Source organism: Streptomyces sp. NPDC002643 (assembly GCF_053592555.1).
The window spans coordinates 1-57161 of record NZ_JBSFVY010000010.1 but is presented as its reverse complement, the minus strand read 5'-3'; the positions used below and the strand labels follow the sequence as shown (position 1 = coordinate 57161).

Below are 57161 nucleotides of genomic sequence, written 5' to 3'. Positions count from 1 at the left end.
CGCCCTCAAGATCCCGTACCTCCAGCTCCTGCTGAAGGCGTACGGCGTCGGTGACGAGGAGGCCGAGGCGTTCGTCCGGCTCGCCGAGGACGCCAACAAACCCGGCTGGTGGCAGCGCTACCACGACATCCTGCCGGGCTGGTTCTCCATGTACGTCAGCCTGGAGGGGGCCGCGAGCCTCGTCCGCGCCTACGACCCGCACTTCGTCCCCGGGCTGCTGCAGACCGAGGAGTACACGCGGGGCGTCATGGTCTCGGGTGCCATCGGCCAGACCAGACCCGACGACATCGACCGCCATGTCGCCCTGCGCATGAGACGCCAGGAACTGCTCACCCGGGAGGGAGCACCCCGGCTGTGGTTCGTGATGGACGAGACCGCGCTGCGCCGCCCCGTGGGGCCGCCGGAGGTCATGCGCGCCCAGCTCGACCGACTGCTGGAGGCCATGGAGCTGCCGCATGTGACGCTGCAGGTCACGACGTTCGACACAGGACCGCACCCGGGCACGTACGGGCCGTTCGTCCTGTTCCGTTTCGCCATGCCGGAGCTTCCGGACATGGTCTACAGCGAGTACCTGACCGGCGCCGTCTATCTGGACGACCGTTCCGAGGTGGCGACCCACCTGGAGGTCATGGACCGCATGGCGGCGCAGGCCGCCACAGCACAACGCACGAAGGAGATCCTCCGGGATCTCCGCAAGGAGCTCTGAAGACACCAAATGGATCTCATCAACCTCAAGTCGCAGTCGCGCGCACACGCGCAGTCGCACCCGCACGCCCAGGCTCACGCCCACACCCACGCCCATATACGCGTGTACAACGGCATGCCCGCCCGGGAACTCGGCAGCGAGGGCTGGCACAAGCCCTGGAGCGGCGGCAACGGAGGCGCCTGCCTGGAGGCCATGAAGCTCGCCGACGGCCGGATCGCCGTACGGCAGTCCACCGACCCCGACGGACCGGCGCTGATCTACACGCCCGACGAGATGAACGCCTTCATTCAGGGCGCCAAGGCGGGAGCGGCCGACTTCCTGCTGTCCTGAGCCCCCAAGCTCGTTGTGTGCCTCTGTTGTTCAGTCAATCCTCTTTACTTGGCGCTAAGTTGATCGATTACTTCTACTGCTGCGGAACCTTATGGAGTTCGTCATGAACGGGCGGTCCCCCGTCGAGATCGACACGAGCAGACCCCATCCCGCGCGGATGTACGACTGGTACCTCGGCGGCAAGGACAACTACCCCGTGGACGAGGCGATGGGCAAGCAGATGCTGGCCCTCGACCCCCGGGTGCCGGTGATGGCGCGTGTCAACCGCGCGTTTATGCACCGGTCCACGCGGTGGCTGGCCGAGCACGGCGTACGCCAGTTCCTGGACATCGGCACGGGCATCCCGACCGAGCCGAACCTCCACCAGATCGCCCAGGAGGTCGCTCCCGAGTCGAGTGTCGTCTACTGCGACAACGACCCCATCGTGCTGGCCCACGCGGCGGCCCTGCTGCGCGGTACACCCGAGGGGCGCACGGAGTATCTGCAAGCCGATGTGCGGGACCCGGGCGCCGTGATCGAGGGCGCCAGGCGCGTGCTGGACTTCGACCGGCCCGTGGCGCTCTCCCTCATCGCGCTGCTGCACTTCGTCTCCGACGAGGACGGCGCGCACGCGCTCGTCGACCGGCTGATGTCCGAGCTGCCCTCCGGCAGCTATCTGGTCGTCAGCCATGCCACCGCCGACTTCACTCCCGAGGAGTCGGCGGCGGCCACGGCGAAGCTCAAGGCCGCTGGCGTCACCCTCGCCCTGCGCTCCCGCGACGAGTTCGCCCGCTTCTTCGACGGACTGGAACTGGTCGACCCCGGCGTCGAGGTGCCCCAGCTCTGGCACCCCGAGCTGGGCGACCCGGTCCCCGGCCAGGACGACGGAGTCATCCCGGGCTACGGGGCGGTGGCCCGCAAGCCGTAAGGACCGCGGAACCGGCCGACACGACGATTCCCGGCGCCGAGCACATGCTCCGGCACCGGGAATCGTCGTGTCAGTACGACGCTCTCTACAGGTACGACCAGATGCGGCGCGGGGCGTCGACGAAGCGGCTCATCGCCACCACCGGGAGCGGCGGCTTGGCGGTCGCGCGGTCCTGCTCCAGGCTCAGCCCGTAGTAGATCTGCTCGATCGACGGCGGCCCCACCGACAGGTTCCGCCAGACCGCGGCCGACGAGTCCGCCTGCCCGGTCCGTACGAGATACGCCGCGGCCATCGTGCCCGTACGGCCGACGCCGGCACCGCAGTGCACGAACACCGGACCGGAGGACTCGCTGACGGTGTCGAGCAGCTTCCGCACCTGCTCCGGCGTCGGGGTCTGCCCGTCGCGCATCGGCACCCGTACGACGTCGAGGCCCGCCTCGGTCGGCTCGGCCAGCTGTGCGGCGCTCAGATCCTCGGCGCGCAGATCGACGACCGTGGTGAAGCCGAGGTCCGCGAGCTCGCGGTAGCCGGCCGGGGAGGGCGCGGCGCCGCGCCACAGCTCGCCGTCCTTGCCGACGGGCTGGAAGTTGTGGACGCCCCGCACCGAACGGGTCCCCTCGGGCGCCGGGTTCGACTCATGGGCCACGTACGACAGCGCCAGGATGCCGAGCGTGCCCGTGGCCCACAGGCCGACACAGCCGAGCAGGACACCGAGCGCGATCCGGGTGATCCGGCGGCGCAGCGAGCCTGGGCGGCGGGAGCCGGTGGGGAGCGGACCTGGACGCGTGGGGGTGGGTACGAGGGCGACAGTCATGGACGACCCGGGGGTTGGGGACGGGGTTGCGAGGCTCTGCGGCAGAGAGCTCAGGACGCTGTGGCGCGGAACCTCCGGACCCTGCGACGGAGGGTCTGCCCGGAATCGTAACCCGGCTTTGATGGCTATCTGTCCGGTTGTGTGCAAGCTCACGTAGTTCTTACCGATTTTATGATCTTGGTGTCGGGCGTCTCACGTCTCGTCCGCGTCGCCGATGCCCACCACCGTGAGGTGGGCGCGGTCCACCTCCGTGTCCTCCAGGCAGCCGCGCAGGCGCAGCCGGTCGTGGTCGGTGAGGGCGGGGCGGACGACCCCGGCGAACAGTCCGTCCCCGAGATCGCCGAGTGTGGTCCGGCGCAGGGGTACGGACGTGGAGTTCCGGCAGCGCTCCCAGGCCTGGCGCGCGGCCATGTTCTGTCGCTCCTCGGTCGCGGTCACGCCCCGCATGTCGACACGGACGAGCACGGAGGTCGCCTCGGACTCGTTCGTCCCCTCCCTCCTGGTCTGGGTGACCTCGGCGAGCCCGAAGACGAGTGAGGCCAGCAGTCCGGCGCCGACGACGCCGACGGTGAGCAACCGGGCCGTTCGGCGCGGGCCTCCACCGGTGGGCGGTCGTACGTCCTCCAGGTCGGTGTCCGGCGCCGACGCGGGCGCGGTGAGGACGGCCAGCCGCCCGGCCAGCCGACGTTCGGCGGTGGGCCTGGCCGTGACCGACGCGACCCGCTGCACCAGCCACGCGATCCCGGACAACGCCACACCCGCGATCATCAGCACCGGCACGAAGACATAGGTCCGGCTCGCCGGGTCCTCCAGCCAGCGGAACCGATCGCCCCGCTCCCGCTCCCGCTCGCCCGGCTGCCGCAGCCGGGCGAGTACGTCCTGCTGTCGGAGGTCGCTCTCGCGGAGCCGTTCCTCGATCCGCGCGAGACGGCCGAGCAGCACGATGCCGAGCAGCAGCACCCCGACGATCAGCAGCAGTACCCCGCAGAGGATGGCCCGCTGCCACTGCCAGCGGTAGAGGTAGATGACGAAGTAGAGGCCCGCGCCGACCGCCGCCGCGCCCCCGAAGAGGTAAGCGAGCCGCCTCATCACGAGCCCTCCGAACGCGGGGTTTGGGAGTCCCGTACGCCCTGGGAGTCCCGTACAGCGTGTGCGTCCCTTACACGCTGTGTGTCCTGCGCGGCCCCTACGGCATGGGGGTGCCGTACGCCCTGCCCGTCGCGCGTGTTCTCCGGCGCGTCGCTCACGTCGCCGGAGGTGCCGTCGACCGTCAGGCGGGTGCCCGGCGGGAAACGGTGTACCGCGTCGCCGACGCCGACCACCGTGGGCACCCCGAACTCCCGGGCCAGGACGGCGAGATGGGACAACGGGCTGCCGGTCTGCGCCACGAGCCCGGAGAGGTGGGGGAGGTGCGGGGCGAGCGCCGGGTCGAGGGTGCGGACGACGAGTACGGCGTCCGGGGGCCGTGATCCGGTGCCGTCCCAGGCGGTGCCGACGGCCCGACCGCCGGACACGCCCTGCCAGCCGGTCCCCTCCCGGGTGCCGTCGGCGGAGCGGCGCGCGGGGCGTTCGGCGACGACGACACCGCCGTCCGCGAGCCGGAACGCGTCCGGGAGCGGCGCGGAGGCGGTCCGGGGCAGCCGTTCGTCGAGGTCGTCGGGGAGCGGCCCGCCCTCCAACGCGGTCACGAACTCCTTCCACCGCAACAGCCCCACCCGCCGGTCCCCCTTTGGGCCACCCCGCGCGGCCAGCCTCCGCGCCCCCTCCCGCACCATCCGGACCTGCAGCTCCTGCACCCACCGGATACGCAGCCGAAGGGCCTCACGGGGTGGCAGCGAGCCGATCGGAGGGGCGGGGTCGCGGGTGCGGGTGTGTCCGGGGGCGGGGCTGTGGTGGGGGCCGGGCGCGGGGGTGTCGGGCGGGTCGGGCGTGGTGGGCTTCTTCGGGGGCGTGGTGTGGCCGTGGGGCACCCCGTTGGGCCTGGGCAGTCGGGGCGCGTCCCAGAGGCTGGGTGCCGTGAGTGCGAGGACGACGGGTTCGGTGGCGATCAGCCGGTGGTCCGGCAGTTGCTGGGCGCTCGTCCCGCCGAGGGTGGCGAGGGCGATGCTCGCGGCTGTGACCCGGGGCTCGGGGAGGAAGGCGCCCGCGAGGGCCTCCTGGGCGTGCAGCGGGACGAGGGCGGCGCGGGTCCAGCGGAGGGTCGAGACCAACTCGGAGTCCGGGAGTTCACCGGGCGGCGGGGTCTCCGTGAGCCGCCGGTCGACATCCGCGACCAGGTCCGTCGTCAGGCCGGGCAGGGTCGAGGCCAGCCGTCCCACCCGCCAGGCCGCACCCAGCCGCCGGGCACCGGGCGCCGGGTTGAGCAGAGCGAGCCAGGGGTGCTTCGGCGGGACGGCGCCCAGAAGCCGCAGGTCCGCCGCGGCGCGACCGCCGACGGTTCTGACGGTCGGCACCGTCCGCAACAGCCGCCGGGGCGCACTACCGCCGAGGCCGAGCGCTATCGCGAGCCCCCGCGCCATCGGCGCCACCCACAGATCCTCCTCCAGCGGCTCCAACTGGTCCGGCAACGTCTCCGCCACCGGTCCCGGCCCCAGCAGTCGCGCCCCGCGCCCCGGCCGGGCCGCCATCGCCGTGATCGGCCGACTCTGGAACAGCCACAACCGCCCCTCGTCGTCGAACCCGAACTCGATGTCCTGCGGCCCCCCGAACACCCGAGCGGCCCGCCGCCCGAGCCGAGCCAGCCGCCGCAACTCGGACCGGGTGAGCGTCCTGGCCCCTGCCTTCGCCGCCTCGGTCTCCGCCCCGGCTCCTGCCTCCGCCGCCTTGGCCCTCGCCCCGGCCCCCGCCTCCGCCGCCTCGGTCCGCAGCAGGCGCCCCCGGCCGCTCAGCCAGTAGCCGGTCCCGGGCTGTTCACCGCTGACCAGGGTGTCGGGGCCGCCCCGTACCGCGCTGACCAGCATCCGGTCGGTCCGCCCCGCCACGGGGTCCGCTCCGAACAGCACGCCCCCGACCCGCGCCCTGAGCATCGGCTGGACCAGTACCGCCATGGGCGCGGCGACCCCGTCGACCCGCCCCGCCGAGCCACGCACGGTACGCACGGCCGCCCGGAACTCCTCCCATCCCCGCACATCGAGAACGGAGTCGAACCGTCCGGCCTGCGACGACTCCCGAGTGTCCTCACGGGGCGAGGAGGACCGTACGACGAGGGGGCGCGTACCGTGCCGGGACAGCTCCTGCCAGGCGCGCACCACGGCGGCCTCCGCCGCCGCGCCGTCGGGCTCCTCGTCGCCCGTGTACGAACCGTCCGGGATCACGAAGCCGGGCAGTACCGGCAGCCCCGCCCGCGCCGCCCGCGCGAGATGGGCCGCCTTGGAACCGCCGTGCCGGGGGAGCGCGGCCATGGGGTGGGTCAGGGGCACCACGGGAGAACCGAGTCCGCCGCCACCCCGAACCGCATCCCCGTCATACGCGCCTTCTCCACGGACTCCACCGTCTCCGCGCTCTCCGTGATCTCCGTGACGTTCGTAGAGCGTCGTCATCGAGCACCCTCCAGGACCGACCGTCAACAGGGGGGACGCGCGGGAATGGCCCTACGCCTGACGACGGAACGAGGGATGGGGCGAGTCACCGGTCATGTATGTGGTCTCCCCAATGCGTGCGTCCAGCCGGCGGTGCGGTGACACGCCTCCTCGCCCAATGGTCCCACTCTGTTCGATTTCTTGCCGACTGGGCGTTATGTCCCCGTAACCTTGCTCCGGGCCTGGGCAGCAGCACCGCACACGCCACCTCGCGCAGCGCCTCCACCGCCGCTCCGTACGGCGACGCGATCGTCACGTCGTCATCGGGCGGTCGTACGGTCCTATCGGCGCCGGCAGGCGTTCCGCCCCGGTCAGCCGGTGGTCGACGGCCGAGGCCACGGCCCGGCCCTCGGCTATGGCCCAGACGATCAGGGACTGCCCCCGGGCGGCATCCCCGGCCGCGTACACACCGGGGACGTTCGTCTCGAAGTCCGGTCCCCGGGCGATCGTCCCGCGAGGGTCGAGCGCCAACCCCAACTGGTCGACAAGCCCGTCCTGCCGGTCGGGCCCCGAGAAGCCGAGCGCGAGAAGGACCAGGTCGGCGGGCAGCGTCCGCCCGGTGCCTGGCCGGGGCCGCCGCCGTTCGTCCACCTCGACCAGGTGCAACGCCCGCACACGCCCCGCCTCGTCACCGAGGAAATGGAGCGTCGAGGCCGCGAACAGCCGCGCATCCGCGTCGGCCACCGGCGCCGTCCCCAGCTCACGCGCCTCCTCGTGCGCCGCCGACAACCGGTACACCTTCGGATACGTCGGCCAGGGATCGACGTCCTCGTCCCGCTCCGCCCCCGGCAACGGATAGATGTCCAACTGCGTCACCGACGCGGCCCCCTCCCGCACCGCCGTCCCCAGACAGTCCGCCCCCGTGTCACCACCCCCGACGATCACCACATGCTTGCCGGCGGCCGACAACGGCGACACCGCCAGATCCCCCTCACACACCCGATCGGCCAGCGGCAGATACTCCATCGCCTGATGGATGCCGGCCAACTCCCGCCCCGGCACTTCCAGTTCCCGCCACGCCGTCGCCCCGGTCGCGATCACCACGGCGTCGTACCGCGCCCGCAACTCCTCCGCCCCGATGTCCCGCCCCACGGCCGTCGACGTACGGAACTTCGTGCCCTCCGCCCGCATCTGCTCCAGCCGCCGCTCCAGATGCCGCTTCTCCATCTTGAACGCGGGTATCCCGTACCGCAGCAACCCCCCGATCCGATCCGCCCGTTCATACACCGCTACCGTGTGCCCGGCCCGGGTCAACTGCTGCGCCGCCGCCAGCCCCGTCGGCCCGGAGCCGATGACCGCGACCGTCTTCCCGCTCAACCGATCGGGCGGACTCGGCGGTGTGAAACCGTCCTCCCACGCCCGGTCCGCGATGGCCACCTCCACGTTCTTGATGGTCACCGCCGGCTGGTTGATCGCCAGCACGCACCCCGCCTCACAGGGCGCCGGACACAACCGCCCCGTGAACTCGGGGAAGTTGTTCGTGGCGTGCAACCGATCGCTCGCCGCCCGCCAGTCCTCCCGCGACACCAGGTCGTTCCACTCGGGGATCAGATTCCCCAGCGGACAGGCGTCATGGCAGAACGGGATTCCGCAGTCCATGCAACGATCGGCTTGCCTGCTGATGATCGGGAGCAGCGCCCCCGGGACATACACCTCGTCCCAGTCCCGTACCCGTCGCGCCACGGGCCGACGGGGCCACTCCTCGCGTGGTGTGGTCAGGAAACCCTTGGGATCGGCCATGGCCGTCTCCCTCACGTATCGCGTGCGGGTACGGCGCGGCCGTACACCGGTGGATTCTGATCGGCGCCAGGCCGTACGCCTTCGGGCGGCGCTCTCTTCCCGCCACGATACGACGCGTCCGCCGCGCCTGCCTCAGGCGAGAGCCAGCAGATAGGACAGCGCCGCAGCGGTCGAGGCGAGGGTCCGCACGTGGTTCCACGCCGTCCACCGGCTCACATACGTCCGCCAGTACGTGGCGGCCTCCGCGGTCCCGGCGTCCAGTCTCGCGAGCGCGTCGTTGCGCGGCACGTTCGCCACCATCGTCACCCCGAACGAGCCGAACAGATACAGCGCGCTGCCCACCAGCAACGCCACCGTCCCCTCGTCCGGCCACAGCACGAACGTGACGACGGCCAGCACCGCGCACAGCACCGCCGTGCCGACGAACACCAGCATGAACGCCGGGGTCACGGCACTCACATTGATCGCCTGCATCGCCGCGACCCCCTGCGCGGGCGGCAACGACGCCAGCCCCTTCATCACGAACGTCGAGAACCCGCAGAAGACCCCCGCCACGATCGCGGTCCCGAGCAATCCCAGTACCACCAACACGAAGTACGGCCCATCGATCATGTCCGCTCCCACCTGATTTCCCCCGATTCCTCAAGACCCTGCCCACCTCCGACCACCACCACAAGTACGCCTCCACCGCGAGCCCCTCACGCCCCCGTCCGCCACTCCCGCAGCCTCGCCTCCACCACCCCCGCGATCCGGCGCCGTGCCTCGTAACGGACCACACCGCTCATCAGAAGCTGGTCGTACGGCGTGTCCACGTGCCGTATCGAAGCGATGACCGCCGAGGTCACCGCCGTCTCCGTCAGCGCGCGGCCCGCCGCGCTGCGACCCACTCGCCCGCTGCCGCGCACCGAGGCGTGCGCGGCTATCTCGTGCGCCCGCCGGACGGGGCACGCCGGGAACAGACGCCGTATCTCGTCGGCGAACGCGTCCGTGAACCGCACGTCCTGCGCCGCCCGCCGCCGCGCGTCCCGTGCCCGGCGGCGTCGGCGCGCCTCCGCGTCCGCGAGGCATCGCTCCTCGGCCCGGGCGAGGCCCGCCTCCTCGACCAGAACGCCCTGCCGCTCGTACCGGCTCCTGCGCCGGTTGAACCGCACGACCACCGCCGACAGAGCGCTCTCCTCCCTGGCCCTGCGGGTGAGCGCGGTGTCGCCGCGAGGCAGGAACACCAGATGCCCGAGGTCCACGCAGTCGAGGCAGCGCGGCGCACCCTCCTCCAGCACCAACATCGCCACCGGCCCGCTCCGGCACTCGGCGCAGTGCTTCTTCCTGAGCGGCTGTACGACGACGAGTCCGGTACGGGGCGGGGGAGCGGCGAGCGTTGCCATACGCGGTTCATGCCCCCCGGTGGCCGCGAGGTCACGCGGTTGTCACACCTGCCCTTCCACCGGCTCCGGCGCGGTTCGCCGCGCGCGGCATCATGGGCCGTGTGCGATTCGAAGCGATCACCTGGGAACGTCTCGGCGACCTCCTCGCCGACCGCCTCCTCGACCTGAAGCCGGACGACGACAGCCCCTGGCCCCGTATCGCCTTCGACGGCGCCCCGGCCGCCCGCCCCGGCGACCTCGCCGCCCGCGTCAGCGAGGCCCTGCGCATACGCGGCCGGTCCTCCCTCACCGTGGGCACCGAGGGCTTCCTCCGCCCGGCGTCGCTCCGGTTCGAGTACGGCCACCAGGACGTGGAGGCGTACTACAAAGGCTGGTGCGACACCGCCGCCCTGTGGCGCGAGGTCTTCGGCCCGCTCGAACCCGGCGGCACCGGCCGCGTCCTCCCCGACCTCTGGGACCCCGCCACCGACCGCGCGACCCGCAGCCCCTACGTCCGACTCCAGCCCGGCACCCTTGTGTTGATGCACGGCCCCCTCCTCCTGAAGAACTGGTTCCCTTTCGATCTGACCGTCCACGTCCTCCTCTCCCCGGGCGCCCTGCGCCGCCGCACCCCGGAGAACGAGCACTGGACCCTCCCCGCCTTCGAGCGCTACGCCACCGAGACCGACCCGGCCACCACCGCCGACGTCCTGGTCCGCGCCGACGACCCCCGCCACCCGGCATGGGGGGGCCTCGGGACCTTGTGACGGGGCTCGCATCTCGGGGTGCGTATCCCTTCCGGCGCCGCGAGAATGAAGGGCGCCGGGACTTGCGGTGCGTCCTGCGCCGCGCCGGCCGTCCGGCACCGGGAGGTACTACATGACCACCGCCGGAGACATCATGCACCGCGGCGCCCAGTGGATTCCCGCTCACGAGACCCTGGACCGGGCCGCGCAGCTGATGCGCCAACTGAACGTCGGAGCGCTCCCCATCAGCGACGAGAACGAACGGCTCTGCGGCATCCTCACCGACCGCGACATCGTCGTCGGCTGTGTCGCCCAGGGCCACGACCCGTCCCGGGTCACGGCGGGCGACCTCGCCAAGGGCACCCCCCGCTGGATCGACGCGAACGCCGACATCAGCGAGGTGCTCCAGGAGATGAAGGGGCACCAGATCCGCCGGCTTCCCGTGATCGAGAACAAGCGTCTCGTCGGCATGATCAGCGAGTCCGACCTCGCCCGGCACCTGCCCGAGGACCAGATCGCCGACTGGGCCGAGAGCGTCTACGCCAAGAGCTCCGGCCGCTGACCCCGCCGAACCTCCGCCTCCCGCCGTCCTGGAGTCATAGCCAGCCGTTGCGCTTGAAGCCTCGGTAGAGGACGGCGCAGGCGGTGGCTATGACCCCCAGGACCAGGGGGTAGCCCAACTTCCAGTGCAGCTCGGGCATGTGCTCGAAGTTCATGCCGTAGACCCCGCACACCATGGTCGGTACGGCGATGAGCGCCGCCCATGCCGTGATCCTCCGCATGTCCTCGTTCTGCGCGACGCTGACCTGGGCGAGATGCGCCTGCAGGATGGAGTTGAGCAGTTCGTCGAACGCGGCTATCTGTTCCGTGGCCCGCAGCAAGTGGTCGGAGACGTCCCGGAAGTAGGCCTGTATCTCCGGTTCGACCACGCGGATCGGGCGTGTGGTGAGCTCCAGGAGCGGGCGGGCGAGCGGGGCCACCGCCCGCTTCAGTTCGAGCAGTTCACGCTTGAGCTGGTAGATGCGGCCCGGGTCGACGCGTGCGCCGTTCGCCGCGAACACATCGGTCTCCACCTGGTCGATGTCCGCCTGCACCGAGTCCGTGACCGACAGATAGTCGTCCACCACGTGGTCGGCGATCGCGTGCAGCACCGCCGCCGGACCCTTGGCGAGTTGCTCGGGGTTGGCCTCCAACTCCTCGCGCAGCGGGCCGAGTGAGCCATGCCGTCCGTGCCGGACGGTGATCACGAAGTGGGGGCCGACGAACACCATGATCTCGCCGGTGTTCACCACCTCGCTGGTCGCCGTCAGCTCCGCGTGCTCGACGTAGCAGACCGTCTTGAACACCGCGAACAGCGTGTCGTCGTACCGCTCCAGCTTCGGCCGCTGATGGGCCTCGACCGCGTCCTCCACCGCCAGCGGGTGCAGATCGAAGAGCTCGGCGATGCCGGCGAACTCCCGCTCCGTCGGCTCGTGCAGCCCGAGCCAGACGAAGCCGTGGTCGGTCCTGCGGACCTGCTTCACCGCCTCGATGACATCGCGGCCGCCGGGGGAGCGAACGCCCTTGTGATACGTCACGCAGTTCACCACCGACGTCCCCAGCGGGGAGCGGGCCGGATGGCTCAGGTCGACGCGGGCGTGACGCCGAGCCAGCCGTGCCGCCTTGCGGAGCCCGCCGACCTTGTCGAGGCCGGTGACCTTCCGCAGATTCCCTGCCATGGACATCTGGATCTCCTTGCGTGACTCTCCTCGCACCGCATTCCGTGCCTGTCGCGCCAGTTTGCCAGGACCGGATGAGCGGCGGGTAAGCCTGTGGGAACGGAGTCTTCCGCTTCGTTTCCGGTGTCCGGGCCGTCACTGGGCCGCCACCGGAGCGGACCTGGCGCCCTGCGGGAGCGTCGCTGTAAGTGAGAAGTCGGGTAAATGGGATTATCGCGGCATGATGCGAACCGACGGACATCTCCTCGACCACCGGCAGGCCGAGACGGGGCAGCGCTCCGAGGCCTTCGCCGCACTCTTCGACCGCACGACGTTCCGGCACATGGAGGGCTTCGGTCTGGGCTCCGGCTGGCGCTGCTGGGAAGTCGGAGCCGGAGGCGCCTCCGTCGTCTCCTGGCTGGCCAAGAAGGTCGGACCGACCGGCAAGGTCATCGCGACCGACACCGACCTCTCATGGGCCGTCCCCTCGGTCGTCCGTCCACCGGTCGAGGCGCTCATCCACCGCGTGGACGTCGACCAGCCGCCGGGGGAGGGCTTCGACCTGGTGCACGCCCGGCTCTCCCTGGTCCATGTACGGGACCAGGAGCGTGCGCTGTGGTCGATGATCAAGGCCCTGCGCCCCGGCGGACGCCTCCTCATCGAGGACGCCGACATCGCCCTCCAGCCCCTGGCCTGCCTTGAGGAAGGCGGCCCCGAGCACCAACTCGCCAACCGCCTCCGCCAGGCCGTCCGCGCCCTGCTCGTCGAACACGGCGTCGACACGGCGCACGGCCGCCGCCTCCCGCGGCTGCTTCGCGCGGTCGGCCTGCGCGGCGTGGAGGCCGACGCCTACTTCCCCGTCGCCGCACCCGCCTGCGCCGCCCTGGAGACCTCGACGATCCAGCAGCTCCGCGCCCATCTCGTCGCCGCCGGCCTCGTCACCGACGAGGAGATCGACCGCCATCTGGCCAACGTCGCCTCCGGCACGATGGACATCGCCACGGCACCGCTGATCTCGGCCTGGGGGCGCAGGACATGACGGACGGCATAACGGCGGACAGAGGAGGAGGCAGGGGCCCGCAGCTGCCGTCACCGCTCAACGACCCGTGGCCGTCGTCGCCACTCAACAACCGCTGACAGCCGAGGTCATGGGCCCCTGCCCGACGTCACCCCTCGCCGGGCCGACCGGCTCACCCGGCCCGGTCATCCCGCCGATCACAGCAGATTCACCGGCCTCCGCCGACCATCGCCGGTCGCCGGCGCCCCTTGCGCTAGCGCTTCCTGCCGGGTCGGCCCACTCGCTCGTTACCGGTAGCACCGCCGTCTCCGGGCATTCGGCCCACCGATCTCCAACGCCTCCCGCCCAACCTCTATGAGCGGTCGCGCACCGATCTCCAACGCCTCCTGCCCAACCTCCATACGCGGTCGGCCCACCAGACTCTGCCGGTGACCGGCGCCGCCGTCCGTCCTCCCGCTCAGCCGACCGTCCCTTCCCCGGACATCACCGGTGGCCTCCCGCCCACCTTCTCCACCGCCAGAGCCCCCGCCCCGCACCCCTCGGCCGCCGCCTCGTCGGCATCCGCCCCCGCGAGCAACGCGGCGAGGAACGCTCCGGTGAAGGCGTCTCCCGCGCCGGTTGTGTCGCGGGGCGTGGCGGGGGCCGCCGGTACCCGAGTGCGTACGCCGCCCCCGTATGCGATCAGTGCGCCCTCGGCCCCCTGTTTGAGCACCACCAGGGGGACATGGTGGCTGAGCTTGGCCGCGGCGTCGGCCGGATCGGGCAGTCCGGTCAGCAGACATGCCTCGTCCCTGCTCGGCAGCAACACGTCGACCCCCTCGGCGAGTTCGAGGAAGCGGTCCACGCCCAGCCTCGTCAGGAAGCCCGCCGACGCCGGGTCCACGCTCACCGGCACCCCACGCGCGCGTGCCGACTCCATGGCGACCCCGACCAGCGCCCGGCTCGGCTCGGAGAAGAACAGATAGCCCGACAGATGCAGCCGTGCGACACCGTCGAGCAGGGACGGCGACCAGTCGTCCGGGTCCAGCCGCAGTACGGCACCGCTGTCCGTCAGGAACGTACGTTCGGCCGCGTCGCTCGTGTCCACGAGACAGATGACCGTCCCGGTCGCCGCCTCCGGATCGACCACCAGGCGGGGCCGTACCCCCGAGGCCCGCAGCCGGCCTTCGTGCCACGCCGCCGCGTCCGCGCCCACCCGCCCGAGCAAGCGCACATCGGGGCAACCCCAATACGCCGCCCAGCACGCCACATTGGCGCCCGCGCCGCCCGGCAGCGTGCGAATCGCGGAGGCCGTGTCGGTACCGGGCGCGAGCGGTCCCTGATGCAGGGCGACGACATCCGTGACGACGTCCCCGACGACGAGCAGCCCTCCGCCCGCCGCCTGGCGTGCCCCGCCCGCCTGCCCACCGGCCTCGCCCACGTCGATGCCGGCCCTGTCCGCCCCGGAGCCGGTCCCGCCCATCCCGGTGCCGGACTCACCCACCTCGGTACCGGCACCCACCTTGCCGTCGACCCCGCTCACGCCCCGTCGCGCCACCTCACGCCCCGGACCAGGCCGCCGCGATCCGGGAAGCGAGCCGTACGTTGCCCCGTACCGCCGCCAGATTGGCGCTCAGGGAGGCGCCCTCGGTGTGCCGTACCAGGTAGCTCAGCAGGAACGGGGTGACCGCCTGCCCCGACACCCCTTCCGCCTCGCACGCCTGCAACGCCTTGGCGAGCACGCGCGCGTGGAGCTCGGGATCGAGCTGCTCGTCCCCGGGCACGGGGTTGGCGACGATCAGCGCCGACTCCGGGCCGCCGACCGCGTCCTGGGCGCGCATGACCTCCGCGACCTCCCCCGGCGACCTGAGCGTCCACTCCACCGGGTGGCCCGAGTCGGACAGATAGAAGCCCGGGAAGCGCTCGGTGTCGTAACCCGCGACGGCGACGCCCAGCGTCTCCAGGCGCTGCAGGGTCGCCGGGACGTCCAGGATCGACTTCACGCCCGCGCACACCACCGTGATCCGGGTGCGCGCCAGCAGCCCCAGGTCGGCGGACTCGTCCTGCGTCACCGTCCACTCCCGGTGCACACCGCCGAGCCCGCCCGTCGCGAACACCCGTACGCCCGCCAGACTCGCCAGCAGGGCCGTCGCCGAGACGGTGGTCGCGCCGCTCACCCCGGAGGCCACCGCGAGCGGCAGGTCCCGGTGGCCCAGCTTGCGGATGCCGTCCTCGTTCGCGACCCGCTCCAACTGCTGCTTGTCGAGGCCGATGTGGGGCTGTCCGTCGAGCACGGCGATCGTCGCCGGTACGGCACCCTCCTGCCGTACGACGTCCTCCAGCTCCAGCGCCACCTGCAGATTGCGCGGGCGGGGCAGCCCGTGAGCGATGATCGTGGACTCCAGCGCCACCACGGGTCGACGCGCGTCAACCGCGTCCCCCACCTCTTCCGACACCACCAGCACGCGCTTGCCTCCTGTCTGTCGTTCTTCCCTCATCTCTGGCGGACGTCGCGCCCGGCCAAACCCTTGCGCGCTGTGTCCCAGGACACCAGCCTGGAGTGCATGACGGACAACACGGCACGCCTCGACCACGTCGTCCTCTGGGTCCGGGAGCCGATCGCCGCGGCCGACTTCTACGAGAAGACCCTCGGCATGGAGCCCCTGAGAATCACCGAGTACTCCGCGGGACAGGTGTCCTTCCCCTCCGTACGCCTCAACGACGAGACCATCCTCGACCTCATGCCGCTCACCATGGCCGAGCACATGAAGATGCTGCCGGGAGCCGCCGACAGCGCGGGCCATCCGGTCAACCATGTCTGCGTCGCCCTGCCCTCCGAGGCATTCGACGAACTGAGGGCCCGCCTGGAGGAGCGGGCGGTGCCCGTCTCGGACATCTCCCACGACTCCTTCGGCGCCCGTGGCCCGGCCCGGCGCAGCTTCTACTTCCGTGATCCCGACGGCAACGTGTTCGAGGCACGCCACTACGACTAGCGCGAGGCCGAATGTTTTCGGACACCCTGCGCGTCACGGAACGGCCGCGCGACGTCCATGCGCCGGGACGGCGATCGTTCCCACGCCCCACGCACAGAACGCCCACATACCACTCAGAACAACGGCTCCGGAAGCACTCCTTCCAGTGCCAGCAGTTTCCGCTTGGTCTCCAAGCCGCCGCCGAACCCCCCGATGCCGCCATCGCTCTCGACGACCCGATGGCACGGCACCACCACCGGCAGCGGATTGGACCCCATCGCGATGCCGACCGCCTGGGCCGCGCCCGGCTGCCCGACCCGGCGGGCCAGGTCCCCGTAGCCCACGACCGAGCCGTACGGGACGCCGGAGGCCAGCTCGCGCAGCACCCGGCGGTTGAACCCGGAGATCAGCGACCAGTCCAGCGGCAGCTCGAAGTCCCGCCGCTCGCCCGCGAAATACGCCGCGACCTGATGTATCGCCTCGGCCAGGGCAGGCGCGCTCGGGGCCTCGACGGGTGTGGTGCCCAGGCGGGACGCGAGCCGGTCCAGCGCCTTGTCACGCACCTCGTCGGTGGCGTGGAACACGACGTTCACCAGGCCCTCGTTCGTGGCGGCCAGCAGCAGTGGACCGATGTCCGTGCCGACGACGGTCCACACGACCTGCTGCTCGTACTGCCCGTGGCTGTTCATGCGACCACCGTACGACCCGCCACTGACAACGCCCGCGCGGTCGGCCGAGGGCCTCAGCCCCGAGTGGCCTCCTCGATCACGTCCGGCTTGTTGGTGATGATGCCGTCCACGCCGTAGCCGGCCACCCGGCGGGCGTTGTCCGCGTCGTTGACGGTCCAGGTGAGGATCTCCAGCGGCTCTCCGTGGGGACCGTCGATCGTGTGGATGGCGGAGACATAGCTCTCGGAGATCGTCGTGTACGAGGAGTTGATCTGGTCGGCGAACGTCGCGTACTCCGGCAGGTCGGCGATGTTCGGGGTGCCCAGGAAGCCGGTCTTCACCCCGGGCCGCAGTTCGTGCACCCGCCGTACGGTGTCCGCGCTGAAGCTCTGGACGACCAGCCGGTTCGCCAGATGGTCCGGGGTGAGCCAGCCCTCGTTGGAGAGCACCTTCAGGGTCTCCTGTTCGATGCCCGGGTAGAGCTGGGGATTCTTGATCTCCAGGACGAGCTTTTGGTGATTGCGTGAAACCCGCCTCATGTACTGCTCCAGCGTCGGCACGCGCGCGCCCGCGTAGGCGTCGCCGAACCAACTGCCCGCGTCCAGCCGGGCGATCTCCGCGGCGGTGAAGTCCGCGACGTTCCAGGGAGCGCGCTCCGGGTACAGCTCCTCGACATCGGTCGTCCGCGCGAGCGTCGCGTCATGGAGGACGACGAGGCGGCCGTCCTTGGTGCGCTGGACATCGTTCTCGACCCAGGCGAAGCCCATCTCGGCCGCCTTGTCGACGGCGGCCAGGGTGTTCTCGGGCGCGTAGGCCGAGGCTCCTCGATGTGCGACGACCAGTGGACTGGTGGCCGCCTCGGCGGCGGAGGCGGGGACCATCAGAGCGGCGGCCCCCATGAACGCGGTGGTCGTCGCGGCAACTGCGCGCATCTGCATGCGTACTCCTCGCGTCGAGCGATCACGGTCGGTTCAAGCGTGACAGCAGAGGGTCAACGGCAGGAGGGTGCAGGATGGCCATGAATTGAATGGAGTTGCCCAAGTCCGCTCACGGGCACCGCACAAGTGGGGCAAGGGCGTGTTTCTTTGCCGGAAAATCGTTCGACCATTCCGGTGGGGGTCATACTCTCTGCGACAACCCTGACCGTTGTGGCGGTCCCGGGGGTGGGGGCAGTACAGGGAATCCAGGGACGCGACAGGGCGGGAAAGGCAGCCGCGCATGCAGGGCACGGTCGACGGCTTCAGCTACGGACTCGTCACACCGGTGGTGGCCTATCTCATGGCCTGCCTCGGGGGCGCACTGGGCCTGCGCTGCACCACGAGATCCATGCTGGCCGAAGGCCGCTGGCGCCTCGGCTGGCTCGCTCTCGGCTCGGCGGCCATCGGCTCCGGCATATGGACGATGCACTTCGTCGCGATGATGGGCTTCAAGGTCGTACAGACCCCCGTCAACTACGACGGGCTGACCACGTTCGCGAGCCTCGCCCTCGCGATCGTCATGGTCGGCGTCGGGATCTTCATGGTCGGCTCCAGGGGAGCCACCGGGGCCGCCCTCTTCACCGGTGGCACCATCACCGGCCTCGGCATCGCCTCCATGCACTACCTGGGCATGGCGGGGATGCGCCTCAACGGCAAGCTGGAGTACAACACCCTGACCGTGGCCGCCTCGGTCGTCATCGCCGTGGTGGCCGCCATCGCCGCCCTGTGGGCCGCGGGGCAGGTCAGGGGTTTCCTGTGGAGCGTGGGCGCCAGCCTCGTCATGGGCGTCGCCGTCAGCGGTATGCACTACACGGGCATGGCCGCCCTCAGCGTCCATCTGCACAGCCCCCAGGCCGTCACCCCGGCCGGTGACTCCTCCTCGGCCGTGCTGCTCGCCCCGCTGATCATCGGCCCCCTGGTCTTTCTGCTCCTCGCCGGCGTGGTCGTCATGTTCGACCCCTTCATGATCATGGGCAGGTTCCGCGGCAACCCCGGCGAGCGCCGCCCCGGCGTCCCGGCCCAGGCCACCGCGCGCACCGGCCGCCGCCCGCTGTCCGGGGCCGCTCGCGAACAGGGCGAGCCGCGCTCCCGCACCCCGCAGAACCGCTGATCGCAGCCCGTTGTCAGTGGGGGGTCGTACGGTGGTTGCATGCGGCCCGTTTCCAAGATCGAACGCACGGTGGCGCCCTTCGAGGTCGTCAGCCCCTACCAGCCGAACGGCGACCAGCCCACGGCCATCGCCGACCTCGCCCGGCGCGTCGAAGCAGGTGAGAAGGACGTCGTCCTGCTCGGCGCGACCGGCACCGGCAAGTCCGCCACCACCGCGTGGATGATCGAGAAGCTCCAGCGCCCCACCCTGGTGATGGCGCCGAACAAGACGCTGGCCGCCCAGCTGGCCAACGAGTTCCGCGAGCTCCTGCCGAACAACGCCGTCGAATACTTCGTCTCGTACTACGACTACTACCAACCCGAGGCCTACGTCCCCCAGTCGGACACCTACATCGAGAAGGACTCCTCGATCAACGAGGAGGTCGAGCGCCTGCGCCACTCCGCGACGAACTCGCTGCTCACCCGCCGCGACGTCGTCGTGGTCGCCTCGGTCTCCTGCATCTACGGCCTCGGCACACCCCAGGAGTACGTGGACCGGATGGTCCCACTCAGGGTCGGCGAGGAGCACGACCGGGACGAGCTGCTGCGCCGCTTCGTGGACATCCAGTACACGCGCAACGACCTGGCGTTCACCCGCGGCACCTTCCGCGTCCGGGGCGACACCATCGAGATCTTCCCGGTCTACGAGGAACTCGCGGTCCGCATCGAGATGTTCGGCGACGAGATCGAGGCCCTCTCCACCCTCCACCCGCTCACCGGCGAGATCATCAGCGACGACCAACAGCTGTACGTCTTCCCGGCCTCGCACTACGTCGCCGGCCCCGAGCGCATGGAGCGCGCGGTCAACGACATCGAGAAGGAACTGGGCGAGCGCCTGTCGGAGCTGGAGAAGCAGGGCAAGCTCCTGGAGGCCCAGCGGCTGCGCATGCGCACCACGTACGACATCGAGATGCTCCGCCAGATCGGCTCCTGCTCCGGCGTGGAGAACTACTCGATGCACTTCGACGGCCGCGAGCCCGGCTCCCCGCCGAACACACTTCTGGACTACTTCCCGGAGGACTTCCTCCTCGTCATCGACGAGTCCCATGTCACCGTGCCCCAGATCGGCGCCATGTACGAGGGCGACGCCTCCCGCAAGCGCACCCTCGTCGACCACGGCTTCCGGCTGCCGTCCGCGCTGGACAACCGCCCGCTGAAGTGGGAGGAGTTCCAGGAGCGCATCGGGCAGACGGTCTATCTCTCCGCGACGCCCGGGCAGTACGAGATGTCCCGCTCCGACGGCCAGGTCGAGCAGATCATCCGCCCCACCGGCCTGGTCGACCCCGAGGTCGTCGTCAAGCCGACCGAGGGGCAGATCGACGACCTGGTGCACGAGATCCGCAAGCGCACCGAGAAGGACGAGCGCGTCCTCGTCACCACGCTCACCAAGAAGATGGCCGAGGACCTCACCGACTACTTCTTGGAACTCGGCATCCAGGTCCGCTACCTCCACAGCGACGTCGACACCCTGCGCCGCGTCGAGCTGCTGCGCGAGCTGCGCTCCGGCGAGTACGACGTCCTGGTCGGCATCAACCTCCTCCGTGAGGGCCTCGACCTCCCCGAGGTCTCCCTGGTGGCGATCCTCGATGCCGACAAGGAGGGTTTCCTGCGCTCCGGCACCTCACTGATCCAGACCATCGGCCGCGCTGCGCGCAATGTCTCCGGCCAGGTCCATATGTACGCCGACAAGATCACCCCGGCGATGGAGAAGGCCATCGACGAGACCAACCGCCGCCGGGAGAAGCAGATCGCCTACAACAAGGCCAACGGCATCGATCCCCAGCCGCTGCGCAAGAAGATCAACGACATCGTCGCGCAGATCGCCCGCGAGGACATCGACACCGAGCAGCTGCTCGGCACGGGCTACCGCAAGGGCAAGGACGGCAAGGGCGCCAAGGCTCCCGTGCCCTCCCTCGGCGCCAAGGCGGCCAAGCCCGCCAAGGGCAAGGCCAAGGAGACGGTCCCCACCGACCGGCCCGCGGCCGATCTCGCCGAGCAGATCGAGGAGATGACGGCACGGATGCGCGCCGCGGCAGCGGATCTGCAGTTCGAGATCGCCGCCAGGCTGCGCGACGAGGTGTCCGAGATGAAGAAGGAACTGCGGCAGATGAAGGAGGCGGGCCTGGCCTGAGGGCCCGTAAGGGCGCCGGGGGACAGGACCGCCACCGGCGCGGGCGCACTGTGTTGCAAGACCGACACAAAGTGCGACACGGGCTGCGGCATTGTCAGTGCCGCTGCGTAAGGTGCTGCACATCCGCGGACTCCGCGGGAACAGGGGACGTTCGAGAGGGGAATCAGCGCGTGACCGTCAACATGACCAAGGGTCAGGCCATCAGTCTGCAGAAGAACGACGGGGGCAGTCTGACCGCGGTGCGCATGGGTCTCGGCTGGCAGGCTGCCCCCCGGCGTGGCCTGTTCGGGTCCCGTACCCGTGAGATCGACCTCGACGCCTCGGCCGTCCTCTTCGCGGACAAGCAGCCGGTCGACGTCGTCTTCTTCCGCCACCTGGTGAGCGACGACGGCTCCGTCCGTCACACCGGTGACAACCTGGTCGGCGGCGTCGGCCAGGGCGGGGACGACGAGGCGATCCTCGTCGACCTGGCCCGTGTCCCGGTACACATCGACCAGATCGTCTTCACCGTCAACTCCTTCACGGGCCAGACCTTCCAGGAGGTGCAGAACGCGTTCTGCCGTCTGGTCGACGAGACCAACGGCCAGGAGCTGGCCCGCTACACCCTGGCGGGCGGCGGCCAGTACACGGCCCAGATCATGGCGAAGGTGCACCGCGCGGGCGCCGGTTGGCAGATGACGGCCCTCGGCTCTCCCGCCAACGGCCGCACCTTCCAGGACCTGATGCCGGCCATCGTGCCGGTCCTGTAGACAGCCGACGCACCAGACTTCGAACAACACAGGGGGAGCGAGTCGATGACGGCCGAGCTGGTCCGGGGGCAGAACCATCCGCTGCCCGAGGCCCGACTGGAGATCCGGGTCTCGGCCGGTACGCCGATAGTGGCCGGAGCCACCCTCGGCGACGAGCACGGCCGGGTGCACGGAGTGGAGTGGGTGGCCCACCCGGGGGCGCCCACCCTGCCGGGCCTGGAGGTGTCCAGGCAGGCCGCGGCCGACCACCGTCTCGCCGTGGACCTGGACGCCCTCGCACTGTCGGTGCACCGGGTGAGCGTGCTGCTCGCGCTGCCTCCGGGGACGGGCGGCCCCGTACGGTTCGGCGCCGTCGCCGCCCCCTTCGTCGCGGTCACCGGCCTCGACGGCACCGAAGTCGCCAGCTACACCCTGACCGGACTCGACACCGAGTCGGCCGTCATCGCCCTGGAGCTGTACCGCAGGCAGGGCGCCTGGAAGGTGCGCGCGATCGGCCAGGGGTACGCGGGCGGCCTCGCGGAGCTGCTGGCCGACCAGGGCCTGGCCGAGGCCCAGCGGCTCTCGGGCAGCATCCACGAGGCGGTGGCCCAGGGCCTCGCCCGCTCGGTCGCCGCACCCCCGCCCCGTCTGCCCGACACCGAGCGCCCCCGGCAGACCGCAGCCCCCGCGCCGGGCCCGGACCAGACGCACGGCGGTACGACACCGCAGGGCGCCACCGGGAGCACGGCGCCCTCACAGGGCCCCCAGCAGCCGACCTCGCCGTACGGCGCCACACCCCCGTACGGCTCGACGGGCAGCCCGGACGCCACCCAGCCCACGGCGCCCGCAGCCGGCGGCCCCGTCAACTACAGCCACCCCCGGCGGCAGAACACCGCGCCGCCCCCGCCTCCGCCGACCGCGCCCCCGGCCCAGCCCGGACAGCCCGCGCAGCCCGTCGCCGGTGACGCGACCGGCTGGTCCATGGAGGAGCGGCTCTACAACCAGGTGTGGGGCATGTTCGAGGACCTGGCCCGCGCCACGGCCGCGTACCGCAGCGCCGTCGACTTCGCCGAGTCCCGTATGGAGCAGGAGCTGGACAAGGTCCTCTCCGACCCTCGTAGCCGTATCGGAGGGCAGGGCGACGCCGCGCGTGAGGCCGCCCGGGCCAAGCAGGCCCACCTCGTCGACCAGGCCCGAGAGGCCCTCGACCGGGATCTCGCCCAGCTCCGTGCCGAGGTCGACGTCGTCGAGCCCGCGCTGCCGGTGGCGTACGCGAGCTGGGACAACCCGGTGTGGCACGGGTACCGGGTGCCGATGGAGATCCCCATGGCCCTGCGCCTGGGCGACCTGCATCTGCCGGAGAGTGCGGACCTGCGCATTCCGATGCTGGTCCGGCTGCCGCTGGAGCGTGGCCTGTGGATCGACAGCGGACGCTCCGGCTCCCGGGACCCACTCGCCGACTCCGATCAACTGCGCCGCCTCGCGCTGGACACGGCGGTGGCGCTGGCCGCGCGGCTCCTCGCGGTCCACCCGCCCGGTGAGTTCGCGGTCCATGTCATCGATCCGGCCGGGGCGGGAGTCTCCGCGCTGGCGCCGCTGGTGCGGTCCGGGGTTCTCGCCGGACCGCCGGCCGCCGGCGCCGCAGGCGTCGCGGACGTCCTCGGGCGGCTCACCCAGCGGGTCGACCTGGTGCAGATGGCGGTGCGCGGTGGTGCGGCCGACTCCTTGCCGCCGGGCTTCGACACCTCCGAGCAACTGCTGATCGTCCATGACTTCCCGCACGGTTTCGACGACCGGGCCGTCACCCAGCTCCGCTATCTCGCGGACGAGGGCCCGGCCGTGGGCGTCCATCTGATGATGGTGGCGGATCGCGAGGAGGCCTCCGCCTACGGGCCGTTGCTCGACCCGCTGTGGCGTTCGCTACTGCGACTGACGCCCACGCCCGACGACCACCTGGCCGACCCGTGGGTCGGGCACGCGTGGACCTACGAGCCCTCGCGCATCCCATCCGGCAGCCAGGTTCTGCAGAACGTCCTCGACCAGGTCGCGGACGCCCGCCGTTCCTGGAACAGGTGAGGGACCGAGCCTGCATCAAGAGCTGGCAAAGCCCCTTGACCTGCTGTTTTGATCCTTTCTTTGCCTGCCCCTTTACCTATTCTTGGTGAATGGGTATGCTCGTATGAGCGGAGGGGAGTACTCCCTGTTTGCTGCGGCGTACCCGTCAATACGGATCAATCCAGATCCCGGGGCGTCGGCCCGGCGGCACCAGGTGCGATGGAAAGCGCCTCGGAGGACCGGGTGGAAGAGACCTCCGGTAGCGATGACGCTGAAATTTGCCGTTACGTACTGCCGGAGGCGCAGTGGATGTTTCCGCGACCCTGTGGGTCCTGACTGTTGTGGGCCTTGCCGCCCTCATCGCGGTCGATTTCTTCATCGGCCGCAAGCCGCATGACGTGTCCATCAAGGAAGCCGGAATCTGGACGGTCGTCTGGATCGTCCTGGCCGCCCTCTTCGGACTCGGGCTGCTCGTCTTCGCCGGTGGCCAGCCGGCCGGAGAGTTCTTCGCGGGCTTCATCACCGAGAAGTCCCTGAGCGTCGACAACCTCTTCGTCTTCGTCCTGATCATGGCGAAGTTCTCGGTGCCGTCGCAGTACCAGCAGCGGGTCCTGCTCGTCGGTGTGCTGATCGCCCTGGTGCTCCGCGCGATATTCATCGCCGCGGGCGCGGCGATCATCTCCAGCTTCGCCTGGGTCTTCTACATCTTCGGCGCGTTCCTGATCTACACCGCCTGGAAGCTGATCCAGGAGGCCAGGGCCGACGAGCAGGAGGAGGAGTGGGAGGAGAACAAGCTCCTCAAGGCCGCCGAGAAGCGCTTCGGTGTCGCCGACAGCTACCACGGCACCAAGCTGTGGATCGAGCGGAACGGCAAGCGCGTGATGACGCCGATGCTGGTCGTCATGCTCGCGATCGGCACCACCGACGTGCTCTTCGCCCTGGACTCGATCCCGGCGATCTTCGGTCTGACCCAGGACCCGTACATCGTGTTCACGGCCAACGCGTTCGCGCTGATGGGCCTGCGGCAGTTGTACTTCCTCATCGGCGGTCTGCTGAAGAAGCTGGTCCACCTCTCCTACGGTCTGTCCGTCATCCTCGGCTTCATCGGTGTGAAGCTGGTACTGCACGCGCTGCACGAGTCCGGCGTCCACGTCCCCGAGATCTCCATCCCGGTCTCGCTCGGCGTGATCTGCTCGGTCCTGATCGTCACCACGATCACCAGCCTGATGGCCTCCAAGAAGCAGGCGCGGACCGAGGCCGAGCAGAAGGCCGCCGATGAGAAGGCCGGCGGCGACGAGCAGGCCGAGGGCGCCGAGAAGGACAGCGTCGGGGCCTGACAGCCGTAGGCGCCGCACCGTGAACGCATGATCGGGCCCCGCACGACGAACGACGCAGTACCACGGCGTCGACCGGAGTGCGGGGCCCTTTCACGTCTGAAAGGATCACCGCATGCCCGTTCGGCTCCGGTCGCTCGCCACGCGCTGGACAGCCGTCGTCCCGATCGCCGCGGTCGTCCTGCTGGTCCTCACCTGGGGGCGCGATCTGCCCGGGGCCCTCGTCGCCCTGGTGACGCTGGTGCTCGCGGGAGCCGTACTCGCGGCCGTACACCACGCCGAGGTCATCGCTCACCGGGTCGGCGAGCCGTTCGGTTCCCTCGTCCTCGCCATCGCCGTCACGATCATCGAGGTCGCGCTGATCGTCACGCTCATGGCCGACGGCGGCGACAAGAGCTCCACCCTCGCCCGCGACACCGTCTTCGCGGCCGTGATGATCACCTGCAACGGCATCGTCGGTGTCTGTCTGCTCGTCGCCTCGCTGCGGCACGGGCTCGCGGTCTTCAACCCGGAGGGCACGGGCGCCGCCCTCGCCACCGTCGCGACGCTGGCCACGCTCAGTCTGGTCCTGCCCACCTTCACCACCAGCAAGCCGGGCCCGGAGTTCTCCACCGGCCAGCTCACCTTCGCGGCGCTGGCCTCACTGGCCCTGTACGGGCTGTTCGTAGCGACCCAGACCGTGCGCCACCGGGACTACTTCCTGCCGATCACCCGCCACGGCGAGGTGATCACCGCCGATGATCACGCCGAGGCGCCCACCGGCCGTACCGCCGCGATCAGCCTCGTACTGCTCGGTCTCGCGCTCGTCGGAGTCGTCGGCCTCGCCAAGGGCGTCTCGCCGACCATCGAGTCCGGTGTCGAGGCGGCGGGGCTGCCGCATGCCGTGGTCGGTGTGATCATCGCGCTGCTCGTGCTGCTCCCCGAGACCATCGCCGCGCTGCGCGCCGCCCGCCGCGACCGCGTCCAGACCAGCCTCAACCTCGCCCTCGGCTCCGCGATGGCCAGCATCGGACTGACCATCCCGGCCGTGGCCCTGGCCTCGGTCTGGCTCTCTGGACCGCTCGTCCTCGGCCTGGGCGCCACGCACATGGTGCTGCTCGCCCTGACCGTCGTCGTGGCCTCCCTGACGGTCGTGCCCGGGCGTGCGACACCGCTCCAGGGTGGCGTCCACCTCGTGCTGTTCGCGGCGTATCTGGAGCTGGCGGTGAATCCGTAGGGGTACCCTCACCCCGTCGCGGCCTCCGCCGCCTCCCCCGAGGCGCTGGGCACCGGATGGGTCTCCGGCAGCAGGGCGAAGCAGGTGAGGCTCAGCAGCGCGATGCCCGTCAGATAGGCGCCCACGCCCCAGGGCACGCGTCCGCCCTGGGCCACGGCGGTGGCGACGATCGGGGTGAGGGCGCCGCCGAGCACACCGCCGAGGTTGTAGCCCACCGCGGCTCCCGTGCAGCGCACCCGGGGCTCGTACAGCTCCGGCAGATACGCGGCGATCACGGCGAACATCGTGACGAACGCCAGCATCGCCACCAGGAAACCGAAGAAGATCAGCAGGGGTTCGCCCGTCGCCAGCAGGGCGACCATGGGGAACATCCACAGCACGGTGACACCACAGCCGATCAGGCACATCGGGCGCCGCCCGTACCGGTCGCCGAGCACCGCGGCCACCGGGGTGAGGACGCCCTTCACCACGACGACGCCCATGATGCAGGTCAGCATGACGGTACGACTGATGCCGAGCCGCTCGGTGCCGTAGGCCAGGGACCAGGTCGTCACCGAGTAGAACACCGCGTATCCGATGGAGAGGGCGCCCGCCGTCAGCAGGACGAGCCGCCAGTGGCCGCGCACCACCTCGGCGAGCGGCACGCGCGCGTGGTCGTCGATGTCGAGGAACTGGGGGCTCTCCGTGATCGACGAGCGCAGCCACAGCCCGGCCACGGCCAGCACCCCCGCCGCCCAGAACGGCACCCGCCAGCCCCACGCGGTGAACTGGGCGTCCGTCAGGCCCGCCGACAGCGCCAGCATCACGCCGTTGGCCAGGAGGAACCCCACCGCCGGACCCACTTGGGGGAAGCTCGACCAGAGCCCGCGTCGATGGGCCGGCGCGTGCTCCGCCGTCAGCAGCACCGCCCCGCCCCACTCGCCGCCGAGCCCCAGCCCCTGCAGAAAGCGCAGGACGAGCAGGAGGAAGGGGGCGGCCACCCCGATCGAGTCGAACGTGGGGACGCAGCCCACGGCCACGGTCGCGCCGCCGGTCAGCAGCAGGGAGGCGACGAGGACCGGCCGCCGCCCGTGCCGGTCCCCGATGTGCCCGAACAGCACCGAGCCCAACGGTCTTGCCACGAAGCCGACCCCGAAGGTCGCGAAGGCCGCGAGGGTCCCCGCAAGCGGCGAGAACGTCGGGAAGAACAGCGGCCCCAGCACGAGGGCGGCGGCCGTCCCGTAGACGAAGAAGTCGTAGAACTCGATGGCTGTCCCGGCGAGCGAGGCGGCGGCGAGCCGCAGCATGGACGGCGGTTTCACGGCGCGTTTACTGTGCATAGCCGATCAACTACCCATAGTGACGGGCGGTTTACGGGGGCGTGCGGAGGCGCGTTCGACGTCAATGTGTCCCAGGAGGCGTCAACGGCCATCAGTGAGTCACTGTGATGCGCCGGGCGGGCCCATGACCGGCATGGTCATGCGGGGAGACCACGCTTCTCGCCCCGCGGGTCCACCGTGATAGACCGGGGCGAGCAGCGGTCCCGACGGGCCGCCCACCCCGACGGACCGGAGGAACCGTGACCCGCACCCTGGCCAACGCCCCGATCATGATCCTCAACGGCCCCAACCTGAATCTCCTGGGCCAGCGGCAGCCCGAGATCTACGGGTCCGACACCCTCGCCGACGTCGAGGCCATGTGCGCCAAGGCGGCGGCCGCGCACGGCGGCACGGTGGACTTCCGGCAGTCCAACCACGAGGGGGAACTGGTCGACTGGATTCACGAGGCGCGGCTCGACCACTGCGGGATCGTCATCAACCCCGGCGCCTACTCCCATACGTCGGTCGCGATTCTGGACGCGCTCAACACCTGCGACGGACTGCCCGTCCTGGAGGTCCACATCTCCAACATCCACAAGCGTGAGACCTTCCGTCACCACTCGTACGTCTCCCTGCGTGCCGACGGGGTCATCGCCGGGTGCGGGGTGCAGGGCTACGTCTTCGGTGTGGAGCGGGTCGCCGCCCTGGCGGGGGCGGGCAAGGCGGAGGCGTAGATACGGTTTTCGGGGCGACGGCGGGCGAGGCGTGTCCCAGCAGGCGGCGGTGTAAGTCCCGTCGTCCTGGTGCACGCCCCTTACAGGCGGCCCGCCTCCACGATCCGGCTCAGGAAGCGCCGGGTGCGCTCCTGTTGAGGGTCGCCGAAGATCTCCTCGGCGGTTCCACGCTCCAGCACCACCCCTCCGTCCAGAAAACAAACCTGGTCGGCGACGTCCCGCGCGAAGCCCATCTCGTGCGTGGCGAGCACCATGGTCATCCCGTCGCTCTTCAAGTCCCGCACGACGTTCAGGACCTCTCCCACCAGCTCGGGGTCGAGAGCGGCGGTGATCTCGTCGAGCAGCAGCAGCCGGGGTCGTACGGCCAACGCGCGGACGATGGCGACGCGTTGCTGCTGACCGCCGCTGAGCCGGTCCGGGTACTCGCCCGCCTTGGCGGCCAGCCCCAGCCGGTCGAGCAGCTCACGGGCCCGCCCCTCCGCCTCGGCGCGGCCCACCCCGTGCACCCGGCGCGGGGCCAGCGTGATGTTGTCCAGGACCGTCATGTGCGGGAAGAGGTTGTACGACTGGAAGACCACCCCGATACGGCGCCGTACCGCGTCCTGGTCGACGCGCGGATCGGTGATCTCCTCGCCGTCCAGCCAGATCGCCCCGTCGTCGATGTCCTCCAGGAGGTTGGCACAGCGCAGCAGCGTCGACTTGCCCGACCCGGAGGCTCCGATCAGCGCGGTCACGGTGTGCGGGGCGACCTCCAGGTCGACGTCCCGCAGGACGACCGAGCCGCCGAAGGTCTTACGGACGGACTCCATCCGCAACACCGGGGAGCCGGGGGCAGCGGCGGGCGTGGTGGAGCTGTCGCTCATGGCGTCCCTCCCTGGGCCCGCTGCCGGTCCATCCGGGCCGTGACCCAGTCGGTGAAGCGGGTCATCGGGATGGTCAGGGCGACGAAGACCAGTCCCGCGACGATGTGCGGCGTGTAGTTGAGGCTGCGGCCCACGATGATGTCGGCGGCGCGTACGGCGTCGATCGCGCCGCCGATCGAGACCAGACCGGTGTCCTTCTGCAGCGACACCAGGTCGTTGAGGAGCGGCGGCACCTGACGGCGTACCGCCTGGGGGAGGACGACGTGGCGCAGCGCCTGCCGGTTGGTCAGGCCCAGCGAGCGTGCCGCCGCCCGCTGCGAGGGGTGCACGGACTCGATGCCGGCCCGGAACACCTCGGCGACGTACGCCGAGTACGTGAGCGTCAGCGCGGTCCCGCCGAGCAGTACCGGATCGACGGTCACGCCCTGGAGGCGCAGCGCCGGGACGCCCAGGACGACGATCATCAGGTTGATGATCAGCGGCAGTCCGCGGAAGAAGTCGGTGTACGCGGCGGCCAGCGCCCGCAACGGGAAGAACACCGGGCCGCGCAGCGTGCGCGCGACCGCGATCAGCATGCCGAGGACGAGCACGGCGACGCCGCACACCAGCAGCAGCCGGACGTTCAGCCAGAGCCCTTCGAGGACCTTGGGCAGCGCCTCGCGCGCGTACTCGGCGCTGAAGAACGTCTCCTTGGTGCGCGGCCAGCCGGGCGCGTTGACGACGACCAGGTACAGGACGACGGCCGTGACCAGCGTTGACAGCGCGGCGATGCCGGTGGCGCGGCGGGCCCGGGCGCGCTTGTAGCGCTCCCGGTCGAGCCGTCGCCGGGAGGGCGCGTATCCGTCGTCCGCGCGGGGCATGCCCCCGCCGTCGTCGGCGCCCTCCGGGCCCGACCGCTGCTTCACGACGGTCACTTGAGCACCGGGGCGTCGACGGCGTCGGAGAGCCACTGCTGCTCGATCTTCGCCAGCGTGCCGTCCTCACGCAGGGCGTCGACAGCGGCGCTCACACAGGACGTCAGGGCGCTGCCCTTGTCGAGGACGAGACCGAACTGTTCCGGCGTACCGCCCTGGTTCTCGAACTGTCCGACGATCTCGGCGTCCGTGACCTCGGCGGCAGTGATGTAGAAGGCGGTCGGCAGATCGACGACAATGGCGTCGATCTGGCCGTTCTGGAGGGCGGACTTGGCCTGGTCGTTCTTCGCGTACGCGGCCGGCTCCTGGGAGGGCTTCACCACGTCCTCGATGTAGTTCAGGCTGGTGGTGCCGACCTGGGCGCCCAGATGCAGACCCTTGAGGTCCGCGATGCCAGTCGCCTTCGCGGCCTTGGAGTCCTTCAGGGCGATCACGGCCTGGCGCACGTCGTAGTAGCCCGAGGAGAAGTCGACGGCCTTCTTGCGCTCGTCGCTGATCGACACCTGGTTGATGTCGAAGTCGAACGTCTTCTCACCGGGCGCGAACGCCTTGTTGAAGGGCACGCTCTGCCAGACGACGTCCCCCTTGCCGTAGCCGAGCTGCTTCGCCACGGCGTACGCGACCGCCGACTCGAAGCCCTCGCCGTTCTTGGGGTCGTCGTCCTTGAACCACGGTTCGTACGCGGGGGAGTCGGTGGCTATGGTCAGCTTCCCGGCGGTCTCGGTGCCCAACTCGCCCTTGGCGCAGGACGCGCCGGACGTCGAGGCGGAGGCGGAGCCGGACGTGTCCTCCTCCGACTGCGGGGCACAGCCCACCGCGACGGTGGCGAACAGGGCGACGACGGCGGCGGACGCGGCACGGCGCGGCGAGCGTGGGGCGCGGAGGACAAGAGGCATGGCGTGAGATTGACAGCGCCACGTCCGGTTTGTCGAGGTCGCCCAGGCGATTGTCCGCATAGTGGGAACCGGTGTTGCCATGGTGTGAACGCCTGGTGAGAGCATCGGAGTGCGCTTGTCGGGCCCTGCCGGAGAGCGCCCACGGCGCGGTGCGGGCGGGTGCCGCCGGCCGAGGGCGGGGTTGGAGAGGCCGGCGGCCCATCCGTACGGGAGCCGTCATCCCGTGCGGAACTGTTCACCAGTGGACTACGCCAGGGCGTGCGCCGGGAGCGCGCGTACGGCGCCTGTGCGTGCGTTCGATTCACACGGGGCGCGTGTGGGCGAGGCCGCACGCCCCCGCCGGGGCATCACCAACTGCCGTACGGCACTTGGGGGTTCACCAACCCCGTGCGCGCCACTCCGGCAGGTGCGGGCGCTCCGCGCCGAGCGTCGTGTCGTTGCCGTGGCCCGGGTAGACCCAGGTCTCGGCGGTGCGGGCCGAGGAGTTGATCCGCGAGACCATCGCCCGCAACGGCATCGTGCCCGAGACCGTGCACGCCGACCGCGGCACGTCGATGACCTCGAAGAAGGTCTCGCAGCTGCTGATCGACCTCGGCGTGACCCGGTCGCACTCGCGGCCGAAGACCTCCAACGACAACCCCTACAGCGAGGCCCAGTTCAAGACCACGAAATACATGTCGGACTATCCCGAACGGTTCGACTCGCTGGCCCATGCCCGCGAGTGGTTCGACGCGTTCATCGCGTACTACAACCACGAGCACCGGCATTCGGGCATCGGCTGGCACACGCTGGCCAGCGTGCACTTCGGCACCGCCGAGGAGGTCCGCGACCAGCGTGCCGTCACCCTCGCCGAGGCATACACCCGCCACCCCGAACGCTTCGGCCGCCCCCGACCACCCCGGACACCCCAGCAGGCATGGATCAACGACCCGGCCAAGCGCAGGGAACCCGCACCACAAACCTCATAGCGTCACGACCGTCTCACTGGACTTGAAATCTTCCGCGCGGCCCCTCATCGTCCCTGGTCGCCGTAATACATCGGAACCCCGGGAGGCGGTGAAGCTGTAGCGGCAGTTCAAATTCCGGTGCTTGAGCGGGGAGAGCCGGGCCGCGTGGCGGCGCGAGACCAGGTCGCGGTGCCGGCGCAGCACAGTGTCCGGGCGCACCAGCAGCCGTGCCCGGCGCAGCACACCGCGCGGGAGACGGTGCAGCAACGCGGCCAGGAACACCCGGTCGCCCGGGGCGAACCGCACCCGATCCCGGCCGAGCTGGCGTTCCAGCACCGTGATCTGATGACGCAGCGCGAGGATCTCCGCGTCCTTGTCCTGGTTGCTCACCGACAGCAGCCGCAGCAGGGCGAACACGTTCGTCACACCCAGATAGGCCAGTCGCAGCAGCACGACAGATCATCCTGCCGGGGCACTCACCAGGTGCCCAGAGCACCCGCCCGAGCGCCCGCGCTCGACACCACCCGTCCACCAGCCCCCACCAGGACGGATGAGTTTTTCGGCAGGCACAGGGTCGCCGTGGTAGCGGCGGCAGGAGCGTCGGCGGCTGTGATCAGCCCTGGCGGCGAGCGGCGGGGTCGTGCTCAGCGACGTGCCGGGTGACTGCCTCGACTCCAGGGCGCGCGTAGCGTTCCAGGGACCGTACGGAGGGGGTGACGGGAGCGGGCCGGCGGCATCGGCGTGGACGTGCCGTTCTCGGCGTCGTGCGTCAACGCACCGTGCGTTGTCTTCGCAGAGGGCATGTGTGGTGGTGCCCGTGTCGCTATTGAGCAGGTGCTCCGTGCGTGGCAGCGCTGGGCGATGTCCCGCAGGGCAGTCAGTTTGCGGTTCTTGCTGTGGTCCGAGATCCACACCCCGCGCGCGTTACTGGCGTAGTGCACCGCCAGATGGGGGAGCCGCGATCCAGCGTACGCGAACGGGAGCTGGACGGAGTGAGGTTCTGAACCTCAGAAGAGCCTGCCGGGAGGGTCGTATTTCTGCCACGATTGCCCCGCGTTGCCTGGCCTTCGGCAGGGCGATGGGCGGGTACGGAGCGGGGGAGGCTCTGGTGGGGGCGGAAAATCTGGAGCGCGCTGTCGCGGAGGCGATCGAACGGAGCCGTCCGGTCGCGGTGGATCTGCGACGCGAGATCAACGGGCTCGTCGGCGGGCTCATGCAGGGGGTCGGGTACGAACTATCCGGCGGGTCGGCAGGGTCGGCGCCGCCCGCCTCCGGCGCGTCGTCCCCGCCCGGCCCTGATGCGCTCCGAGCGTACGCAGACGACGTAGTGCGGGCCGTCGTCCGCGAGTTGGAGGAGCTGACGAAGCGTCGGCTCGGTGACGAACTCGGGACGTTCAACCTCGTCCTGTTCGGCCGCACCGGTACGGGCAAGAGTAGCCTGACCGAGGCGCTGACCCAGGGTTTCGGCGGCTCGATCTCTCCTGACGGCGCGTCCGACTGGACCACCGGCGTTGCTCCGGGCCAGTGGCGCGGCTGCCGCGTCGTCGACACCCCGGGCACCAACGGCTGGGGGCGGACGAAGTCGCGCTCGGAGCTGGAGGAGACCGCCCGTGAGGCACTGGTCTCCGCGGATGTGGTGATCCTCTGCTTCGACAGCCAGAGCCAGCAGGAGGGGGAGTTCGCCAAGGTGGCCGACTGGATCGCCGACTACGGCAAGCCGGTGGTCGCCGTCCTCAACAACCGCAGCTCGATGTGGCGCTTCCCCACCCGGGTGCCGCAGCAGGAGATCCGTCGCAGGCTCTCCCGCTCCGTTGCTGAGCACGCCGAGAACATCCGAGACGAACTCGCCCGGATCGGCTTGCACGACGTCCCGGTCGTGGCCCTCAACACCAAGCGGGCGGTGTTTGCCCGCGCCGCCCTGCCCTACCAGGGGCCCGACGCCAACAGCCTGTCGAAGCACCGGGCAGAGGCGGGTTCCATCGACGTCCTCCTCGACTGGTCGAACCTGCCGGCCCTCGAATCCCTGCTTGCCACGGCCCTCGGCCGGGACGCGGTCGGTCTGCGGCTCGGCGCGCTGGTGTCCCAGATCGGCGGGGCCTGCCGGAACGCGGATGCCAGGCTCCGGGTGCACGTCGAGGAGCCCGCCCTCCGGCTCGCCGAGCAGACGGAGATCGGCATCGAACGGATGCTGACGGTCCTGGGCTCACCGGAGTCGGCCTTCACGGACCCCGACCCCGCGGCGGACGAATCAGGCATGGCAGGCACGGAGGCGGGAACCGGTGCCGCGGGCGGCCGACCGGAACGGAACCCGCGCCGGGACGACGGGGGTCTGCGCGCCACCCTCGCCGAGCTGGAGCGGATGCGCGGGGGACGCTTCGAGGCACCTCCGACGGGGGAGTTCGAGCGGTACGCCGACCACGCGATCCGTGCGGCGCTGGCCCCGGTGCGGGACGCGGCCCAGCGGCGCGCCGACGACGTCGTCGACCGGGCCATGGCGCGTAACGAGGCGGTGCCGGACAAGGTGTTCGCCGAGCGGGTCTTCGACACCGCGGAGATCGAAGACGCCCTACAGGGGGCGCTGGAGGCGAGCGCCGCACACCTCCGGCGCCGGGTCGGCCTTGTCGTCGAGGATGCCGCGGCGGACCTGGCCGCGGTCGCGGCCGAGCGGGCCCGGGTGGAGGGCCGGGCCGGGCGGCTCCTTCGAGGCATGAGCATCGCCGCCGGTGTGGGCGGAGCGGCGGCGGGCGCCGGCAGCGCCGCCATGGCGGCCCTGGTCGCCGCCAACATCTGGAACCCGGTCGGCTGGACCGTCGGCGGCATCTTACTCGCGGGTGCGGCCGCCGGCCTGATCGGGCGGGCGTTCAGCGGCTGGAGCCGCCGTCGTGCCCGCTGGCGCCAGGAGGAGGCGCTGGCACGCGGCCGCGCCGACGCCCGCAAGGCCGTGGCCGCGACCTTCGAGGGGGCTCGTACGGCGGCGGCCGAGCGGGCGGGCGAGCTGGTCCGCCAGGCCTTCGCCGAACGGGTCGGCGCCGCCGTGCAACAGGGTGTCGAACTGCGCCGCGTCGCGGAGTCCGCGGCGCACCGCCGGGAGTTGCTGCGGAGTACGGCCGCGGGTCTGCCGGACCCCGCGGATCCGGCGGTAGTGCTGCGCGAGACTGCCCTCGCGTGCGAGGCCGCCACGGGCCTCGCCGGGAATGAGGCGGCCGCACACCTGTGGCTCGGCGAGTCCTGGTGTGCCGAGAAGCCGGGCACCGGAGAGGCGCCATCGCGGCCGTCCGGACCGGCGCGGTCCATTGCCCAGCCCGGATTCCCGGAGTGGGCGCGAGGGGCGGCCGAGGGGCCGTTCACCGTGCCAGCCCCTGGATCGGGCCGCGGCTGGCTGCGGGAGACCCGCCGCCGGCTGCGCGAGCGCACCGCCGTCGGTTCCGACGACCACACCCAAGTGGCCGAAGCCGCCGAGGCTGCTGCCGCCGTCGATGTCGGCGTCGACGAGGTGCTGGCACAGCTCGGCAGGCTCGCGGCCGACGCCCGGCCCCGGGTCCTGGTGTGCGGGGACTACAACAGCGGCAAGTCCTCCTTCATCCGGCGCCAGCTGGTGGACGCCGAGACGTATCCAGATGGACTCCCCGCCGTCGCCGCCGTGCCGCGGACCGCCGAGCCGACCCCGTACGAGATCGATGGAGTTGTGTTCGTCGACAATCCCGGCTTTCAGAGCGGACGGAAGGCGCACCGCGCGGCGGCGCACAGCGCGGTGCCGGACGCCGCCGCTGTCCTCTACCTGTTCCCGCCCAACCTGGTCGTGGGCAAACGCGACGACCTCGACCTTGTCCTCGACGGGGACCCGGAACGGCACCTGCAGGGGAAGCTCGACCGGACCGTCCTGATCATCAACCGCTCTGACCAGATCGGCCCCGATCCGTTCGACGCACCCGTGGAGTTCGCCCTGCGCTGCGCCCGCAAGCGCGTGGAACTCGCGCAGGCCCTGGACCGGACGGCGCCGCCCGGTTCCGGGCGGCCCCCGGTGGACCCGGACCGCGTCGTGTGCGTGTCCGCCGACCCCTACGGCTACCACGGCAGCTGCAGGGAAGACTTCGACCCGCACCGCCACTGGGACGGCATGGACGTCCTGGCCGAGGCACTGGAGGAACTGCGGCCGAGTCTGGACGCGAACGGCGTCGACGTGTCCGTACTGCACGGCGGACTCGCGCGGTTCGGCGCCGTGCTGCGAAACGCCGAGGCCGAGGAGCGCGCGGCACGCGAACGGGCCGACCAGCTCGACCGGCTGCGCGCGGACGTCGTGGACCGGTTCCGCGAGGGCCTTGCCATCCGGCAGGTACGGGCCGCGCGCCTTACCGACTTGGTGGTCGAGTTCCTCGACCGCGGACTGGGGAAGGCACTGCGCAACGGCAACCCCGAGGAGCGCAAGGCGCTCGCCGAGCGCCTCAACCGGTGGACGGAGGACCCGGACCTGCAGGCGGTCGTCGAGCAGTGGTGGGCCGAGTCGGCCGACGAGATCGCGGTCTGGCGGCGGCGCACCGCCCACTCCTTCCGCCGCCGCCTGGGAGCCAAGGCGTTCGCCCGGACGTTCCCGGAGACCGGCGCCGTAGAGGACCTCCGTTTTCTGAACGGCCACCCGCGCGGCGAGCGCCGCAGGAAGGCCGCCCAGGGGTTCGGCCGAGTGGGGGCGCTGATCGGGAAGGCCGCCGACGGCCCGGTGATCGCCCGGGTGCCGACGTGGCTCGGCCGGAGCCTGGAGCCGGCCGCGCTCGCGCGCGGGGCGGTGCTGATGTCGAGGGCGGGAATGGTCCTGTCCGTGGCCGGCAGCGTCGTTGACGTCTACAGCCTGGTCCGCAATGTGAAGGAAGACCAGGAACTGGCCCAGGGCCGGCTGGCGGTGTCGGTGGCCCTTCGGGAGTCCGGCGCCCAGTGGGCCGAGGTGATCACGGACGGAACCGAGGACGAACCCGGCCTGCTGTCCGGGCTCGACGACGACTGCGAGGAACTGAGCGCCCGCGTCAAGGAGATCGACGAGCGCGCGGCCGTGTACACCCAGACCACGGACGCGCTGCGGGACAGGATCGGCACCATCCGGGAAGTGATCGCCGACGCGTTCACTCGTCTGGGCCACGAGCCCGTCGGCCACTCAGCACGGCAGCACACAGAGGGGGAGCAATGACCGAGACCGAGATCGAGAGCGGGACCGCGGCCTCGTCCGTCAACGGGGCGGAAACCGGCAGCACCGGGGAGTGGATCGACCGGATCCGCGCCGCGGTGCGCACCGTCGCCGGGAAGGGCGTCACGGACGAGGTCACGGCCCTGTGGGACGAGTTCAGGCACAGCACGGCCGTGCGGGTGACCGTCTACGGCCCCTACGACGCTGGCAAGTCGAGTCTGGTCAAGCGCCTGCTGGTGGAGGACGGGACGGCCGTGCCGTCCTGGCTGACGATCGGTGCCCGTCCCGAGACCTTCGTCGTCGGCCGGGAGACCAGCGCCGGGATCGAATACGCCGACACCCCGGGCATCTCCGCCGGTCACCCCGAGCACGAGGCCGCCGCCGACAACGCGCTCGGTGTCACCGACGCCCTGCTCGTCGTGCTCCCGCCCCAGCTGGCCACCACCGGCGTGGAGCACATCCGCGCCGTGGCCACCGGCGCCTTCTTCGGGCCGAAGGCGTCGCGGCTGTTCCCGGCGGGCGCACTGCTGCTGGCGGTGGGGCGGATGGACGAGGCGGGCATCGACCCGCAGGACAATCCGGACGCGTACCGGCGGCTGTGCGCCCGTAAACGCGATGAGCTGGCCGTGCTCCTGGCCCGCGGCACGGGCGACGGCCTGCCGCCGGACGACGTGCCGGTCCACCTGGTCGCCGCCGACCCCTATGGTCTCGGCGTGTTCGACGGGCCGACTGGGGACTGGGACGGCATCGCCGGGCTCCGCGCGGACCTGGCCGCGCTCGTTGACCGGCGCCCGGAGCTGCGCGCCGCCGCCGAGGTGCGGCTCTGGAGCCGGGTCGCAACGCAGGCGCTGGACGAGGCTGGGAGCGAGCGGACGCAGACCCGGCTCGCGGCAGACGAGGCACACCGGGAACTGGCGCAGCTCGCCGCCGTCACCACGGAGCTGGATGGCGTCGTCGCCGCCGCCCGCGCTGAACTGCGGGCCTCGGTCCACGAATTGCTCAGCTCCGCGGTCGAGAACCTGCACGGGGCGGACGAAGCCGCGATCCGGGCCGAGGCGGAGGGCGGCCTCGGCAAGGTCATGGCCGGGTGGTCCACCCGCTGGGGCGCCGAGCTAGACCGGCTGGTGCGCCAGACGGACACCGAACTGTCCGCCCGGGCCCAGCGCGCCGCCGCGACGGCTTTCCAGCACTTCGTCGGCACGCTCACCGACCCACCGGTCCTGCGCACACCGCAGGCCGCGGCGAAGACCGGGGAGCGCAGCCTCGACCTCGTCCTGCGCGAACTGCGCGGTCAGGTCCGCTGGGTGGTCCGCGGCCTCTACCAGAGCCGCCAGGAGAAGAACCTGGGCATGTCGCTCGACCGGGCCGTGGCGGAACTGGGACACGTGGACAATCTCGCTGGCCAGCGGCGCAAGCTCCGTTACTACTACCGCAGCGGCGTCGGGTTCGCCGACGCCAGGCACGCCGACCGGGCGCGGGCCTCGCTCCAGCGGATGAAGATCTTCGACGCGGTGCTTCCGCACGTTCTCGAACTCGGCACCCTCGTCTTCCGCGAGATCCAGGGCGCCCGCCTGGAGGCCAGGGAGGCGGAGCGGCGCAGCGAACTCCGCGGCAGGCTCGACAAGACCGCCGACACGATCGTGGACCGCGTGCTCGGCACCGGCGAGGACCGAGCGGACTTCGGCTGGAGCCTGGCGATCGCGGAGGTCCGGACCGGTCTCGACGAACTGGCCCGGCCGCTGCGGTCGATGACGGACGTCCTTGACGCGCGCGGGAAGGAACTGGAGGCCGTCGCGGCCGATCTGACCACCCTGCTGGAGCGGGCCCCGGCACGCGCGAACACGGCGTGGGACGGGCGGGTAGTGGAGGAGGAAGGGAGAGGCCGATGACACCGGGGGAAGCGGGACGGGACGGCCCGGAGGGATACGAGACCGCCTGGCGCGCGGTGCGCTCGCTGCGCCGCGTACCAGAGTGGCGGCTCACCCCGGCGCAGTGGGAGGCGGTCGGCACCGCGGTACGGGACATCGCCGGGCTCTGGCACGGGGAGGACCGGTGGGGCCTGCGGGCGGCGGTGGGCCGGCTGGAACTGGCCGGGCCCCGGATGGTGGTGACCAAGCACCAGGACGAACCCCTGAGGCCTCCGCCGGTGGGGCTCCCGGACGAGCTGAACGAACTGGTGACCTGCATCGTGGCGGAGGCCGGCGAGCCCACCGGGGCCGGTGTCGCGTCGCCGGGTGGCGGTGCGGAGACGGACGGACGGTGAACCGTCGACCGCCGTGGTGCTGCGCCAGGCTCTGCTCGACCACGAGTTCTTCCACGTCGGGGCGCGCGGCCTGGAGGAACGGGCGGCCACCGGGGGGCGTGGGACGAGTGCGGACGGTCGGGCACGGACCGGCCGGTGCCCGGCGTGCCGTCGACCGATATGGGGCCGCTGCCCGGCGGCCCCGCCGACGGCTACCGGGTGCTGGCCGCCCGGCAACAGGAGGGCGACGGCATCCGGCAGGCGCTGCTGTACCAGACCCACGACGTGCTGGGAGCAGCCGTCCTGCTAGCGCCGGACGGTGACGGAACCCCCGGCAGCGAGCCCTCCTGGCGGCTGCTGGAGACCGCCCGTCCGGCAGCCGCGCCCGGAGGCATGGGCGCGGCCCCCGGGTGCTGCTCGGCATCACCGCGCACCCGCTGTCCACGGGGGACGACCTCGCCCGAGTGGGCGCGCTGCTGCCGGACCTGGTGGCCGGAGCGCGTCCGGGCCGGTGGCAGTACGACGGCTGGCCCACCGGCCAGGGGTTCGCCGTCTGGGAGCTACCGCAGGACACCGATCCCGCCGCTGCGGCACCGCCGAGACGCCGTCTGGTGGTGTTCGCCCCCGTCGCCCTGGAACGGGAACTGGACGCCTGGGCCTGGCACAGCCGCGACCGGCTCGCCCCGCTGACCCGGTACCTGCTGCACGCGGCGAAACTCCGCTACCAGGCGGCGGTGTTCGACGCGAGCCTGCACCGCGAACTGCGCCGCCAGGTGGAGGAGGCCACCGACCGGGCGCGGACTGCTTCCCGGCTGCTGCGAGGCAATCCCCGGACCGCGCTGAGGGAGGCACTCGACACCCGCGCCGTGCTGGTCGACCTGCGTACCGACACCGACGGGCTGATCACCGCGGCCGCTCGGCCGCGGGTGATGAGCCGTACGGTACGGGTCGCCCGCGCCAATCTGGCCGCAGCCGTGGCGGGCGGGGCGGCCGTGCTCCTGCCGGGCGCCGGCGATGCCCGGGACACGGGCGGCGCAAGCGGTGCCGAGGACATCGGGGACCTGGACAACCCGTTCGGCAACGACGAACGGCTGGGGCTGGGCCTGGAGCGGCAGCTCGACGACGACGCCGAGTACCTGGCCGCGACGCTCGACTCCTCGGAGGAGGTGGCGCGGGAGGTCGCCGCGCTGCAACAGCTCGGCCCAGCGGGGCGACGTTCCCATGGTGATGGGCTGCGTGCTGGTGACGATCGTGGTCGTGCTCGTCGTCAACCTGCTGGGTGACCTGGTGACGGCGGCGGTCAACCCGAAAGCGAGGACGCGAGGACCACGACTTCCCCCCTGGAGCCGTCCCCGCCGGTGCGGTCGGCGGCCAAGGGACGCTCGCTGCTGCGGCGCCTGCTGACCAATCCGCAGGCCGCTGTCTGCATCGCCTTCCTGCTCTTCGTGGTGTTCCTGGGTCTGTCCAGCCCCTGGCTGGCCCCGCACGGGCAGAACGTGACCGACCTGGGCGCGGTGAACGCCTCCCCGTTCTCCCCCGGCCATCTCCTGGGAGCGGACTCGACAGGCCGGGACATCCTGTCGCGGCTGATGTACGGCACTCGGCAGACGATGATCGCCTGTCTGGTGGTGCTCGTCGTGTCCCTGGCGCTCGGCGTCGTCAGCGGTCTGATCGCCGGCTTCTACCGGGGCAGGACCGACGCGGTGTCGAGCTGGTTCTCCGACGTGGTCATGTCGATGCCGGGCATCGTGCTGCTCATCGCGCTGTACGCCCGTACCGGCTCCAACATCGTCGCAGCCATGGCCGCCTACGGACTCATCGTGGCACCCTCGTACTTCCGCCTGGTCAGGTCGGTCGTCCTCGGTGTGCGCGGCGAGCTCTACGTGGACGCGGCCAAGGTGGTCGGGCTCTCTGATCTGCGGATCGTCGGACGCCATGTGCTGTGGGCCGTCCGCGCGCCGATCATCATCCAGAGCTCGTTCGTCCTCGCCGCGGCGATCGGCATCGAAGCCGGCATGGGCTTCATCGGCCTCAGCGACCCGGACAAGGCTTTCTGGGGCGGGGTGCTCCAGGAGGCGTTCGGCAACATCTACAACAACAAGCCCGGCGTACTGTGGCCCGCGTTCCTCATCACGCTGACCGTGCTCGCGCTCGTCCTGCTCGGCAACGCCCTGCGCGACATCCTCCAGTCGTCGGCCCGCAGCAGGACGCTGTCCCCGTGCCGTCGCCGTGAACTCGTCCAGCGAGCACGCAAGGACCGCGGGCAGGCGGCCGCACAGGAGACGGCCGCACCGGCCGAGGCGGTGCTGTCGGTACGCGGTCTGCGCGTCGGCTACCCGGACGGCGGGGACGGCGTGCGCGAGGTCGTGCACGGTGTCGACCTCGACGTACGGCGCGGCGAGATCCACGGTCTGGTCGGTGAGTCCGGGTCGGGCAAGTCCCAGATCGCGTTCTCGGTCCTGGGCATCCTGCCCCGCGAGGCGGTTGTCCTCGGCGGCAGCGTCCTCCTGGACGGGCAGGACCTGCTGGCCGACGAACGCCCGACTGCGCGAGGCCCGGGGCCGGCGCATCGCCTACGTACCGCAGGAACCGATGTCGAACCTCGACCCCTGCTTCACGGTCGGCGCCCAGCTCACCCACGCCCTGCGCGCGGTCAAGAAGATCTCGAAGCAGGAAGAGGAACAGCAACTGCTGAAGCTGCTGGCGCGCGTCGGCATCAAGAACCCGGAGCGCGTCTTCAAGCAGTACCCGCACGAGATCTCCGGCGGCATGGCCCAGCGTGTGCTCATCTGCGGTGCGGTGGCCTCCGCCCCCGACGTGATCGTGGCGGACGAACCGCCCACCGCCCTGGACGTGACCGTGCAGGCCGAGGTCCTGGAACTGCTGCGGGAGCTGCGCGACGAACGGGGACTGGCCGTCGTCCTGGTGACCCACAACCTGGGAGTCGTCGCCGACATCTGCGACACCGTCAGCGTGATGCAGAACGGCGACATCGTGGAGCGCCAAGACGTGGACGGGCTGTTCGAGGCCCCGGCGGAGGCGTACACAGCGAGACGGACCTGACCGCACCGGTACCGCACCGGAAGATCTCGGGGCACTTCGACGGCACCGGCAAGAGGTTCAACCTCTATCTGCCGCCGAAGCAGCAGTGGCAGGGCCGCTTCTTCCACAAGGTGTACCCGCTGACCGACGAGAACGCCGCCGACCAGGACATCGCCTTCGCCGCGGACAGCGGCGCCTACGTCGTCCAGACGAACGGCGGCGCCGGATACCGCGTCGACGCCGCCGCGGCCAAGTTCTCGCGCACATACGCGGCGAAGTACTACGGCTCGACGAGGAGGATCCACGGCTACGTCTGGGGCGGCAGCGGCGGCTCGTACCAGACGATCGGCGCCATCGAGAACACCGAGGGCGTGTGGGACGGCGCGGTGCCCTTCATCCCCGGCACCCCGTACTCCATCCCGAGCAGCTTCACCGTCCGTGCCCTGGCACGGCTCGTCCTGCGGGAGAGGGCCCCCCCGGATCGCCGACGCGGTGCGGCCGGGTGGCAGCGGCAGGCCCTTCGCGGGGCTCAACAGCGTGGAGCGGGCCATGCTGCGCGAGACCACGGAGATGGGCGTCCCGCTGCGCGCTGGGAGGACTACGACTACGTGCTGGGGCTGTCGGCGCCGGACGGTCTCCTCGGGTTCGTGGCCCGCGCCGCCCGGCACCGACGACATACGGCTCCGGTACGCCGCCCCGGCCGACGTCGTCGACGCCTGTGAGGCGGTGTACGCGCGCGGGGTGGCGGGGCGGCCCGGAATGCTGGCGCGTCAGCCGCACTGGGAGCGGCTGCCCCCGCGAGGATGGTGAGGTCGAAGATCGTGACGTCCGCGCGGGGCCGCGTCACCGGGAGGTCAACTGGCCTGCGCGGCAAGGAGCTTTGCCGTCCATGCCCGCACGGCGTCGGCCACCTGGGGGGTGACGAACTTCAGGAGCGAGTCGTCCGGTTTCCCCGAGCGGCCGATCACCAGCCCGGTGCTGCCGTCCAGGGAGGGGTCGGTCGCCGCGGTGAGCGGGGCTTTCGCCGCGTCCGGGACGGGCGCGGAGACCCCCTGCCGGATCTGCTCCCAGTGCGGGCGCAGCGCGGGCGGGAGGATGTCGATGGTCATCTGGGCCGCGTTGTCGGTGGCCGCGGCGCCCGGATCGGCGGCGAACACCGCCACACCGCTCGGCTTCAGACGCTCGGCGAGGTCCATGGTGTGGACGAGATGCGCGAGTTTGGCCCGTCCGGTGGCCGCCATGCCGTAGTGCGGGCCGGGCGGCTCCATGTCGTCGAACACGGGCTGCGCCGAGGCGATGGCGGCCGAGGTGACGTTCACGATCCGGCTCGGGGCCGCGGCGGTGAGCGCGTCGAGCAGTTCCTCGGTGAGGACGTACGGCGAGAGGTGGTTGAGCGCGACGCTCGCCTCGATGCCCTCGGGGCTCTCCCACCGCTGGACCCACATGCCGCCCACGTTGTTCACGAGTAGGTCCAACGCGCCCTCGGCGGCGAGACGACGGCCCAGGTCGCGGGTCTCGGCGAGGCAGGACAGATCCGCGACGACGAAACGTCCCGCACCACGTCCGGCGGCCTCGTCGATGCGGGCCACCGCCGCGTCACCGCGCGCCCGGTCGCGCGCGACGACGGTGACGTCCCACCCTTCGCCGGCCAGCCCGACGGCCGTCTCCAGACCGATACCGGCGCTACCGCCGGTCACCACGGCCTTCTTCGCCTGCGTTGTCATCCGTTGCTCCAGTCCTGACATGTCCCCGGGCGGGGGAGGAGTCCTCCGCCCGCCTTCCAGCACACCGCCCCCGAGCCGATCATGGAAGTTCCCGTTGGGCATGGGGTCATGCCCGGCCGGCATAGCGGCACGTGGGAGAGTGGTTCCATGGGTGACGTGGAGATCCGGCAGGTCCAGTACTTCGTCGCGGTCGCGGAGGAGCTCAGCTTCACCCGGGCCGCACAGCGGCTGTCCATGACCCAGCCGGCGCTCTCGCGGGCTGTCCGGGCCCTGGAGAAGGACGTAGGCGCGGTCCTCCTCGTACGCACCCCGCAGGGCGTCGCGCTCACCGCCGCGGGCCGGGCCATGCTCGACGAGGGACGGTCGCTCATGGCACGGGTGGCCGACATGACCGCGCGCGTACGCCGGGCGGCCGAACGGCACGACGTGGTGACGGTGACCGGAGCGGGGTGCGACGCCTCGCTGGTGGACCGGCTGGTCAGGTCGTACAACGCCACCACTCCGCCACGTCCGGCCCGCGCGACCGTCGGCACCCCCGAGGACGAGCTCGAACGACTCCGCTCCGGCCGGGCCGACGTCGCACTGTGGCGCGCCGCCCTCCACGATCCCGCACTGGACGGTGTGGTGCTGCGCCACGAGCCCTGCCGTGTGCTGGTGAGCACTCGGCACCGGTTCGCGGGCAAGGAGGTGGTGAGTGTCGCCGACCTCGCCGACGAACCGCTGGTCAGCTGGACGGGCACGGGCACGCCGTCGGCCGACCCGGCGCTGTGGCCGGACGGACTGCCCGGCACGCCCGGGCCCGAGGTGAGCGACGGCCTGCAGATGCTGGCCGTCGTACGGCTGGGACATGCCTGCGCGCTCGCCGTTCCGCAGGAGAACGGCGCCACCGCCGAGGGAACCGTCAGCATCCCTCTGGCCGACGGGCCGCTCCTGCCACTGCGCCTGGTCTGGCCGCGGGAACGGACCACACCGGAGATCCGCTCCTTCGTCCGGCACACTATGGCGTCCTTCCGGGCCGCGCGAACGGGCGGTACGACACCGGAGCCTACGGCGTCGAGTGCCATGGGGCCGCCGTCCTGACGGCCCTCGGAGGGGGGCGGTTGCCTGGCCGGTGCCGGCGGGTGGGAGACCACGAGCGCGCACTCGCAGCCGAAGTCCCTCATGCGGCTGCCTCCTTGGCCGGAGCTCCGCGGTGACGGCGCCCGGCCGACCCCCGCGCACTCCTCGATCACCGCGACAGCGGCCCCGACGTGCGGCACCCGCATCGGAAACCGCCAGGCCGGCGGAGAGCGCGCACTTCTCGCCGTTCACGGTCAGGAGCCGACCCGCGGGATGGGGTCGGCCCTTGGCCGCCGGTCGGGTCCCGCAGTGCTTGGACGCTCAGGCCGTGTTCGACTTCGCGGCGCCCTTGCGCCGCTCCGCGAGCATGTCGAGGAGTTCCGCGGCGCTCCAGGCCGTGTGCCGCTCGACCTCCACGTCGATGAGCCTGGGGTCGCCGTCGAGGATCGCGTCGATCATTCGTTCGTGGACGTGCGGGGCGCGGTTTTCGGTGCCACGGTCGTCATCAAGCTCGACGAGGTGTTCACAGAGGAAGAGGTCCACGAGCTGAAAGCGGCCGCTGCCCGGATCGGGGCGCAGCGGGCAGTCCGTGAGCGCTCGCATGGCTGTCCGCTGTCCAAGCGGATCGTCAGCCGATGCGGCGCACACTACGTCGGCCAGATCCAGACCATCACAGGCAGGCGCAAGTACATCTGCTCGGGCAAGCAGCCCCGTCACGCGGGTGGCCCGGTATGCGGCTGTAGCCAGATCGACGCGAACCAGATCGAGCAGGAGGCGTGGCGGCGCATCAGCCGACTCCTCAAGGACCCGGAGGAGTTGATGGACCTGGCGCGGGAATGGGCCGATGTCACGCTCGGCGCCCGAAGCGGGCACGCTGACCGTATCGAGGAACTCGACGCACAGATCGCCGTCCAGGAAAGGGCGATCGCGACCGTGATGGGCGCCACGGCGATTCAGGCCGCGCAGCAAGGGCTGGACCAGGAGGCCGCGACCCAGGTGGTGACCCAGGCCACCGGCCCCATGAACGCCGAACTCGGTCAGCTGCGCAAACTCCGAGAGCAGGCCGTCGCTTGGCAGCGTCAGAACGAGGCCGCCGAGCGCCGGGCGAGTGACCTGAAGGCTCTGGCCGAACGAGCCCGTGCCCAGATGCCGTCCATGAACGATGCGGAACGGGCCGACGTCATCGAACTCATCGATCTCAAAGTCACGCTGCTGGGCCCTGTCCCGGTACGCAAGGGCCGCGTGTGCCGTGCTGTCGGCGTGTGGTTCAAGGAGCGCGACCTGCACATTCCTGTCGAGGTCCCCGATGCGGCATGGGCGGTCATCGAGCCGCTGGTCGCGAAGACCGGCAGGGGATCGGGGAAGTCCACCGACCTTCCGGTCCGGGACGCCGTCGAGGCGATCCTGTGGAAAGCGCGGACGGCGGAGACATGGAACGAAGCCGCTCGGCGTATGAGTCATGGAGTGGGCAAGTCCCTCATGAGCCGCTGGACCCGCTGGAATACGGAGGGCACCTGGGAGCGCATCGTGCAGACCCTGACGGAGTCCCCGGCGATTCCAGCCGTTCCCGTGCCCGAGCCGTCGAAAGAGCCGCTGTTGCCCGACATGCTGGTCGAAGGTGTGGTCGACCCTCGCTTGTTTCACACGGACGATGGCGACGACAATGACAGGGACAGTGAAACGCACGTCGGAACGGACGCGTCGAGCACCACCATCAGCTGGCACGCGGCGATGACCGTGAGCGCGAGGTCTGGGTGCGCTGGGCGTGAGACCGCGCCTGGTGGTGGCGTGGGCACGGGTGACTGCGTCTGTATTTGATCGTGCGTCACTGAATGTCCCCCAGAGACGAGTTAGTGAACGTGAGCGTTCACTACTATTCGGGACGATGGCGAGTCGTCCTTTGTGAACACAAGCGTTCTCTAGGAGGGTTGGCCTTGAAGAGGTGCCGTGAGTCGACGAGGTCGGTGGGGCCGGCGGCACTGCGATGTGACCGAACTGGTGTGATGGCGGGTGACTTGGAGGTCGCGCAGATAGGTGGCTGGCGGGCTCGGCTGGCGGATTGGGACAGGCACAGGTTCCGCGATCATGGTGTTGCGACGCTCTGTGACCACCGGAGATCCTGTGCCTGCGCTGCCTTCTTGGCTGACCGAACCGCTGTGGGACCAATTCGTCGCCTTGTTGCCACAGAGGCCGGAATTCGATCCGGCTCACCCTCTGGGCTGCCACCGGCGCCGGATCAGCGATCGGATCGTCTTCGACAAGCTGCTACAGGCCCTCCGCTTCGGCTGCTCGTACGAGGCGATCGCGGCAGATCGCGTTGGACGCCTACGACCGCATGGTCGGTCTCGTCTTCGGTCAGATCGCCGTGGACGGCGCCATCACCAAGGCCCCTGGCGGAGGCGAAGCAGCCGGGCGCTCACCGGTCGACCGAGGTGAGCAGGGCATGAAACGCTCAAGCATGGCCGACGGCTACGGCATCCCGCTCGGCCGCGTCCTGGCCGGCGCCAACTGCCATGACTCGCCGCTCCTGGCCTCAACTCTGGCTCTTCTGGCTGGCCTTGGGCCGCTTCCCGACGAGATCACCGTGCACCTCGACGCCGGCTACGACTCGGCCAAGTCCCGCGCCCTGCTTGGCGAGCGGGGCCTGCACGGCCGGATCGCCCACAAGGGGACCAAGGCGCCGGTCCAGGCCACCCAGCGGTGGCATGTCGAGCGCACCCACGTCTGGCAGAACGCCTTCCACCGGCTCGCGCGCTGCTACGAACGGCGGATCAGCGTCATCGACGCCTTCTTCGACCTTGTCAACACAATCATCACGGCCCGTAGCCTGATCCGCCGAGCCTGGAGCACCCATCGCTGGGAGGGACGCCCCCGCCGTCGACCATGAACGACCACGTGGCCTTCCCCCCGAAGTCTGGATCGCGCTGCCGAGTGGCCTCAGTGCAATCCGCTCCGCTTGATCTCCTTCACACTGCGCCCGGGGCGGCTTGCTTCTCCTGATTGCCTGCCAGGAAGTCGGTGATCCGGTGGTTCGTCTGCGCGGGCACGGCGGTGGGCATAGCGAAGTGGGTGAGCTCGGCGAGGATCTCGATCCGGGCGTCCGGTACGGCCTTGCGGGCCCGGGCTGCGACGTTCGCGGCGTCGTGGGTGCCACTGCGGCCGGCGAGAAGGACCAGGAGCGGGACGCTCAGCGCCGTGGGGTCCGGGCGGCGACCGACGACCAGTTTCCGGTCCGTGAAGCCCGAGACCGCCAAAGCATAGAGCCGCTTCCAGCCCAGGTCGGTGTCGGTCCCCGCGGTCTCGCGGTCCAGGTAGGCGCGCGCACGGGCTTCCGTCGGGCGCAACAGTATCGGCAGCGAGCGCAGCAGAAAACTCGGGCGGAAGTTGGCGAAGCACTGGGTCGGGTCGAGCAGTACCAGCCGATCGACCCGCCGTGCGGCGTGTAGGGCGTAGGTCAGAGCGATCCAGCCGCCGTAGGAGTGGCCCAGCAGGTGCGTGCGGGACACGGTGAGGCCGTCGAGCAGTGCGTCCAACCAGACCATCAGGTCGGTGGTTGTGCGCAGCGGGCGGCCGCCGGGGATGCTGCGTCCGGCATCGCCGAGGATGTCGACGGCCAGCACCCGGTGGTGCGTGCCGAGTGCCCGGGCATTGGCGAACCAGACCGCGCCGGTGGAGCCGCCGCCGTGCAGAAGGAGGACTGGGGTGGCGTCAGCAGGGCCGTAGGCGTGGACACGGGTGGTGCCGTACGGGGTGGGAACGTCGATCTCGGTGGTACCGGTGGGCCAGCGGGCGAGGAGTGCGTCGTAGGCGGCGAAGAAATCTTGGGATGAGGACACGGTGAACCCCCGGGAATCGTCTCGTTGACCTAGTATCTCGCTTGGCGAGATACTAGCCCGGTGAGTGATGACATCAACCCCGCGATGCGGCTGGTCCACCTACTGCGCGCAGTAACCGTGGAATTCGACCTGCGCGGCGCCGAGTTCGCCGCGCGAAACGGCCTGCACCCGACCGATATGCGGGCCCTCATCCACCTGCTTGACGCTGACCGGGCGGGCACCGACGTCACCCCAGGACGACTAGGTACGGCGCTGCGGCTCAACTCGGCTGGCACCACTGCCCTGCTCGACCGGCTGGAGCGCCTGGGGCTCGTCCGTCGTAGGCGCGATGAAAACGACCGACGACGTGTCGTGCTGACGGTGGAACAGAAAGCCGTGGAGCTGGGTCGGTCCTTCTTCGGCCCGCTCATCGCCAACCTGGTCGAGGCGGCCAAGGACTTCACTCCGGGCGAACTGGACATCGTTCACCGCTACCTGACCGCTGCCCTTCAAGCAGCCGCTCCCGGCCACGACGCGTCAACGCCCGCCGCCACCGCTGGGATGCCGCCAACACCACAGCCGTTCCCACAGCGGTTCGGTCCGCCATGATGGCGGCGCGGGCACAGGGTCTCCGGTGGTCACAGAGCGTCGCAACTCCATGATCATGGAACTGTGCCTGTCCCCGTCTGCCGCCGCCTATCTGCGCGGCCTCTCGGTTCGCCAGTCGGGGTGCCGGGGAGCAACGCGCGAATCGGGACTGAGAATCCCCGGTGGTCGATAGCCGGTGTCGCTGGCCGCAGGTTCGGGTCCCTGGCGGGAGCCGCAGAACAGCCATCTCCGTAGGCTGATCGGTGCGTAGACCCGGAGCGTGGACCCGGCTCGTCCAGGAGAGGCCGTTTCGCCTCAGGGGCACCACTTCGACGACCGGAGGGCCGCACCCACGTGGGTGCGGCCCTCCGGCATGACGGGAAACATATGCCTCACTGGTGGTGGGGCGAGGTCAGGTAGTGCTGCCTGAGGAGTTCTTTTCCGTAGTCGTTGCCGTTCGGGGTGCGGATGATGGAGTGGACGTGCATCTGGGTGGGGCTGCCGCCCTGCGTGGCGTTGTAGGCGCCGGCGAGCGGGCCGGGGGACTGGCAGTCGACCTCGACCCAGACGACCGGGCTGTGCACTCGTACGTAGAAGGCGTCCTCGTCGCCGGTGCCGCCCGCCCACGTGACGTACGTGTCGTTCAGGTGCTGGGCCACCTCGGCCATCCGCACCTTCGCGGCGTCGGCCTTGGCGCGGCCGACGAAGGCCTCGACGATGCCGAGGAGCTTCTTCTTCTGCGCGCCGGTGAGCTTGTTGCCGCGCAGGCCCGTGTACTCCTGGACCGTGTTGTCGGAGAAGGCGCCCGCCTTCATCGACTCGTTCGACTTGGTCGTCGACTCGATCGCGACCGCCTGCTGCGCCGAGGTGAGGGAGTTGATGAAGGCCAGGCTCGCGACGACCTCCTCGTGGCAGACCGTGACCGTCTCGCCGTCGATCTCCATCGAGGTCGGCTCCGAACCCCAGAAGCAGGGGCTCATCACGACCTGGCTGCCGAGGACGAAGTAGTTGATGACCAGGTGGTGGCCATCGAACTGGAAGCCCCAGGGCTCGGTGGCCGACGGGGTGCCCATCACGGTCCAGTAGAAGGCCTCTTCGTTGAAGGCGTTCGTGTTGCCGATCGCCTCGCCCGCCGCCTGGTTGATCTTCCGGATCTTCTCCGTGGTCTCCAGGCCGTCCGCGCTCAGCGCCGCCTTCAACAGGGCAGTACCGAGGGCCTTCTGGTCGTCACTCAGGTCGGCGAGGGAGACGCCCTGGCGCTCGTAGGAGTCGATGTTGCTCCACAGCCGCCACTCGGTGGAGTGGACGGTGAACTGCGTCGAGGTCTTCTGGTCGTCGGTGAGACCGGCCAGGAAGGCCTCGGCGGCGGAGATCACCGGGGCGGTGGCGACCTTGGTGGAGTGGATCGTGAACAGGTCGTCGATCCGCTTGCCGTCGGTGGTCAGACCGAAGAAGTCCTCGGTGATCGACTGGTTGCCGGGGCCGCCGGTGCCGCCGCCCGGGCCGCCGCTGGGGGCGCCGCTCGGGACGGCGGAGGCCGAGGCGTCGGCCGTGCCGGTGGTGTCGTCGGCGAGCGCCGCCCAGGCACCGGCGCCACCCATCGTGGCGACCGCGGTGGCGCCGGACGCGAAGAAGACCTTGCGCATGAAGTTGCGGCGGCTCGCGTGGGCGCGGCGGCCGGTCTCCTGCTCGGGCTCCCGCGCCGCGGTCTCCCCGGTGCCGAGCCCGGTCATCGGCGACGGCTCCTTTCGTCGGTGGCCCGCCCCTGCGGACGGCCGTCCGTCGGCAACCTTCCGGCACCCAACTGAGCCCAAGCTGAAATGGAACCCGCGCGGCTGCCGAATCGGGCACTCATAGGCCCGTCCGCGGCAGCTCTGACCTGCGTATATATGAATACGCTGGGGATTCGCGGCGGAAGCGGGAGACTGCCTGGACCGGGAGACCGGCGGCCCACTGCGGGAGGTTGTTCACGGCGGGTCGATGTCCGTCGGAGAGACGCACCTGGGGCCGGACCTGTCGGTCAGGCCGACGTCGGCGCCGTGGACGTCGGGGCCGTGTCGCCCGGCGCGGCCCGACCGGCGGTGACGTACGGCAGCGTGACCGTGAACTCGGTGCGTCCGGGCTCGCTCTCGACATCGATGCGGCCGTCGTGCGCCTGGGTGATGGCCACGGCGATGGCGAGGCCCAGGCCCGAGCCGCCGCCCTCGCCGGGGATGCGGGAGCGGGAGGTGTCGGTGCGGGTGAAGCGTTCGAAGACGGATGGGAGGAGGTCGGGCGGGATGCCGGGACCGTCGTCCCGTACGCGGATCACGCATCCCGCGCGCGTGGCCTCCACGGCGACGGTGATGCACGTGCCCGGAGGTGTGTGCACGCGGGCGTTGGTCAGGAGGTTGGTCACCACCTGGGTCGACCGGGCCGGGTCACCGGTCACCGTGGCCGGAGTGTCGAGGAGCAGCGCGAGCTCCCAGTCGTGGTCCGCGCCCGCCGCCTGCGCGTCCCACACCGCCTCCGCGACCAGCGTCGCGAGGTTGACGTCCACCGCCTGAAGCGGCCGTCCCTCGTCCAGGTGGGCGAGCAGCAGCAGATCCTCGACGAGCCCCGTCATACGGGCCGACTGCGCGGCGACACGACGCCACACCAGGTGCGGCTCGATCGGTGCGGCGTCCCGCTCCATCATCTCGGCGTGCCCGGCGATGGAGGCGAGCGGGGTGCGCAGTTCGTGGCCGACGTCGGCGAGGAAGCGGCGCATGCGGTCCTCGCTGCGCCGGCGCTGGGCGAGCGCGGACTCCATCCGGTCGATCAGGTGGTTCAGCGCGGTGCCGACCTGACCGATCTCGGTGGCGGGGTCCGTGTCGGCGGCGGGAACGCGGGCGAGCTCGGTGACCTCCCCGTGGTCCAGCCGAGCGCCCGCGACCTCCACCGCGGTGGCAGCCACCCTGCCCAGGGGGCGCAGCCGGCGGCGTAGGACCAGCGCGCAGACGGAGCCCGAGACGGCGAGACCCACGGCGGCGATCAGCGCCTCGGTCACGACGAGGTTGTGGATCGAGTCCTGTACGGCGGCCATGGGAAGCCCGGCCAGGACGGAGGCGACGTTGCCGCTGACGGCGGTCACGCGGTAGGTGCCGAGGCCGGGGATCGTGCGGGTGTGCAGCGTGCCGTCCGCGGTGATCCCGGCCAGGGCGGCGCGCTGGGCGGCGGTGAGCGCCTCGCGTCGGCCGTGGCCGGTCACCACCTCGGCGGCGGTGACCTGATCGTCGTCCGCCCCGTTGCCGTCCTCTCCGTCGGCGAGGCGGGCCGCGACGGTGCCGACGGACTGCCCCTGTTCGTTGAGGAAGCTCAGGTCCGTGGCGCTTCCGGGGCGGTAGCGGACCCCGCCCTGGCTCCGTGCGGCGACGTCCCGTACGCGTTGGTCCAGCTCGTCCAGCAGATGGGCACGTTGCACGACAACCGTGGTGACGGCCGTCGCCGCGCATACGACGGTCAGGGCGGCGGTGGTGAACAGCACCAGCCGGACCCGCAGCGAGCGGGCCGGTCTCCTGTTCCGGCGGAGTCTCATGCCGCGGTGTCCGCGGCCCTGATGACGTAACCGGCGCCGCGTACCGTGTGGATCATCCGCTCCCGTCCTTTGTCGATCTTCGAGCGCAGGCTGTAGATGTAGACCTCGACCAGGTTTCCCTCGCTCTCGAACGAGCTGTTCCAGACCTCGTCGATGATCTGTTCCTTGCCGAGTACCTGGCGTGGATGCCTCGTCAGGAAGCTGAGGACGTCGAACTCCTTCGTGGTGAGCGTGATCGGCGTCCCGTCCCGGTGCACCTGACGGGTTTTCTCGGCCAGGACCAGATCGCCGAGCACCCGCACGGGCTCGTCCGCCGCCTCCTGTTCGGCGCCGGACCGGCGCAGCAGTCCGCGCAGCCGCGGCATGACCTCCTCCAGCGAGAAGGGCTTGGTCACGTAGTCGTCCGCGCCCGCCGACAGGCCGTCGAGGCGGTGTTCCAACGCGTCGCGGGCGGTGAGCATGAGCACCGGCAGCTCTGGGTTCTCGTACCGCAGACGCCGCAGTACGTGCACACCATCCAGGTCGGGCAGCATGCCGTCCAGGACGACGGCGTGCGGGGCGCAGCTGCGGGCGAGCGTCAGGGCGGTGCGTCCGTCGTGCGCGAGGAACGGCTGTCAGCCCGCCTCGGTGACGGCCCGCGACAGCAACTCGGTGAGCTCGGGTTCGTCGTCGACGATCAGTACAAGTACCGCGCCCTGGCGGCTTCTAAGGGGTGTTGACAGTGGATCATCACGAACTCTCGTTCCGCGGAGGCATCGGTCACAGCGCTCGGCGATCGGATTCCGTTCGTCCGAGCGAACCTGTCAATCCCCGAAGGGAATGCTGAAATGCAGCAGAACAACGCTCATCGCAGGTCGGCGGCGGCGGACAGTTCGGCCTCGTAGGTCCGGGTGGTCGGGGTCAGGGACAGCATCGAGCTTCCGTCGGTGGCGGCGTAGCTGCAGACGTCCGGGGCGGTGCCCTGTCGGGGCCGACCTGGGCCGTGAACGGGCGTCGGCGACGAGCCGCTCCACGATGCCCTTGGTCAGGACGGTGCACAGGCGGGAGGGCGGCAGCGTCTTCATCGCACCGGGGGAGCGGGTGCCGGCGAGAGGAGCGGTGCTGCCGTGGGCGTGGCGTGGGTGGTGGGGCCGCAGGCGGTCAGCAGACCGCATGCGATCACCGCGAGCGAACCGGCGGCGGCACGAGAGAGACGACGCACCATCATGGGGATCAAGTCCTGTTGTGTCGGGTTGTGTGGGGTGGTTCGGGGAGGCACCCCGCCGGCGGACGGGGTGCCTCCGCGGACCGGTCACGACCGGACATGGTCAGGATCGGACACGGTCAGGACCGGTGCGGGGCCCTGGTAGACGCCCTGTGTCCAGCGGCGCTCCACGACCTGGATCGGTGCGGCCTTCTGCCCCGGCTTCATGGTGATCTGCCAGGTGAACGTGGTGGTGGTGGAGCCGTTGCGCTCATAGCCCGGGGTGAGGGCGGCGAGCTCGCTCACCGCCTTGCTGAGGGCGCTGGGGACCTTGACGTTGAGGCCGACCGACCACTTCCAGCCCGACGTCTTCGACTGCGACCAGGCGTAGGTGCAGCTGGGGACGTTCCAGGGTCACTGGTACGTGAGGTGGTTCAGGTCACCCCGCCACACCCAGTCCTGCCAGGTGTTGCGTGCCTGCTGCACCGTCACCGACCGTGTCTGGTGCTCGGTCGACCAGTTGCCAGCGATATCGGAGGAGTTGTTCGGACACTCGTCGCCCGGGGCCGATCGATTCCCTGACCTGCCCATGGGGAAGCGTTCACCCGCCCGTCGCCTCGTGAAGGCCGTGACCCCAGGCGTTCTGGTCGGCCTGCGCCAGCGCGAGGTCGTACCGGGGTGGCCCGCCGGCCTGGGACCGCGCGGCCGGCGGGCCGCGGGAAACCTCGCCGCGGCGGAGTCGCGGTGGTCAGGCCGCCGTCGCGACGTACGGATCGCGCAGGCCCGCGAGGGCGTCGCTCCAGGCGACGACCTCGTCGAACAGTGTGTTCAGCTGGGGGAGCTGGTGGGCGCCGGGCTTGAAGGCGGAGTAGTTCTCGAAGTCGGTGGCCAGGGTGAGTGAGACCTGTTGGCGGACGTCGGCCAGCCGCAGTTCGCCGGCGATCTGGCGGAGGTGTTCCGCGGCGCGGGTGCCGCCGGCGGCGCCGTAGGAGACGAACCCGACGGCCTTGTTGTGCCATTCGGCGTACACGTAGTCGAGGGCGTTCTTGAGGACGCCGGGGATGCTGTGGTTGTACTCGGGCGTGACGATGACGAACCCGTCGAACGAGGCGATCTTCTCCGCCCACTGCCGGGTGTGCTCGTTCTGGTACTGGCCCATCGACGGAGGCAGCGACTCGTCGAGGTGGGGCAGCGGGTGGTCGCGCAGGTCGACCACTTCGTACTCGGCGTCGTCACGCTGGGCGGCGGTGCCGTGCACCCATGCGGCGACCTGTTCGCCGTTGCGGTTGGGGCGGGTGCTGCCGAGGATGATGCCGATCCGGGTCATGGGGAACTCCTGTTCATAAGGTGGTGGTACGCCGGGCGGTGGGTCGCCGGCGAGCTTCTGTGCGCGGGCCGGAAGGATCGCGGTCAGCGGTACTGCAGCCGGGCCTGGCGTGGGATGGCGCCGAACTTGCCGGTCTGGAAGTCGCGGAAGGCCTGCTGGATCTCGGCGGGGGTGTTCATGACCATGGGTCCGCCCAGGGCGACGGGCTGTCGGATGGGCGGACCGCTGAAGGTCATGACCACGCTCGGGGTGTCGCCGTCGGCGGTGCGCAGGTCGATGTCGGTCAGGTCCGTGTCCGGTACGGGGTCGGACCACGCGGTCTGCCCGGCGGTCACGGCGCGTCCGGCGATGTTCACGGTGCCGGAGAGCACGGTGAAGAAGGCGCGGTCCCGGCCCGGCAGGACATGACCGAGGCGGCGGCCGGGCTCCAGGGTGATCACCGAGCCGGAGATCGGCCAGTGGGTGAGCGCCGGTCCGGTCAGACTGCCGACGGTGCCGGAGACGACGTCGATCCGGGCACCGTCACGCTCGACGACCGGCCGTTCGGTGGCGAGCAGGTCCTGATAGCGGGTGTCGACCATCTTCTTCTCGGCCGGCAGGTTCACCCACAGCTGCAGCACGTGGGCCCGTTCGTTGCGGAAGGCCAGTTCGCGGTGGATGATCCCGCGTCCGGCGGTCATCCACTGGACGTCTCCGGTGGTCAGCGTGCCGGCGTTGCCGATGCTGTCGCCGTGTTCCAGGACTCCGTCCAGCACCAGGGTGACGGTCTCCAGGCCCCGGTGCGGGTGCCACTCGAAGCCGGGCGCGGAGAAGAGGTCGTCGGCGAGAGCGAGGAAGGGGTCGGTGAGCGCGGGGTCCTGCGGGGTGAACCACATGCTCTTGTCGTCGACCTGGGCGTCCGGGCCGAGGTGGAGCTTGTTCTGGATCCGGGTGACGGATCGGCGCGCGGTGTGCTGCTGGGTTTGCATGGTCTGCCTCCGCGGCGTGGCTGTCTCCGCAGCCCATCGAGTTGATGTGTCACCTCGAACATAGACCTGGCGAGGTGATGCGTCAACTCGCTCGGGGTAAAGTGTTCGCCGTGACTCATCAGCAGCAAGGACTCAGTGCGCGGGAGCTGCACGCCTGGCAGACGTTCTTCCGGATGCAGGAGGTCCTGCGTGGACGCGTCGAGCGGCAGCTGCAGGACTGCGGCGGACTGTCGACCGCGGACTACACCGTGCTCACCGTGCTCTCCGGCGCCGACGGCGGCCGTCTGCGCGCCTATCACCTCGGCGCGATGATGGGCTGGGAGAAGAGCCGGATGCACCACCAGCTCACCCGGATGTCCAGACGCGGCCTCGTCGAACGTCACAGCGGCGAGGCCCGGGCCATCTACATCACGCTCACGCCGAAGGGACGGGAGGCGCTGAACGAGGCGGCCCCACGGCACAGCGAGCAGGTGCGCCACCTGTTCGTCGACTGCCTCAGCGCGGAGCAGCTGGACCAGCTCGCCGACATCTCCGCCACGGTCCTGGCCAACCTTGAGCAGCCGGAGAACGCCGAGGACACTTGCGACGAGGAGGACTGAGACCGGGTCGCGGGTCAGCTGTCCCGGGGCTCCACCTTCTCCTCGCTGACGGTGGAGAGGTGTTCACGCAGGTAGGCGGCGGCTTCGGCGCGTCTGTCGGTCAGGAGGAGGTCGGCGAGCTTCACGT

The 57161-nt window shown here is 70.8% G+C and carries 48 protein-coding genes and 7 pseudogenes (1 of these 55 running past the window's edge); 28 read left to right on the top strand and 27 right to left on the bottom strand.

The window, feature by feature from the left end:
- The 3 genes from ACWD4G_RS17005 to ACWD4G_RS16995 form a co-directional block, all read left to right on the top strand.
- Window positions 1-706 carry the 3' portion of a helix-turn-helix domain-containing protein gene (locus ACWD4G_RS17005; RefSeq protein WP_451294024.1) on the top strand. 155 nt of this gene lie to the left of the window's left edge, so 706 of the gene's 861 nt are visible here — the last part of the coding sequence; the start codon falls outside the window, past its left edge; its stop codon occupies window positions 704-706.
- Window positions 707-820: 114 nt separating this feature from the next.
- Window positions 821-1036 carry a DUF397 domain-containing protein gene (locus ACWD4G_RS17000; RefSeq protein ID WP_451294402.1) on the top strand — a complete coding sequence of 72 codons (216 nt, stop codon included), beginning with the start codon at window positions 821-823 and terminating at the stop codon, window positions 1034-1036.
- Window positions 1037-1127: 91 nt separating this feature from the next.
- Entirely contained in the window at window positions 1128-1943 is an 816-nt protein-coding gene (locus tag ACWD4G_RS16995; protein WP_451294022.1) for an SAM-dependent methyltransferase, read from the top strand.
- A gap of 85 nt (window positions 1944-2028) precedes the next feature.
- On the opposite strand, the gene ACWD4G_RS16990 is transcribed toward ACWD4G_RS16995, so the two are convergent.
- From ACWD4G_RS16990 to ACWD4G_RS16965, 6 genes are all read right to left on the bottom strand, one after another.
- Window positions 2029-2757 carry a protein-tyrosine phosphatase family protein gene (locus tag ACWD4G_RS16990; RefSeq protein WP_451294020.1) on the bottom strand — a complete coding sequence of 243 codons (729 nt, stop codon included), beginning with the start codon at window positions 2755-2757 and terminating at the stop codon, window positions 2029-2031.
- Window positions 2758-2949: 192 nt separating this feature from the next.
- Window positions 2950-3846, bottom strand: a complete 897-nt coding sequence (locus ACWD4G_RS16985; RefSeq protein ID WP_451294018.1) for a hypothetical protein — start codon at window positions 3844-3846, stop codon at window positions 2950-2952.
- Window positions 3846-6179: a PEP/pyruvate-binding domain-containing protein gene (locus tag ACWD4G_RS16980; RefSeq protein WP_451294016.1), complete on the bottom strand. Its 2334-nt coding sequence runs from the start codon at window positions 6177-6179 to the stop codon at window positions 3846-3848. Before ACWD4G_RS16980 ends, ACWD4G_RS16985 begins: the two co-directional genes overlap by 1 nt.
- A 408-nt stretch (window positions 6180-6587) precedes the next feature.
- Window positions 6588-8075: a glutamate synthase subunit beta gene (locus tag ACWD4G_RS16975; RefSeq protein WP_451294014.1), complete on the bottom strand. Its 1488-nt coding sequence runs from the start codon at window positions 8073-8075 to the stop codon at window positions 6588-6590.
- 132 nt (window positions 8076-8207) lie between these two features.
- A complete protein-coding gene (locus tag ACWD4G_RS16970; RefSeq protein WP_451294012.1) occupies window positions 8208-8687 on the bottom strand; it encodes an anthrone oxygenase family protein in 480 nt (159 codons plus the stop codon).
- Between the two features lie 86 nt (window positions 8688-8773).
- The gene (locus ACWD4G_RS16965; protein ID WP_451294010.1) at window positions 8774-9457 is read right to left on the bottom strand and encodes a DUF2293 domain-containing protein; all 684 of its coding nucleotides are present in this window, start codon (window positions 9455-9457) and stop codon (window positions 8774-8776) included.
- Between the two features lie 92 nt (window positions 9458-9549).
- Between ACWD4G_RS16965 and ACWD4G_RS16960 the strand changes: the two genes are divergently transcribed.
- Both ACWD4G_RS16960 and ACWD4G_RS16955 read left to right on the top strand, forming a co-directional pair.
- Window positions 9550-10203 (top strand): uridine kinase, encoded by a 654-nt coding sequence (locus tag ACWD4G_RS16960; protein WP_451294008.1) that lies wholly within the window; start codon window positions 9550-9552, stop codon window positions 10201-10203.
- A gap of 112 nt (window positions 10204-10315) precedes the next feature.
- A complete protein-coding gene (locus ACWD4G_RS16955) occupies window positions 10316-10744 on the top strand; it encodes a CBS domain-containing protein (protein ID WP_451294006.1) in 429 nt (142 codons plus the stop codon).
- A gap of 34 nt (window positions 10745-10778) precedes the next feature.
- On the opposite strand, the gene ACWD4G_RS16950 is transcribed toward ACWD4G_RS16955, so the two are convergent.
- A complete protein-coding gene (locus tag ACWD4G_RS16950; protein ID WP_451294005.1) occupies window positions 10779-11906 on the bottom strand; it encodes a magnesium and cobalt transport protein CorA in 1128 nt (375 codons plus the stop codon).
- Window positions 11907-12120: 214 nt separating this feature from the next.
- Between ACWD4G_RS16950 and ACWD4G_RS16945 the strand changes: the two genes are divergently transcribed.
- A complete protein-coding gene (locus tag ACWD4G_RS16945) occupies window positions 12121-12918 on the top strand; it encodes a methyltransferase domain-containing protein (RefSeq protein ID WP_451294003.1) in 798 nt (265 codons plus the stop codon).
- A 436-nt stretch (window positions 12919-13354) separates the two neighbouring features.
- Here the strand turns inward: ACWD4G_RS16945 and ACWD4G_RS16940 are convergent, their stop codons facing one another.
- Window positions 13355-14419 carry a carbohydrate kinase family protein gene (locus tag ACWD4G_RS16940; RefSeq protein WP_451294001.1) on the bottom strand — a complete coding sequence of 355 codons (1065 nt, stop codon included), beginning with the start codon at window positions 14417-14419 and terminating at the stop codon, window positions 13355-13357.
- A 16-nt stretch (window positions 14420-14435) separates the two neighbouring features.
- Window positions 14436-15374: a pseudouridine-5'-phosphate glycosidase gene (locus ACWD4G_RS16935; protein ID WP_451293999.1), complete on the bottom strand. Its 939-nt coding sequence runs from the start codon at window positions 15372-15374 to the stop codon at window positions 14436-14438.
- A gap of 66 nt (window positions 15375-15440) precedes the next feature.
- On the opposite strand from ACWD4G_RS16935, the gene ACWD4G_RS16930 reads away from it, so the two are divergent.
- A complete protein-coding gene (locus tag ACWD4G_RS16930) occupies window positions 15441-15869 on the top strand; it encodes a VOC family protein (protein WP_451293997.1) in 429 nt (142 codons plus the stop codon).
- A gap of 113 nt (window positions 15870-15982) precedes the next feature.
- Here ACWD4G_RS16930 and ACWD4G_RS16925 read toward each other — a convergent pair whose 3' ends face one another.
- On the bottom strand, window positions 15983-16537 hold the full coding sequence (locus ACWD4G_RS16925; protein ID WP_451293995.1) for a methylated-DNA--[protein]-cysteine S-methyltransferase: 555 nt from the start codon (window positions 16535-16537) through the stop codon (window positions 15983-15985).
- Between the two features lie 53 nt (window positions 16538-16590).
- The gene (locus ACWD4G_RS16920) at window positions 16591-17454 is read right to left on the bottom strand and encodes a glycerophosphodiester phosphodiesterase (RefSeq protein ID WP_451293993.1); all 864 of its coding nucleotides are present in this window, start codon (window positions 17452-17454) and stop codon (window positions 16591-16593) included.
- A gap of 280 nt (window positions 17455-17734) precedes the next feature.
- Here ACWD4G_RS16920 and ACWD4G_RS16915 point away from each other — a divergent pair, with 280 nt between their 5' ends.
- The 6 genes from ACWD4G_RS16915 (at window position 17735) to ACWD4G_RS16890 (ending at window position 26106) form a co-directional block, all read left to right on the top strand.
- Window positions 17735-18604 (top strand): MHYT domain-containing protein, encoded by an 870-nt coding sequence (locus ACWD4G_RS16915; RefSeq protein ID WP_451293991.1) that lies wholly within the window; start codon window positions 17735-17737, stop codon window positions 18602-18604.
- A gap of 39 nt (window positions 18605-18643) precedes the next feature.
- Window positions 18644-20773: an excinuclease ABC subunit UvrB gene (gene uvrB / locus ACWD4G_RS16910; RefSeq protein WP_451293989.1), complete on the top strand. Its 2130-nt coding sequence runs from the start codon at window positions 18644-18646 to the stop codon at window positions 20771-20773.
- 170 nt (window positions 20774-20943) lie between these two features.
- The gene (locus ACWD4G_RS16905; protein WP_451293987.1) at window positions 20944-21522 is read left to right on the top strand and encodes a TerD family protein; all 579 of its coding nucleotides are present in this window, start codon (window positions 20944-20946) and stop codon (window positions 21520-21522) included.
- Between the two features lie 45 nt (window positions 21523-21567).
- Window positions 21568-23577, top strand: a complete 2010-nt coding sequence (locus ACWD4G_RS16900; RefSeq protein ID WP_451293985.1) for a TerD family protein — start codon at window positions 21568-21570, stop codon at window positions 23575-23577.
- A 284-nt stretch (window positions 23578-23861) separates the two neighbouring features.
- Window positions 23862-24893, top strand: coding sequence for a TerC family protein (locus tag ACWD4G_RS16895; RefSeq protein WP_451293983.1), 1032 nt, complete (start codon window positions 23862-23864; stop codon window positions 24891-24893).
- 112 nt (window positions 24894-25005) lie between these two features.
- Window positions 25006-26106, top strand: a complete 1101-nt coding sequence (locus tag ACWD4G_RS16890) for a calcium:proton antiporter (RefSeq protein ID WP_451293981.1) — start codon at window positions 25006-25008, stop codon at window positions 26104-26106.
- 8 nt (window positions 26107-26114) lie between these two features.
- Here the strand turns inward: ACWD4G_RS16890 and ACWD4G_RS16885 are convergent, their stop codons facing one another.
- Window positions 26115-27392, bottom strand: a complete 1278-nt coding sequence (locus ACWD4G_RS16885) for an MFS transporter (RefSeq protein ID WP_451294400.1) — start codon at window positions 27390-27392, stop codon at window positions 26115-26117.
- Between the two features lie 272 nt (window positions 27393-27664).
- Here ACWD4G_RS16885 and aroQ point away from each other — a divergent pair, with 272 nt between their 5' ends.
- On the top strand, window positions 27665-28138 hold the full coding sequence (gene aroQ / locus ACWD4G_RS16880; RefSeq protein ID WP_451293979.1) for a type II 3-dehydroquinate dehydratase: 474 nt from the start codon (window positions 27665-27667) through the stop codon (window positions 28136-28138).
- An 80-nt stretch (window positions 28139-28218) separates the two neighbouring features.
- Here the strand turns inward: aroQ and ACWD4G_RS16875 are convergent, their stop codons facing one another.
- The 4 genes and pseudogenes from ACWD4G_RS16875 to ACWD4G_RS16860 all read right to left on the bottom strand — a co-directional run.
- Window positions 28219-29001 (bottom strand): amino acid ABC transporter ATP-binding protein, encoded by a 783-nt coding sequence (locus ACWD4G_RS16875; RefSeq protein WP_451293977.1) that lies wholly within the window; start codon window positions 28999-29001, stop codon window positions 28219-28221.
- Window positions 28998-29915: an amino acid ABC transporter permease gene (locus tag ACWD4G_RS16870; RefSeq protein WP_451293975.1), complete on the bottom strand. Its 918-nt coding sequence runs from the start codon at window positions 29913-29915 to the stop codon at window positions 28998-29000. The genes ACWD4G_RS16875 and ACWD4G_RS16870 overlap by 4 nt, the downstream gene beginning before the upstream one ends.
- Entirely contained in the window at window positions 29912-30811 is a 900-nt protein-coding gene (locus ACWD4G_RS16865) for an ABC transporter substrate-binding protein (RefSeq protein ID WP_451293973.1), read from the bottom strand. Before ACWD4G_RS16865 ends, ACWD4G_RS16870 begins: the two co-directional genes overlap by 4 nt.
- Window positions 30812-31187: 376 nt before the next feature.
- A pseudogene (locus tag ACWD4G_RS16860) lies at window positions 31188-31277 on the bottom strand (MBL fold metallo-hydrolase); the annotation flags it as partial.
- A gap of 19 nt (window positions 31278-31296) precedes the next feature.
- On the opposite strand from ACWD4G_RS16860, the gene ACWD4G_RS16855 reads away from it, so the two are divergent.
- Window positions 31297-31779: a transposase gene (locus ACWD4G_RS16855; RefSeq protein WP_451293971.1), complete on the top strand. Its 483-nt coding sequence runs from the start codon at window positions 31297-31299 to the stop codon at window positions 31777-31779.
- Here the strand turns inward: ACWD4G_RS16855 and ACWD4G_RS16850 are convergent.
- A complete protein-coding gene (locus tag ACWD4G_RS16850; RefSeq protein WP_451293969.1) occupies window positions 31774-32211 on the bottom strand; it encodes a hypothetical protein in 438 nt (145 codons plus the stop codon). The two genes, ACWD4G_RS16855 and ACWD4G_RS16850, sit on opposite strands and share 6 nt — an antisense overlap.
- A 655-nt stretch (window positions 32212-32866) precedes the next feature.
- On the opposite strand from ACWD4G_RS16850, the gene ACWD4G_RS16845 reads away from it, so the two are divergent.
- The 7 genes and pseudogenes from ACWD4G_RS16845 to ACWD4G_RS16815 all read left to right on the top strand — a co-directional run bounded on the left by ACWD4G_RS16845 (window position 32867) and on the right by ACWD4G_RS16815 (window position 42236).
- Window positions 32867-36934 carry a GTPase gene (locus ACWD4G_RS16845; RefSeq protein WP_451293967.1) on the top strand — a complete coding sequence of 1356 codons (4068 nt, stop codon included), beginning with the start codon at window positions 32867-32869 and terminating at the stop codon, window positions 36932-36934.
- Window positions 36931-38820, top strand: a complete 1890-nt coding sequence (locus tag ACWD4G_RS16840) for a GTPase domain-containing protein (protein WP_451293965.1) — start codon at window positions 36931-36933, stop codon at window positions 38818-38820. Before ACWD4G_RS16845 ends, ACWD4G_RS16840 begins: the two co-directional genes overlap by 4 nt.
- Window positions 38817-39194 (top strand): CATRA system-associated protein, encoded by a 378-nt coding sequence (locus ACWD4G_RS16835; RefSeq protein WP_451293963.1) that lies wholly within the window; start codon window positions 38817-38819, stop codon window positions 39192-39194. The genes ACWD4G_RS16840 and ACWD4G_RS16835 overlap by 4 nt, the downstream gene beginning before the upstream one ends.
- Window positions 39195-39299: 105 nt before the next feature.
- Window positions 39300-39542, top strand: a pseudogene (locus ACWD4G_RS16830) (CATRA conflict system CASPASE/TPR repeat-associated protein); the annotation flags it as partial.
- A 41-nt stretch (window positions 39543-39583) separates the two neighbouring features.
- Window positions 39584-40456, top strand: a complete 873-nt coding sequence (locus tag ACWD4G_RS16825; protein WP_451293961.1) for a CATRA conflict system CASPASE/TPR repeat-associated protein — start codon at window positions 39584-39586, stop codon at window positions 40454-40456.
- Between the two features lie 75 nt (window positions 40457-40531).
- Window positions 40532-41662, top strand: a pseudogene (locus ACWD4G_RS16820) (ABC transporter permease subunit); the annotation flags it as partial.
- Window positions 41663-41765: 103 nt separating this feature from the next.
- Entirely contained in the window at window positions 41766-42236 is a 471-nt protein-coding gene (locus tag ACWD4G_RS16815; protein ID WP_451294398.1) for an ATP-binding cassette domain-containing protein, read from the top strand.
- Between the two features lie 286 nt (window positions 42237-42522).
- Here ACWD4G_RS16815 and ACWD4G_RS16810 read toward each other — a convergent pair whose 3' ends face one another.
- Window positions 42523-42648, bottom strand: a complete 126-nt coding sequence (locus tag ACWD4G_RS16810; RefSeq protein WP_451293959.1) for a hypothetical protein — start codon at window positions 42646-42648, stop codon at window positions 42523-42525.
- 224 nt (window positions 42649-42872) lie between these two features.
- Between ACWD4G_RS16810 and ACWD4G_RS16805 the strand changes: the two are divergent.
- Window positions 42873-43007: pseudogene (locus ACWD4G_RS16805) on the top strand (GNAT family N-acetyltransferase); the annotation flags it as partial.
- A 62-nt stretch (window positions 43008-43069) separates the two neighbouring features.
- Here the strand turns inward: ACWD4G_RS16805 and ACWD4G_RS16800 are convergent.
- Window positions 43070-43939: an SDR family NAD(P)-dependent oxidoreductase gene (locus ACWD4G_RS16800; RefSeq protein ID WP_451293957.1), complete on the bottom strand. Its 870-nt coding sequence runs from the start codon at window positions 43937-43939 to the stop codon at window positions 43070-43072.
- Between the two features lie 147 nt (window positions 43940-44086).
- On the opposite strand from ACWD4G_RS16800, the gene ACWD4G_RS16795 reads away from it, so the two are divergent.
- A complete protein-coding gene (locus ACWD4G_RS16795; protein WP_451293955.1) occupies window positions 44087-45019 on the top strand; it encodes a LysR family transcriptional regulator in 933 nt (310 codons plus the stop codon).
- 300 nt (window positions 45020-45319) lie between these two features.
- On the opposite strand, the gene ACWD4G_RS16790 is transcribed toward ACWD4G_RS16795, so the two are convergent.
- Complete coding sequence (locus ACWD4G_RS16790) at window positions 45320-45457, bottom strand: hypothetical protein (protein ID WP_451293953.1); 138 nt, start codon at window positions 45455-45457, stop codon at window positions 45320-45322.
- A 360-nt stretch (window positions 45458-45817) separates the two neighbouring features.
- Here ACWD4G_RS16790 and ACWD4G_RS16785 point away from each other — a divergent pair.
- Window positions 45818-46513 (top strand): annotated as a pseudogene (locus ACWD4G_RS16785) (transposase); the annotation flags it as partial.
- A 606-nt stretch (window positions 46514-47119) separates the two neighbouring features.
- Window positions 47120-47885: pseudogene (locus tag ACWD4G_RS16780) on the top strand (transposase).
- A 79-nt stretch (window positions 47886-47964) separates the two neighbouring features.
- On the opposite strand, the gene ACWD4G_RS16775 reads toward ACWD4G_RS16780, so the two are convergent.
- The gene (locus tag ACWD4G_RS16775) at window positions 47965-48834 is read right to left on the bottom strand and encodes an alpha/beta fold hydrolase (RefSeq protein WP_451293951.1); all 870 of its coding nucleotides are present in this window, start codon (window positions 48832-48834) and stop codon (window positions 47965-47967) included.
- A gap of 84 nt (window positions 48835-48918) precedes the next feature.
- Here ACWD4G_RS16775 and ACWD4G_RS16770 point away from each other — a divergent pair, with 84 nt between their 5' ends.
- On the top strand, window positions 48919-49422 hold the full coding sequence (locus ACWD4G_RS16770; protein ID WP_451294396.1) for a MarR family winged helix-turn-helix transcriptional regulator: 504 nt from the start codon (window positions 48919-48921) through the stop codon (window positions 49420-49422).
- Window positions 49423-49793: 371 nt separating this feature from the next.
- Here ACWD4G_RS16770 and ACWD4G_RS16765 read toward each other — a convergent pair whose 3' ends face one another.
- The 6 genes and pseudogenes from ACWD4G_RS16765 to ACWD4G_RS16740 form a co-directional block, all read right to left on the bottom strand.
- Complete coding sequence (locus ACWD4G_RS16765) at window positions 49794-51134, bottom strand: DUF3500 domain-containing protein (protein WP_451293949.1); 1341 nt, start codon at window positions 51132-51134, stop codon at window positions 49794-49796.
- A gap of 287 nt (window positions 51135-51421) precedes the next feature.
- Window positions 51422-52957: a sensor histidine kinase gene (locus ACWD4G_RS16760; protein ID WP_451293947.1), complete on the bottom strand. Its 1536-nt coding sequence runs from the start codon at window positions 52955-52957 to the stop codon at window positions 51422-51424.
- Window positions 52954-53679, bottom strand: a pseudogene (locus tag ACWD4G_RS16755) (response regulator transcription factor). The gene ACWD4G_RS16760 and the pseudogene ACWD4G_RS16755 overlap by 4 nt, the downstream one beginning before the upstream one ends.
- A 569-nt stretch (window positions 53680-54248) precedes the next feature.
- Window positions 54249-54446: a hypothetical protein gene (locus ACWD4G_RS16750; RefSeq protein ID WP_451293945.1), complete on the bottom strand. Its 198-nt coding sequence runs from the start codon at window positions 54444-54446 to the stop codon at window positions 54249-54251.
- A 442-nt stretch (window positions 54447-54888) separates the two neighbouring features.
- Window positions 54889-55467 carry an NADPH-dependent FMN reductase gene (locus tag ACWD4G_RS16745; RefSeq protein WP_451293943.1) on the bottom strand — a complete coding sequence of 193 codons (579 nt, stop codon included), beginning with the start codon at window positions 55465-55467 and terminating at the stop codon, window positions 54889-54891.
- Between the two features lie 83 nt (window positions 55468-55550).
- Window positions 55551-56435: a pirin family protein gene (locus ACWD4G_RS16740; protein WP_451293941.1), complete on the bottom strand. Its 885-nt coding sequence runs from the start codon at window positions 56433-56435 to the stop codon at window positions 55551-55553.
- Between the two features lie 110 nt (window positions 56436-56545).
- Between ACWD4G_RS16740 and ACWD4G_RS16735 the strand changes: the two genes are divergently transcribed.
- Window positions 56546-57034: a MarR family winged helix-turn-helix transcriptional regulator gene (locus ACWD4G_RS16735; RefSeq protein WP_451293939.1), complete on the top strand. Its 489-nt coding sequence runs from the start codon at window positions 56546-56548 to the stop codon at window positions 57032-57034.
- Window positions 57035-57161 lie beyond the last annotated feature (127 nt).

Bases quoted from the DNA above. Each gene is read 5' to 3' on its own strand.
- ACWD4G_RS16760 (WP_451293947.1), bottom strand. From the start codon at position 52,957: ATGAGACTCCGCCGGAACAGGAGACCGGCCCGCTCGCTGCGGGTCCGG.
- ACWD4G_RS16865 (WP_451293973.1), bottom strand. From the start codon at position 30,811: ATGCCTCTTGTCCTCCGCGCCCCACGCTCGCCGCGCCGTGCCGCGTCC.
- ACWD4G_RS16795 (WP_451293955.1), top strand. From the start codon at position 44,087: ATGGGTGACGTGGAGATCCGGCAGGTCCAGTACTTCGTCGCGGTCGCG.
- ACWD4G_RS16925 (WP_451293995.1), bottom strand. From the start codon at position 16,537: ATGAACAGCCACGGGCAGTACGAGCAGCAGGTCGTGTGGACCGTCGTC.
- ACWD4G_RS16885 (WP_451294400.1), bottom strand. From the start codon at position 27,392: ATGCTGCGGCTCGCCGCCGCCTCGCTCGCCGGGACAGCCATCGAGTTC.
- ACWD4G_RS16835 (WP_451293963.1), top strand. From the start codon at position 38,817: ATGACACCGGGGGAAGCGGGACGGGACGGCCCGGAGGGATACGAGACC.
- ACWD4G_RS16935 (WP_451293999.1), bottom strand. From the start codon at position 15,374: ATGAGGGAAGAACGACAGACAGGAGGCAAGCGCGTGCTGGTGGTGTCG.
- ACWD4G_RS16800 (WP_451293957.1), bottom strand. From the start codon at position 43,939: ATGACAACGCAGGCGAAGAAGGCCGTGGTGACCGGCGGTAGCGCCGGT.
- ACWD4G_RS16765 (WP_451293949.1), bottom strand. From the start codon at position 51,134: ATGACCGGGCTCGGCACCGGGGAGACCGCGGCGCGGGAGCCCGAGCAG.
- ACWD4G_RS17000 (WP_451294402.1), top strand. From the start codon at position 821: ATGCCCGCCCGGGAACTCGGCAGCGAGGGCTGGCACAAGCCCTGGAGC.
- ACWD4G_RS16985 (WP_451294018.1), bottom strand. From the start codon at position 3,846: ATGAGGCGGCTCGCTTACCTCTTCGGGGGCGCGGCGGCGGTCGGCGCG.
- ACWD4G_RS16890 (WP_451293981.1), top strand. From the start codon at position 25,006: ATGCCCGTTCGGCTCCGGTCGCTCGCCACGCGCTGGACAGCCGTCGTC.
- ACWD4G_RS16945 (WP_451294003.1), top strand. From the start codon at position 12,121: ATGATGCGAACCGACGGACATCTCCTCGACCACCGGCAGGCCGAGACG.
- ACWD4G_RS16955 (WP_451294006.1), top strand. From the start codon at position 10,316: ATGACCACCGCCGGAGACATCATGCACCGCGGCGCCCAGTGGATTCCC.
- ACWD4G_RS16970 (WP_451294012.1), bottom strand. From the start codon at position 8,687: ATGATCGATGGGCCGTACTTCGTGTTGGTGGTACTGGGATTGCTCGGG.
- ACWD4G_RS16950 (WP_451294005.1), bottom strand. From the start codon at position 11,906: ATGTCCATGGCAGGGAATCTGCGGAAGGTCACCGGCCTCGACAAGGTC.
- ACWD4G_RS16740 (WP_451293941.1), bottom strand. From the start codon at position 56,435: ATGCAAACCCAGCAGCACACCGCGCGCCGATCCGTCACCCGGATCCAG.
- ACWD4G_RS16840 (WP_451293965.1), top strand. From the start codon at position 36,931: ATGACCGAGACCGAGATCGAGAGCGGGACCGCGGCCTCGTCCGTCAAC.
- ACWD4G_RS16815 (WP_451294398.1), top strand. From the start codon at position 41,766: ATGTCGAACCTCGACCCCTGCTTCACGGTCGGCGCCCAGCTCACCCAC.
- ACWD4G_RS16930 (WP_451293997.1), top strand. From the start codon at position 15,441: ATGACGGACAACACGGCACGCCTCGACCACGTCGTCCTCTGGGTCCGG.
- ACWD4G_RS16915 (WP_451293991.1), top strand. From the start codon at position 17,735: ATGCAGGGCACGGTCGACGGCTTCAGCTACGGACTCGTCACACCGGTG.
- ACWD4G_RS16960 (WP_451294008.1), top strand. From the start codon at position 9,550: ATGGGCCGTGTGCGATTCGAAGCGATCACCTGGGAACGTCTCGGCGAC.
- ACWD4G_RS16965 (WP_451294010.1), bottom strand. From the start codon at position 9,457: ATGGCAACGCTCGCCGCTCCCCCGCCCCGTACCGGACTCGTCGTCGTA.
- ACWD4G_RS16995 (WP_451294022.1), top strand. From the start codon at position 1,128: ATGGAGTTCGTCATGAACGGGCGGTCCCCCGTCGAGATCGACACGAGC.
- ACWD4G_RS16875 (WP_451293977.1), bottom strand. From the start codon at position 29,001: ATGAGCGACAGCTCCACCACGCCCGCCGCTGCCCCCGGCTCCCCGGTG.
- uvrB (WP_451293989.1), top strand. From the start codon at position 18,644: ATGCGGCCCGTTTCCAAGATCGAACGCACGGTGGCGCCCTTCGAGGTC.
- ACWD4G_RS16920 (WP_451293993.1), bottom strand. From the start codon at position 17,454: ATGCAGATGCGCGCAGTTGCCGCGACGACCACCGCGTTCATGGGGGCC.
- ACWD4G_RS16745 (WP_451293943.1), bottom strand. From the start codon at position 55,467: ATGACCCGGATCGGCATCATCCTCGGCAGCACCCGCCCCAACCGCAAC.
- ACWD4G_RS16770 (WP_451294396.1), top strand. From the start codon at position 48,919: ATGCGGCTGGTCCACCTACTGCGCGCAGTAACCGTGGAATTCGACCTG.
- ACWD4G_RS16975 (WP_451294014.1), bottom strand. From the start codon at position 8,075: ATGGCCGATCCCAAGGGTTTCCTGACCACACCACGCGAGGAGTGGCCC.
- ACWD4G_RS16790 (WP_451293953.1), bottom strand. From the start codon at position 45,457: ATGATCGACGCGATCCTCGACGGCGACCCCAGGCTCATCGACGTGGAG.
- ACWD4G_RS16990 (WP_451294020.1), bottom strand. From the start codon at position 2,757: ATGACTGTCGCCCTCGTACCCACCCCCACGCGTCCAGGTCCGCTCCCC.
- ACWD4G_RS16900 (WP_451293985.1), top strand. From the start codon at position 21,568: ATGACGGCCGAGCTGGTCCGGGGGCAGAACCATCCGCTGCCCGAGGCC.